Annotated in this window: 45 protein-coding genes and 1 tRNA gene (2 of these 46 cut by a window edge); 16 read left to right on the top strand and 30 right to left on the bottom strand. The window is 43.0% G+C overall.

The annotated features are described in order from the left end of the window. From AS141_RS03805 to AS141_RS03775, 7 genes are all read right to left on the bottom strand, one after another. On the bottom strand, positions 1 to 189 hold the 5' end (the start) of the coding sequence (locus AS141_RS03805) for a M23 family metallopeptidase (protein WP_057936315.1). 855 nt of this gene lie to the left of the window's left edge; 189 of the gene's 1,044 nt are visible here — the first part of the coding sequence; the start codon lies at positions 187 to 189; its stop codon lies beyond the left edge, outside the window. A 9-nt stretch (positions 190 to 198) separates the two neighbouring features. Next, positions 199 to 1,143, bottom strand: coding sequence for a thioredoxin-disulfide reductase (gene trxB, locus AS141_RS03800; protein ID WP_057936314.1), 945 nt, complete (start codon positions 1,141 to 1,143; stop codon positions 199 to 201). Positions 1,144 to 1,324: 181 nt separating this feature from the next. After that, the gene (locus AS141_RS03795; RefSeq protein WP_057936313.1) at positions 1,325 to 2,188 is read right to left on the bottom strand and encodes a sigma-70 family RNA polymerase sigma factor; all 864 of its coding nucleotides are present in this window, start codon (positions 2,186 to 2,188) and stop codon (positions 1,325 to 1,327) included. A gap of 67 nt (positions 2,189 to 2,255) precedes the next feature. Beyond that, positions 2,256 to 4,397, bottom strand: coding sequence for a polyribonucleotide nucleotidyltransferase (pnp, locus tag AS141_RS03790; RefSeq protein WP_057936312.1), 2,142 nt, complete (start codon positions 4,395 to 4,397; stop codon positions 2,256 to 2,258). Between the two features lie 97 nt (positions 4,398 to 4,494). Then, positions 4,495 to 4,770, bottom strand: coding sequence for a 30S ribosomal protein S15 (rpsO, locus tag AS141_RS03785; RefSeq protein ID WP_057936311.1), 276 nt, complete (start codon positions 4,768 to 4,770; stop codon positions 4,495 to 4,497). A gap of 60 nt (positions 4,771 to 4,830) precedes the next feature. Next, positions 4,831 to 6,615, bottom strand: coding sequence for an LptF/LptG family permease (locus AS141_RS03780; protein ID WP_057936310.1), 1,785 nt, complete (start codon positions 6,613 to 6,615; stop codon positions 4,831 to 4,833). A gap of 71 nt (positions 6,616 to 6,686) precedes the next feature. Beyond that, positions 6,687 to 7,082 (bottom strand): START-like domain-containing protein, encoded by a 396-nt coding sequence (locus AS141_RS03775; RefSeq protein WP_057936309.1) that lies wholly within the window; start codon positions 7,080 to 7,082, stop codon positions 6,687 to 6,689. 257 nt (positions 7,083 to 7,339) lie between these two features. Between AS141_RS03775 and AS141_RS03770 the strand changes: the two genes are divergently transcribed. Then, positions 7,340 to 7,413, top strand: a tRNA-Met gene (locus AS141_RS03770). A gap of 415 nt (positions 7,414 to 7,828) precedes the next feature. On the opposite strand, the gene AS141_RS03765 is transcribed toward AS141_RS03770, so the two are convergent. From AS141_RS03765 to AS141_RS03730, 8 genes are all read right to left on the bottom strand, one after another. Further along, positions 7,829 to 12,118 carry a two-component regulator propeller domain-containing protein gene (locus AS141_RS03765; RefSeq protein ID WP_057936308.1) on the bottom strand — a complete coding sequence of 1,430 codons (4,290 nt, stop codon included), beginning with the start codon at positions 12,116 to 12,118 and terminating at the stop codon, positions 7,829 to 7,831. Positions 12,119 to 12,207: 89 nt separating this feature from the next. After that, complete coding sequence (locus tag AS141_RS03760; protein WP_057936307.1) at positions 12,208 to 13,089, bottom strand: AraC family transcriptional regulator; 882 nt, start codon at positions 13,087 to 13,089, stop codon at positions 12,208 to 12,210. A gap of 248 nt (positions 13,090 to 13,337) precedes the next feature. Beyond that, positions 13,338 to 14,477: an alginate lyase family protein gene (locus tag AS141_RS03755; protein WP_057936306.1), complete on the bottom strand. Its 1,140-nt coding sequence runs from the start codon at positions 14,475 to 14,477 to the stop codon at positions 13,338 to 13,340. 85 nt (positions 14,478 to 14,562) lie between these two features. Further along, positions 14,563 to 16,743 carry a glycoside hydrolase family 31 protein gene (locus AS141_RS03750; RefSeq protein ID WP_082632169.1) on the bottom strand — a complete coding sequence of 727 codons (2,181 nt, stop codon included), beginning with the start codon at positions 16,741 to 16,743 and terminating at the stop codon, positions 14,563 to 14,565. A 443-nt stretch (positions 16,744 to 17,186) separates the two neighbouring features. Next, positions 17,187 to 17,828 carry a fasciclin domain-containing protein gene (locus AS141_RS03745; RefSeq protein ID WP_157243377.1) on the bottom strand — a complete coding sequence of 214 codons (642 nt, stop codon included), beginning with the start codon at positions 17,826 to 17,828 and terminating at the stop codon, positions 17,187 to 17,189. 20 nt (positions 17,829 to 17,848) lie between these two features. Continuing rightward, positions 17,849 to 19,297, bottom strand: coding sequence for a RagB/SusD family nutrient uptake outer membrane protein (locus AS141_RS03740; protein ID WP_057936304.1), 1,449 nt, complete (start codon positions 19,295 to 19,297; stop codon positions 17,849 to 17,851). Between the two features lie 11 nt (positions 19,298 to 19,308). Then, complete coding sequence (locus AS141_RS03735) at positions 19,309 to 22,485, bottom strand: SusC/RagA family TonB-linked outer membrane protein (protein ID WP_057936303.1); 3,177 nt, start codon at positions 22,483 to 22,485, stop codon at positions 19,309 to 19,311. Between the two features lie 646 nt (positions 22,486 to 23,131). Next, positions 23,132 to 24,655: a DUF4955 domain-containing protein gene (locus AS141_RS03730; protein ID WP_057936302.1), complete on the bottom strand. Its 1,524-nt coding sequence runs from the start codon at positions 24,653 to 24,655 to the stop codon at positions 23,132 to 23,134. Between the two features lie 278 nt (positions 24,656 to 24,933). Between AS141_RS03730 and AS141_RS03725 the strand changes: the two genes are divergently transcribed. Then, positions 24,934 to 26,250, top strand: a complete 1,317-nt coding sequence (locus AS141_RS03725; RefSeq protein ID WP_057936301.1) for an Nramp family divalent metal transporter — start codon at positions 24,934 to 24,936, stop codon at positions 26,248 to 26,250. A 229-nt stretch (positions 26,251 to 26,479) separates the two neighbouring features. On the opposite strand, the gene AS141_RS03720 is transcribed toward AS141_RS03725, so the two are convergent. The 7 genes from AS141_RS03720 to AS141_RS03690 all read right to left on the bottom strand — a co-directional run bounded on the left by AS141_RS03720 (position 26,480) and on the right by AS141_RS03690 (position 35,765). After that, positions 26,480 to 28,108 (bottom strand): apiosidase-like domain-containing protein, encoded by a 1,629-nt coding sequence (locus tag AS141_RS03720; protein WP_057936300.1) that lies wholly within the window; start codon positions 28,106 to 28,108, stop codon positions 26,480 to 26,482. Positions 28,109 to 28,233: 125 nt separating this feature from the next. Continuing rightward, a complete protein-coding gene (gene rplT / locus AS141_RS03715) occupies positions 28,234 to 28,578 on the bottom strand; it encodes a 50S ribosomal protein L20 (protein ID WP_057936299.1) in 345 nt (114 codons plus the stop codon). Between the two features lie 111 nt (positions 28,579 to 28,689). After that, the gene (rpmI, locus tag AS141_RS03710) at positions 28,690 to 28,884 is read right to left on the bottom strand and encodes a 50S ribosomal protein L35 (RefSeq protein WP_057936298.1); all 195 of its coding nucleotides are present in this window, start codon (positions 28,882 to 28,884) and stop codon (positions 28,690 to 28,692) included. A 25-nt stretch (positions 28,885 to 28,909) separates the two neighbouring features. Next, positions 28,910 to 29,464 carry a translation initiation factor IF-3 gene (infC, locus tag AS141_RS03705; RefSeq protein WP_057936297.1) on the bottom strand — a complete coding sequence of 185 codons (555 nt, stop codon included), beginning with the start codon at positions 29,462 to 29,464 and terminating at the stop codon, positions 28,910 to 28,912. An 84-nt stretch (positions 29,465 to 29,548) separates the two neighbouring features. Then, the gene (thrS, locus tag AS141_RS03700; RefSeq protein WP_057936296.1) at positions 29,549 to 31,498 is read right to left on the bottom strand and encodes a threonine--tRNA ligase; all 1,950 of its coding nucleotides are present in this window, start codon (positions 31,496 to 31,498) and stop codon (positions 29,549 to 29,551) included. A 217-nt stretch (positions 31,499 to 31,715) separates the two neighbouring features. After that, positions 31,716 to 32,933, bottom strand: a complete 1,218-nt coding sequence (locus tag AS141_RS03695) for a 6-bladed beta-propeller (RefSeq protein ID WP_057936295.1) — start codon at positions 32,931 to 32,933, stop codon at positions 31,716 to 31,718. Between the two features lie 354 nt (positions 32,934 to 33,287). Further along, complete coding sequence (locus tag AS141_RS03690; protein ID WP_057936294.1) at positions 33,288 to 35,765, bottom strand: DUF5686 and carboxypeptidase-like regulatory domain-containing protein; 2,478 nt, start codon at positions 35,763 to 35,765, stop codon at positions 33,288 to 33,290. Positions 35,766 to 35,930: 165 nt separating this feature from the next. Between AS141_RS03690 and lhgO the strand changes: the two genes are divergently transcribed. Beyond that, positions 35,931 to 37,133: an L-2-hydroxyglutarate oxidase gene (lhgO, locus tag AS141_RS03685; protein WP_057936293.1), complete on the top strand. Its 1,203-nt coding sequence runs from the start codon at positions 35,931 to 35,933 to the stop codon at positions 37,131 to 37,133. A 158-nt stretch (positions 37,134 to 37,291) separates the two neighbouring features. On the opposite strand, the gene AS141_RS03680 is transcribed toward lhgO, so the two are convergent. The 6 genes from AS141_RS03680 to AS141_RS03655 form a co-directional block, all read right to left on the bottom strand. Then, positions 37,292 to 38,809 carry an FMN-binding glutamate synthase family protein gene (locus tag AS141_RS03680; protein ID WP_057936292.1) on the bottom strand — a complete coding sequence of 506 codons (1,518 nt, stop codon included), beginning with the start codon at positions 38,807 to 38,809 and terminating at the stop codon, positions 37,292 to 37,294. A gap of 50 nt (positions 38,810 to 38,859) precedes the next feature. Then, entirely contained in the window at positions 38,860 to 39,825 is a 966-nt protein-coding gene (locus AS141_RS03675) for a YheT family hydrolase (protein ID WP_057936291.1), read from the bottom strand. Positions 39,826 to 39,956: 131 nt separating this feature from the next. Then, entirely contained in the window at positions 39,957 to 40,304 is a 348-nt protein-coding gene (locus AS141_RS03670) for a hypothetical protein (protein WP_057936290.1), read from the bottom strand. Positions 40,305 to 40,310: 6 nt separating this feature from the next. Next, on the bottom strand, positions 40,311 to 41,516 hold the full coding sequence (locus tag AS141_RS03665) for a BaiN/RdsA family NAD(P)/FAD-dependent oxidoreductase (RefSeq protein WP_057936289.1): 1,206 nt from the start codon (positions 41,514 to 41,516) through the stop codon (positions 40,311 to 40,313). Positions 41,517 to 41,555: 39 nt separating this feature from the next. Further along, a complete protein-coding gene (locus AS141_RS03660) occupies positions 41,556 to 43,088 on the bottom strand; it encodes a helicase HerA-like domain-containing protein (RefSeq protein ID WP_057936288.1) in 1,533 nt (510 codons plus the stop codon). An 88-nt stretch (positions 43,089 to 43,176) separates the two neighbouring features. Then, positions 43,177 to 43,584 (bottom strand): DUF4332 domain-containing protein, encoded by a 408-nt coding sequence (locus AS141_RS03655; protein WP_057936287.1) that lies wholly within the window; start codon positions 43,582 to 43,584, stop codon positions 43,177 to 43,179. A gap of 222 nt (positions 43,585 to 43,806) precedes the next feature. On the opposite strand from AS141_RS03655, the gene AS141_RS03650 reads away from it, so the two are divergent. Continuing rightward, positions 43,807 to 44,517: a tetratricopeptide repeat protein gene (locus AS141_RS03650; RefSeq protein ID WP_057936286.1), complete on the top strand. Its 711-nt coding sequence runs from the start codon at positions 43,807 to 43,809 to the stop codon at positions 44,515 to 44,517. Positions 44,518 to 44,564: 47 nt separating this feature from the next. Here the strand turns inward: AS141_RS03650 and AS141_RS03645 are convergent, their stop codons facing one another. Both AS141_RS03645 and AS141_RS03640 read right to left on the bottom strand, forming a co-directional pair. Next, a complete protein-coding gene (locus tag AS141_RS03645; RefSeq protein WP_057936285.1) occupies positions 44,565 to 45,170 on the bottom strand; it encodes a tetratricopeptide repeat protein in 606 nt (201 codons plus the stop codon). Positions 45,171 to 45,180: 10 nt separating this feature from the next. After that, complete coding sequence (locus tag AS141_RS03640) at positions 45,181 to 45,996, bottom strand: 2,3,4,5-tetrahydropyridine-2,6-dicarboxylate N-succinyltransferase (protein ID WP_057936284.1); 816 nt, start codon at positions 45,994 to 45,996, stop codon at positions 45,181 to 45,183. Between the two features lie 21 nt (positions 45,997 to 46,017). Between AS141_RS03640 and AS141_RS03635 the strand changes: the two genes are divergently transcribed. The 12 genes from AS141_RS03635 to AS141_RS03580 form a co-directional block, all read left to right on the top strand. Further along, a complete protein-coding gene (locus AS141_RS03635; protein WP_057936283.1) occupies positions 46,018 to 47,139 on the top strand; it encodes a glycosyltransferase family protein in 1,122 nt (373 codons plus the stop codon). A gap of 314 nt (positions 47,140 to 47,453) precedes the next feature. Continuing rightward, positions 47,454 to 48,116 (top strand): metal-dependent transcriptional regulator, encoded by a 663-nt coding sequence (locus AS141_RS03630; protein ID WP_057936282.1) that lies wholly within the window; start codon positions 47,454 to 47,456, stop codon positions 48,114 to 48,116. Between the two features lie 110 nt (positions 48,117 to 48,226). Next, positions 48,227 to 49,141, top strand: coding sequence for a metal ABC transporter solute-binding protein, Zn/Mn family (locus AS141_RS03625; RefSeq protein ID WP_057936281.1), 915 nt, complete (start codon positions 48,227 to 48,229; stop codon positions 49,139 to 49,141). After that, positions 49,138 to 49,926, top strand: coding sequence for a metal ABC transporter ATP-binding protein (locus AS141_RS03620; protein ID WP_057936280.1), 789 nt, complete (start codon positions 49,138 to 49,140; stop codon positions 49,924 to 49,926). The genes AS141_RS03625 and AS141_RS03620 overlap by 4 nt, the downstream gene beginning before the upstream one ends. Further along, on the top strand, positions 49,926 to 51,218 hold the full coding sequence (locus AS141_RS03615; RefSeq protein WP_057936279.1) for a metal ABC transporter permease: 1,293 nt from the start codon (positions 49,926 to 49,928) through the stop codon (positions 51,216 to 51,218). The genes AS141_RS03620 and AS141_RS03615 overlap by 1 nt, the downstream gene beginning before the upstream one ends. Beyond that, a complete protein-coding gene (locus tag AS141_RS03610; protein ID WP_057936278.1) occupies positions 51,208 to 52,104 on the top strand; it encodes a metal ABC transporter permease in 897 nt (298 codons plus the stop codon). Before AS141_RS03615 ends, AS141_RS03610 begins: the two co-directional genes overlap by 11 nt. An 11-nt stretch (positions 52,105 to 52,115) precedes the next feature. After that, on the top strand, positions 52,116 to 52,568 hold the full coding sequence (locus AS141_RS03605; protein ID WP_057936277.1) for a thioredoxin family protein: 453 nt from the start codon (positions 52,116 to 52,118) through the stop codon (positions 52,566 to 52,568). After that, a complete protein-coding gene (gene mnmE / locus AS141_RS03600) occupies positions 52,565 to 53,947 on the top strand; it encodes a tRNA uridine-5-carboxymethylaminomethyl(34) synthesis GTPase MnmE (protein WP_057936276.1) in 1,383 nt (460 codons plus the stop codon). The genes AS141_RS03605 and mnmE overlap by 4 nt, the downstream gene beginning before the upstream one ends. 259 nt (positions 53,948 to 54,206) lie before the next feature. Continuing rightward, the gene (locus tag AS141_RS03595) at positions 54,207 to 54,560 is read left to right on the top strand and encodes a helix-turn-helix transcriptional regulator (protein ID WP_057936275.1); all 354 of its coding nucleotides are present in this window, start codon (positions 54,207 to 54,209) and stop codon (positions 54,558 to 54,560) included. A gap of 9 nt (positions 54,561 to 54,569) precedes the next feature. Continuing rightward, positions 54,570 to 55,700 (top strand): site-specific integrase, encoded by a 1,131-nt coding sequence (locus AS141_RS03590; protein WP_057936274.1) that lies wholly within the window; start codon positions 54,570 to 54,572, stop codon positions 55,698 to 55,700. A 561-nt stretch (positions 55,701 to 56,261) separates the two neighbouring features. Further along, complete coding sequence (locus AS141_RS03585; protein ID WP_057936273.1) at positions 56,262 to 56,621, top strand: helix-turn-helix domain-containing protein; 360 nt, start codon at positions 56,262 to 56,264, stop codon at positions 56,619 to 56,621. Then, positions 56,618 to 57,671, top strand: the 5' portion of a protein-coding gene (locus AS141_RS03580) for a primase-helicase family protein (protein ID WP_057936272.1). Its footprint extends 164 nt past the window's final position; 1,054 of the gene's 1,218 nt are visible here — the first part of the coding sequence; it begins with the start codon at positions 56,618 to 56,620; its stop codon lies off the right edge, out of view. The genes AS141_RS03585 and AS141_RS03580 overlap by 4 nt, the downstream gene beginning before the upstream one ends.

Below are 57,671 nucleotides of genomic sequence, written 5' to 3'. Positions count from 1 at the left end.
AGATAAAGTCCTAAGGTACGATTCCTGATCAAACCCCCTCAGTTCAATATTTCTCCTCTCCTGGCCTACAGCTGAGGATTGGGTGGTGTTATTTCTCTTGATAATCTTTGGAAAAATTTGAGCATTGACGTTTAAAGCGCCAATGCTCAAATTGATACAAAAGACTACAAATAGGATCGAATACCTCATCTATTGGGTTTAATCATTCTCGAACTCAGCTAAATATCGCTCAGCATCCAAGGCAGCCATACAGCCTGTTCCTGCAGCAGTTACAGCCTGTCGGTAGATGTTGTCCTGTGCATCACCACAAGCAAACACACCTTCAACATTAGTTTTAGTACTTCCTGGAATAGTTTTGATATAACCGGCCTCATCCATATGGATAAAGTCCTTGAATATGCCGGTGTTTGGTTGATGACCAATAGCAACAAAGAAGCCAGAAATAGCGATTTCTGATTTTTCTCCGGTTTTATTATTAAAGATCCTTACGCCGTTTACTTCTTCCTCACCCAGGATTTCATCTGTCTCAGTATTCCACAGGATTTCAATCTTTGGGTTGTTCATAACACGCTTTTGCATGATCTGAGAAGCTCTCATTTCATCCTTACGTATTAACATGTAAACTTTACTACAGATATTAGCCAGATAAGAAGCTTCTTCGCACGCCGTATCTCCTGCTCCGACGATCGCGACTTCCTGTCCTCTGAAAAAGAAACCATCACAAACCGCACAGGCAGAAACACCTTTCCCATTTAAGCGTGTCTCACTTTCGATTCCCAGCCATTTGGCTGAAGCGCCGGTGGATATCAAAACGGTATCTGCATGAATAGTCACCTGTTCATCGATAATGACCGTGTGAGGTTTAGTAGTAAAATCCACACTTGTCGCCAAGCCATATCGTACTTGGGTACCAAATCGTTCCGCTTGTTTTCTAAAGTCTTCCATCATCTCTGGTCCAGTGATGCTATTTGGATATCCAGGATAATTTTCAACATCATTGGTTATGGTCAATTGACCGCCTGGCTGTCCGCCAGTATATAAAACAGGAGAGAGTCCTGCTCTAGAAGCATATATCGCCGCAGTATAACCTGCTGGTCCTGAACCAATTATCAAGACTTTAACTCTTTCAATTTCTGATTGCATTAATAGTAACGTATTAAATCGGGCAAATTTTATGAATTCTACTCTAGTAACAAAGTTGCATCTTGTTAAAATTCCCTAAGGTTTTGCTTAAGGCAACAATCCTCTAAGTAAGAGCTACTAAGACGGAAAGTATTGAAATAAAAAAGGGGGTTAATACCCCCCTTTCCACTTGTGCGCTTGCTTATCCGAGGTAAGGTTTAAGTGTCTTACTACGGGATGTATGTCTGAGTCGGCGGATTGCCTTCTCCTTGATTTGCCTTACACGCTCTCTGGTAAGATTGAATTTTTCTCCGATCTCTTCCAAAGTCATCGCATGCTCACCATTGAGCCCAAAGTAAAGTGTGATTACATCAGCTTCCCGCTGGGTCAACGTGGAAAGTGCCCGTTGAACTTCCTTGCGGAGGGAATCATTCATCAGGCCATCATCCGGCTTTTCGTCGCCATCATTTTCCAGTACGTCCAGAAGGCTGTTTTCTTCACCCTGCACGAATGGTGCATCCATTGACACGTGACGGCCAGAAATCTTCATTGTATCTACCACCTCATTGGCAGTTACTTCGAGCACCTCGGCCAGTTCCTCTGGGGAAGGCTCACGCTCAAATTTCTGCTCTAACTCGCTGAAAGTCTTGCTGATCTTATTCAGTGAACCTACTCTGTTCAAAGGAAGACGTACAATTCTAGACTGCTCAGCAAGTGCCTGAAGGATAGATTGTCTAATCCACCAAACCGCATAAGAGATGAATTTAAATCCACGGGTTTCATCAAATCGCTGTGCAGCTTTAATCAATCCAAGGTTGCCCTCATTGATCAAATCACCCAAGGAAAGCCCTTGGTTTTGGTACTGCTTGGCAACTGATACTACAAATCGAAGATTGGCTTTGGTCAATTTTTCCAGCGCCAGTTGGTCACCTTCTCTAATTCGTTTGGCCAGAACTACCTCTTCATCTGCTGTCAACAGGTCAACTTTTCCAATCTCTTGAAGGTATTTATCCAGGGATTGACTTTCTCTGTTGGTAATCTGTTTGCTAATCTTTAGCTGCCTCATTCAGGAATATGATTTGTGAAATTTAATAGTTTAATAGAATCAAATTAATCAATTGTATCGATTAACCTCATGCACTGGGTGATTGTTTTTCAGGTTTTGGCAATAAAGCCTTTCTAGAAAGCTTGAATTTTCCGGTTTTCTTATCGACATCGATCAATTTAACCTGTATTTCCTCTCCTGGCTCAAGTACACCTTCCATAGATTCTACCCGCTCATGCTTGATCTCTGAGATATGAAGTAAACCATCCTTACCCGGCATAAATTCCACAAAGGCACCAAAAGGTTGAATGTTTTTCACTTTACCTGTGTAAGTCTCCCCTATTTCCGGCTGGGCCACGATTGATTTGATACGTGAAAGGGCAGCATTAAGTTTATCCTGATTAGCAGAGAAAATGTTGATCTTACCCTGATTATCTATTTCTTCTATCACAATAGTAGCACCTGTATCCTTCTGGATTTCCTGGATTACTTTACCGCCTGGCCCGATCACCGCACCGATCAATTCCTTAGGGATGAACATGATGAATGATCTTGGCGTATGTGGCTTCAGTTCTGCTTTTGGTGCAGCAAGTGTCTTGGTGATTTCATCCAAAATATGAAGTCTTCCGTCTTTTGCCTGAAGTAAAGCTTCTTTCAATACAGAATAATCCAGACCTTCCACTTTCAAGTCCATCTGACAGGCAGTGATTCCTTTGGCAGTACCGGTTACTTTGAAATCCATATCACCTAGGTGATCCTCGTCTCCCAAAATATCAGAAAGAATAGAATATTTACCCGTTTTTGCATCAGAGATCATCCCCATAGCAATACCTGTCACTGCGGATTTGATAGGAATACCTGCATCCATCAGTGCCAATGAACCGGCACAAACAGTAGCCATGGAAGATGAACCGTTGGACTCTAAAATATCTGAAACGATACGTATGGTGTATGGGTTCTCATCGGCAGGAGGAAGTACTTTCTTCAAAGCTCTCATGGCAAGATTTCCATGACCTACTTCCCTTCTTCCCGGGCCTCTGTTTATCTTAACTTCACCTGTAGAAAATCCCGGGAAATTATAGTGAAGGTAGAATTTGTTGTATCCTGAAATTGTTGCCCCATCTACCATCATCTCGTCCATCTTAGTACCTAAAGTACACGTAGTAAGTGATTGGGTTTCCCCTCTGGTAAATACTGCAGAGCCGTGAGCAGATGGCAGGTAATCAACTACTGACCAGATTGGCCTTACTTCGTCAAGCTTTCTTCCATCCAATCTTTTCTTCTCATCCAATGTCAGATTTCTGGCAGCTTCCTTATGGATTTTGCTGAAATATGGGCCAATTAGACTTGCTTCAAACTCATGCTCCTCGCCTAGACTTGCCACGAATTCTTCTTTGATTTCTTTGACCAGAGCAGAACGCTCTGATTTATTGGCAATCTGCTTACTTACTGATGCGTAAAGTTTGTCATAAAGCTCAGCCTTCATCTTATCAAAAAGAGCTGGGTCAGACTTCTCGTGATTGTATTCTCTTTTTACTTCCTTGCCCACCAGCTTGGTAAGCTCAATCTGTGCCTGACAATGTCTCTTGATTTCCTCATGGGCATATTGCATAGCTTCCAGCATCTCTTCTTCCTGGATCTCGTTAGCTTCGCCTTCTACCATTAAGATAAATTCCAAGGAACCTGCTACGATAAATTCCAAGGTGGCTTTTTCCAACTCAGTCGGAGTTGGGTTTATTTTCAATTTGCCATCAATTTTCGCTACACGCACTTCAGAGATGGGACCGTTGAAAGGGATATCGGAAACAGCCAGAGCTGCAGAAGCAGCTAGCCCGGCCAAAGCGTCCGGAAGCACATCCTCGTCACCACTGATCAACGTGATAGCGATCTGTGTATCTGCATGGTAATCATCTGGAAAAATAGGACGAATAGCTCTATCTACTATACGGCTAATCAAAATTTCATAATCGGAAAGTCTGCCTTCCCTTTTCAAAAATCCCCCGGGGATCTTACCTGAAGAAGCAAACTTTTCTTGATAATCAACTGACATAGGTAAAAAATCCACCCCTTCTCCAGCTTCTTTCTTGGACATTGCGGTCGCCAAAAGCATGGCTTTTCCCATCTTCACTACTACTGCGCCATCGGCTTGTTTAGCCAATGCCCCGGTTTCTATTGTAATTTCTCTGCCATCTTCTAAAGTGATGGTCTTGGTGATTAAATTCGGTAACATAAATGATTATTTGTTTGCGTCGTTAGTGATAAAAGTCTTTGTATAACCTAAAAATAAAAAAGTAAGGTTCTCACTCAAGAGAACCTTACTAGTTTGGTTATTTTCTGATTCCTAGCTCGGCGATGATCGATCTGTATCGCTCGATTTCTTTCTTGTGAAGGTAATCCAATAGGCTTCTTCTCTTACCTACCAGCTTCAACAAACCAAGTCTTGAGGAGTGATCCTTCTTATTTGACTTCAAATGCTCAGTCAAATGCTTGATTCTGTGTGTAAAGAGGGCAATCTGAGACTCAGGAGACCCTGTGTCAGTAGCAGATTTTAACCGTCCATGATTCTTAAATAACTCTTCTTTAATCTCTGAGGATAAATACATGTTTAGCTAAATTTTATAAAACAACCACAAAGGTAGTATTTATTTTGAGAAAATGAAAGCTTATTGCGCTTTTGAACGAAGAACTTTCATGCGTTTCTGAATACCTTCCCAAGCACTCACATAAAAGTCAGGTTCAAATAATCTCGCGTCCTTTCTGGCCTGTTTTATGAAAAACAAGCCGAATGGAAATAGGCATATAACCGAGAAGAATGTACCGAACAATGGATCAACCACACCTTCCTTTGCCCACTTCTCCCCTGTCATGGTAATCATGTAATAAACAATAAAGAAGATAATTGAAATTAAAACAGGCATACCCAGGCCTCCCTTTTTAATTATGGCACCCAGTGGCGCACCTATCATAAACATTACAAAGCAGGCAAGGGCCTGTGTATATTTCTGATACCATGAGATCTGATATCTTCTATACTCCCTTTGGTGGTTTTCGATTTGGCTGCTCTTTACCCCGAATGAATTTTTCAGGCTCCTGGAATTGTTTAATGCCATGTTTATAGCAGTTTTATTATATCCCCGGTCGGCGACCAAAGAGTCGATTTGCGCACGTTCTGTAGCTGTCAAAGGACTAGTCCGGGTTTTTCTCACTGCTATGGCGGGGGTTACGCGTGGGTTGCTATCTAATTCAACCGGCTTATTTTCTGAATTTTGTATATTTTCCGGTGAAAGAAAAAGCGAATCTCTTGTGGAAATCTTGCTTGAAGTGACTACAGGCCTTTTAGTAGAAATTACAGAATCATCCTTGCTAGAGAGTAGTGATTCCGGCTTATCGACCAGGACAGAATCAGTAACTTTTTGTGCCAATTCCTTCAACCGGGCCAGGGAGTCTGCAATTGCCTTTTCCCTTCTTATTTTCAAAACCCTCACAGAATCATCCAACGCTTTGCGTTCCAATATATCAGCGGCAGGCTTGAACTTTCTATCCCTGGAAAAAAACGGATAGACACTTTCGGCTTCCAGGTAGTTCTTATATAGCTGCTCATTGACCAATGAGCCTATCGAATCGAGCCCCAGCTTAATCTGGGCTATATTTTTTATAGATCTATTGGTTGACCAGGCGTCTTCAGCGGTCCTGTTGAGCTGGAAGGTATTATTTAAATCAAAAACGATTTCATTTTTATCAAAAGACACCCTGTCGAATTCTGCAGGCTTTCCATTGATTCCCCGGGAAAGCTTGGGTTCATGGTAGTTTTTTCCATGATACAAGGTAAGCTTCATATAATTTTCACTAAAAAAAGGCTCCAGCCTACCCGAATCGGCAAGGGTGACATCCAAGTTACCGGAGGTGCCACTGGAATGGCTGTAAATCAAGATATCCCTCAGACCATACTCTCCGATTTTTTCATTGACCTTGATGCTATATCCCGGAATCCCGTCATAAAACACCCCTGCTTTGATATCCAGGGCAGGGGATTTCATCCGGATGTCATAGAGCAGGCTAAATGTTTTAAGGTTTACTTTCGGTACCAGGTAATTATTGGAGAGGTAGGCTGCAAAAGACAGGACAATCACGAATACGCCAATTGGACGCAGGGCACGAAGCAATGAGATGCCGCTGCTTTTGATCGCCGTAAGCTCAAAATGCTCTCCCAGGTTCCCAAAAGTCATCAGGCTGGACAACAGTACAGCCAGAGGTAGAGCCATTGGAGAAATACTTATGATAAAATACCCTATGAGCTCCATGTAGATCCAGAAACCCAGACCTTTCCCAAAAATCTCATCGAAGTATTTCAGCATGTTGACAGTCAACAGGATGAAATCCACGACAATAAAAGTCAATAAAAATGGGCCTAAAAAAGACCCAAGTATAAGTTTATCTAGTTTTTTCATTATTCAAACTGCTCCCAAGGCAAATACGAAGCCCTGAAGCCGAAGTTCAAATTTGGTAAAATCAATTGAGATTACCCACCAATAATATCTTTCAATCTTCCGATCAGCCCCTCCCATATGGCAACCAGCTCATCGTCATCATATCCATCTGAGTAATCTATCACCTTTAAAAACAGTGTTTGGGTAAGTTCGTTTTCTTCCAGTTTAAATTCTATAAAGGCATGATCTGACTCCTCTGGATTTTTCGGGTCGTAGAATTCAAATTTGACATGGGAGTTGCTACGCTGTGAAGCCAGGCGTGCATAATGGTCCTCACTATCAAAATTGAAAATGTAATTCTTGTCTTCATTTATTTTCACTTCGTCAGCAAACCACTCTTCTAATCCACTCGCTGTACTCAAATAATGGAAAACTATTTTTTTGGAGGCATTGATTTGATAATCAGCCACAAACTTATTTTTAACCATGATTATTGTTTTTACACTATGTAAAAAATCACTTTTTTAAAGAACGTCAACTTGCATTTCACAGTACAAGACCTCATATTTGCATTCCCATTTCAAAGGGAGGTTTTCTGGGTTGGAAATAAACGATTCTCAGCCTAATTGATTTGATTTCTGAACGTGCTTTAATATAGGCATTAATTTCAAAAATCAATACCCAAAAAATGTTTCTGATGATGTGAGGCTGTTTAGAAACAGTTGCACCAACAGTAAATATATTTGGCGAGGTAGCTCAGTTGGTTAGAGCGCAGGATTCATAACCCTGAGGTCGGGAGTTCAAATCTCCCTCTCGCTACAAAGGCTTTCGGAAACGGAAGCCTTTTTCTTTTAGTAAAAGATAGAATTGGCATACAGGATTCGGATGAGCTACCCCAAGGCGCGCAGCATCGCGGACGGGGGTCGCAGTAATTTTTCCATGCGGCCTGTTCTACTTTTGAACAACTCTTTTTTGATAATAATCAGACGATTTTGAGAGCTCCCCATAGAGAGATAAAACCACAGTTGGCTACACTAAATGATATAGATAACAAAAAGAGTTAAAGCAACCAACAGAAGGATGATTATCCATTCCTTGAGTCGCCCCAGCCCTGTCACCGGTTTTTCTTTTTTCATTTTCAGTCCGTTTTTGGACCCGAATATGGAAGAAATATCCTGCAGACTCAGAAAAATATCGTTCAGAATGTGGGATAATATCGTTCAAAAACACCACCTCACCCAGTTGGGTTTAGTTTATTGATGACCAACTTTTCCGGTGACTGGCTTGGTATAGTCTGGTTTACATGTTCAGCAATATATTCTGAAGGGGATTTACCAAACTGGACTTTAAAGGTTTTTCCAAAATACTTAGGATCACTGAACCCAACCTTATAGGCTACCTCACTGATAGTCCATTGTCCTAAAACCAACAACTGGGCAGCTTTTCGTAGTCTGATATGGTTGATCAATTCGATCACGTTTAAATCCGTCAATTGTTTAATTTTTCTGTACAACACCGGCCTGCTTACACCTAATTCAGTTACCAGAAGGCCTACATTCAATTTTTCCTCCCCCAGGTTAGTCTCAACAATTGAAATGACCTTTTTGAGGAATTCTTTTTCGGGGGATTCCAATGAAGGCTGTTCTTCCTGGGGAAGGAGCAGATACTCTCTTATAAACTTCTTTCTTAGATTTTCTCTTCCCACAAGGATATTCTCTATTTTCAATTTGAGAACATCCAAACGAAACGGTTTTGTTATGTAGTCATCACTTCCTTGTCTCAACCCCAAAACAAGGTAATCTACTGAAGATCTTGCAGTCAGCAAGATTACAGGAATATGGCTTGTGCGAATATCCTGTTTGATTTTAGAGAGTAATTCCAACCCGTCAAAATGAGGCATCATGACATCGCTGATGACTATATCCGGGATATATTTCTGGATCTTTTCCCAGCCTTCGCTGCCGTCGGCAGCGGTCACTACCCTATAGCTGTCTGACAAACTATCTTCAAGTAAGGCCCGCACCTCTCTGTTATCTTCTACAATGGCTAAAATAGGTTTGTTTTCCTGCGCTGTACCAGAAGTCTGTTCCGGTCCTGTTGACGAAGTACGCACACCCTTTTGACTAGGGCTTAAAAGCTCCAAGCGCAGTGTCTGCAAATCAGCGGGCGTATCCCGTAAAACTTCGGCCCCCTCTTCTTGCATATTAATCTGGCCTAATTTGAAATGCCTGTTCCCCAATGGGATGGTTACCGTAAATCGGGTATAACGTTTCTTAATGTCCGCTTCATTATTACTTTCCACTTCAATTGTACCGCTATGGGCGCTTACCAATTCCCTAGCCAATGCAAGTCCAATCCCTGAGCTGTTTTCCTTTCCCCGTGACCTGCTGAATTTGTCACTGACCTGATAAAAGCAGTCAAATACTGCCTCCAGATCCTGTTCTGGAATCCCATGTCCGTTATCCTGCACTACAAAATACACCGCGCCATCAGGAAATATAGCATCAGGTTTAATTTTCCCGACCTTTAGACTTACCTCCCCGCCCTGCTCTGTATACTTCATTGCGTTGGATAACAAGTTGACAATGACCTTTTCGATCATGTCGCGGTCAAAATATGTCTGGATACTTTCCTCTTCCGGCTCAAAGGTCAGATTGATTTTCTTCTCATCGGCATAATACCTGAACGTCAGAAGTACTTCTCCGAGAAATTCAACCAAATCATCCCTGGACACACTGATTTCCATATTCCCGGTTTCCTGCTTTCGGAAATCAAGCAGCTCATTGACCAGCCTTAGCAATCGAAGTCCGTTTAGCCGAACCGATTCTAAAACTGTCTTACTCTCGCTGCTTAAATCCGTCTCAGCCAAAATACGGTCAAGAGGAGTCAGTATCAAGGTAAGCGGTGTGCGGAATTCATGGGAGATATTGGTGAAAAAATTAAGCTTGATTTCGTTCATTTCCCGTTGTTGCTCCTTCTCCAGCTGTTCTATGTATAAACTCTGTTCCAGTGTGGACCGTATCCTGGTAAACCTCATCAAAAGCATTACCCCTGCAGCTATCAGTAGCCCATAAATCAGGAAGGCCCACCATGTCTTCCAGGGAGGAGGCAAAACGTTGATGGAAAGCAGGCGGGGCACCTCATTCCATAGCCCGTCGTTATTGGAACCTTTAACCATCAAGGTGTAGCTGCCCGGATTCAGATTGGTATATGTGGCAACCGGATTGTCCACATAGTTCCAGTCATCTTCAAATCCTGTCAGCTTGTAGGCGTAGCGGTTTTTGTCTGGCAAAAGATAATTTAATGCAGAAAATTCGACTGAAAACACGTTTTGATTGTGCCGCAATACCAACTCTTCTGTCTCAGCGATGTGATTTGGCAAAATCGTCCCTTCCCGCGGCCGGACTGATTTATTGAAAAGCTTAAAATCGGTAAGGATAACCGGTGGCACATAGGTGTTTGACCGTAAACTATCCGGGTGAAAAACCGTCAACCCCTGAAAACTTCCGAATGCTATCTCTCCGGTACTCAGTGTGCAGTAAGAACCCATCACGAATTCGTTCCCACTGATTCCATCCTCAATATCGAAATTTCTGGTAATTCCGGAATCCGGATTGAACCTACTTATACCGTTGTTGGTACTCAGCCATAAGTCCCCATTCTCATCTTCGGCTATACCAAAAATATTGTTGCCAGGAAGGCCATCCTCCACTCCATATCCTGAAAAGGAGTTGTCTTCCGGGTGAAAAAGGTTTAATCCGTTTTTATAGGTTCCAATCCAGATTCTACCCTTGCTGTCCTCAAATACACTGATGATCACATTTCCGCTGATACTTTTTGGGTTTTCCAGGGAAAACTTAAAAGTCTGAAATTCCCCAGCTCCTTTCCATAGCACATTGAGCCCTTCTTCTGTGCCTACCCATAAGTTTCCCCTGGAATCAAAATCAAGTGACCGGATCCATTCGGAGCTTATAAAATACTTTCCGCTATTAGAAGGAGAATAACGCTCAAAGAGATTCTCGCTGTCTGCTTTCATAAAATTCAATCCGCCACCGTAAGTCCCGAACCAAAAGTTTCCTTCCTCATCCTCCGCGATAGCATATACACTGTTGTGTGACAGTGATGAGACTCTTCCAGGCTCGTGCGAAATACGGATAAAAGACTCCGTATTTTTTCTCAACAGATTGATTCCTCCCAGATAAGTACCTATCCATAAGTTGCCTGACTTATCCAAATGAAGAGATTTCACATTGTCATGGCTCAGAGAGGAAGGATCATTTTCCTCATAGGCATAATGTTTAAATGTCTTGCTTTTCCTATTCAGGTAATTGAGCCCTCCTCCTTCGGCACCTATCCAAAGCTCATTACCATCCTCACTTGCCTGGAGGATGCTACTGATCACATTATGGCTGAGACTGGGTACGTAAGGAGAGTGAACATAATTTTCGAACTTGGGGATATCGCGATCCAAAATACTGACTCCACCGAAAAATGTTCCTACCCATACAGCCCCTTTCCTGTCCTGAAAAACAGGTCGTACTGAATTATGGCTCAAGGAATAGGGATCCTTTTGATCTGAGACGAATCTTTGCCAAATCCCCTCCTTTGAACAATAATTGAGCCCGCCAAAAGTCCCGATCCAATATCCCCCCCGTATATCTTTGCGAATTGATCTGATCTCATTATTCAACAACCCATCCGGATTTTTGGGGTTATGGGTAATGTAGGAAAATCTTCCGGTGCTCTTGTCGTAGACGTTGATCCCACCTTTTTTAGTACCTATCCACAAAACTCCCTTACTGACCTCCTCCACAACGGTGGTATTCCTGTCATTCAATGCCAGCCCCGTCTCTCCTTCAACAAACGCCTGCCTAAATATCAATTTATCGTCCCCGGAATCCTGCATTGCATATAGCCCCGCATCAGTACAGATCCAAAGCAATCCTTCGCTATCTCTGTAAACAAACTGCACCTGGTTGCTGGGGATAGCTATGGCAGGGAACAGTCTGGAATGAAATATCAGTTTCGCATCAGTCATTCCCTCTTCAATGCTGAAAAGCCCTTTACTGGTGGCGACCATCAGACTTCCATTCTGATCCTCAAAAATGGAATAGATAATCGGTTGGGAATGTAAAAACACTCCCTTGACATCCCTGAGCGGAATCCTGATAAATTGATCTTTTACACGGTCAAAAAGGTTCAGTCCTGAATAGGTTCCTACCCATAGACGGCGCTTTCTGTCTTCCAACATCGAAATGATGTAGTTTTCCGAAAGGGATGTGGAATCGCCTTGTTTATTCCGATAGATTGTAAATTTTCTGGCATCGTATTTATTAAGTCCATCGCGTGTACCTATCCAGATCATCCCTGTATAGTCCTGGCAGATTGCATGTACACTTCCCTGGGACAATCCATCGTTCACATTAATATGTGTGAACTTTGATTGAATGATCTGGGCCCGGATGTCAAAGGTCAAACTGCAAATCAGTAGAAAGGCAAGCACAAAGAGGCGAATGGGATTCATTATTTTGGGTAATTGTATGGTGATGAATTTACGAATTTTATGGAAATCGAATTTCCCATCCCAAAGTCAGAAAAACCCCGGTCAAACTTCTATAAGCACCTGCCGTTCAGATATTCAGTTTGATATACCAAAGGGCTTTTACCTGTGTAATTTTTAAAAAATCTGTAAAAACTGGCGGGATTGTTAAATCCACTGTCATAGGCGATCTGTTTGATGCACGCTTTGTTTTCGATCAGAAGCCTGCACGCATGTCCAATCTTGAGCTCATTCAAAAATTCTGTATAGGTCTTTCCGGTTCTGGATTTGAAATACCTGCAGAAATAGTTTGGGCAGAGGTAGGCCACCTCAGCTATTTCTTCCAATTCAATTTTTCTAGTAAAGTTCGAATAGGAATATTCCAGTACAGCAGTGATCCTGTCATCCCCAGTGTCCAAATCCCCTTGCCCTTTTTGATAGCCAAGTGAAGAAAGCATTCGTATCTCCCCACACAGTGAAATTGCACTTAATATTTCCAATAGCACTATAATCCGGTCTGATCCTTCCACTTTTGTGATCTTGTTCAAAAGTTTCCCAACCCGTTTGCGGATCGGTCCAGAAATCTCTATCCCCCGCTTTGCTTTTTCCAATACGGATTTTATCCTCCTGGTTTCCGGTAAATTCAAAAAATCCTCCCCCCAAAAATCCTCCTTGAAGTGAAGAACTTCTGTGTTTGTGTTAGTTTCTTCTATTGTGGGACTAGGTTGGTCAAACCGCCAAAAATGTGGTAGATCAGACCCAATCAGTACCATATTCCCACCTTTAAACCGCCTGACACTGTCTCCTACAAACTGGAGTCCCTCTCCTTTTGTGAAATGGATCAACTCGATTTCGGGATGAAAATGCAACCGGTCGTTGTGAAGTGGAGTGTTGTTCCTCTTTACACTAAATGATTCAAAGCAGCTAAGGGAAACAGGGAGTAGTTGTGGTTTCATGGGGATATTGTTTGATTCGTTTTTAAATCAGGCGCGGCAGTTACCCGCTATACATTTACTAAAAATCCCCTCTACACGATCAATGAATCGAATTTTAGAGGAAATTCACTCGTATCAACTCACTGACCTACCTGCCGGAGGAGACCGGATTGTCAGTCGGTACTATTTCTAGCCTACCCACTTCTTGGGGAGGGTTCTGGTTTACTTTTCAGCATGACTAGTGAAGTCTGCCAAAGGTGCCTTCTTAGTCATTTATCAATCCAGATGATCGGGTTTCTTATCGGCAGATTCCGGATGACTTCTTCCTCCTTAGGCTGATGCTCCAGCTTCTCCCAAATCCTGTAAAGTTCTTTCTGTTCCAATCCTATTGCCCCAAACAGGAGGAAAGGATGTGCCACCGGCCAATTCTCCCAATACATTACATCCTCAGCGAAAGACCACTTAGTCTTTTGTTTAACATATGGAACCAGAAAGTCAATGCCTTTTTTGATTGATTTCTGATCCTGGGTCTGAAATGACCACAGATCCTGTTCCCCATCTGAAAGTAGGTGGACCAACGTTGCCATAGCATCCAGATTGAACAGCGAATATCCATAGGGTTTTGTCCTTCCCAGTTCTCTGGGAAAGCTGCCATCCTCCCCCATCTGTTCTTGTAATAGAATAGTTGAGTACCGCTGTCTGCAGGTATCCAATACCGCCTCATTTTTGGTCAGTTTTGCGAAGGAAGCCAGCTGCATAAAGAAACACGTGGCATGATTGTTATCCTTATTCATTTCCTCGGCACCATAGGGATGGGTGAGCAGCCAATCAATGTATTGTCCAAACCAACCTTTTACCTTGGATGCCAGCATAGGATCCATTGCTCTTGAATCCTCCATAACAATTAGCCCCTGGGCCACTTCCATCAGATGTATTGTGTCAATGATGCCGATCCCCCTTCCGCTCACCCTACCGTGAATGGCCTGCGCATAGGTAAGGGATGGATTCATAAGAGTCTCCGAATCCACAAACCAGGCTTTCAAATGAGGTATCGCGTGACGTACGTAACGGTCTTCTCCCGAAATCCTATAGGCAGAAGCCAGTGCTCCAATAATTCTACTGAACCTGATCATGGCCAGTCTATGATCGACAAAATTCCCGGGATTGCTCAGGCCATCACGCTGGATATAGGGCCCTTGGGGATCGTTGGGATCCGGCCACCAATAATCTCCTTCTGAATAGAAATCATGAATTCCCCCCGCACTCCTTTCAGACCTACTGGCGGTCACTGTTACAGGTTCCTGGGTTAGGGCCCAAGCAGCCGTTTCGATCACCTGTTCAGACAAAACCGCTGTTACTTTGTCCACTAAATCCGCCTGTTCAAGATCTCCGGCTACATTATTTTTCATTGCACATGCCTGAACAAGGCAAAAGAAGATAATGAATAGACTTAGATGCCCCAGAACTGATTTCCGTATTGTTTTCAATGTCAGTTTAGTTGTCATCATTTTCTTTCATCGTCATGAATCTCCATACCACATTGCCCACAGAGTTAGGTTTGCCTTTTTCTACCTTGGAAATACTTCCTTTCAGCTTTCCGTTTTTTTGATATTCCACCTTTATTTCTCTCCAGGAATAGTGACCCTGCTCGTAGTCAAAGCTTTCGCCATCGTCGTCATAGAGTTGATAAACTGCCGGTTTATCACCGTAATGCCGTATTTCCAGATTGACCGTTTCTCCTACCTTGGGGGCGTGTAGCCGCGGTTCCATCATCGGGATTATCCCCCCGTCTTTGACAAACACCGGTATTTGCCCTAATTCTGGGGAAACATCGATCACCTCCCCGTTACCAGCATATACACCGGTGTAGAAATCGTACCAGTTGCCCACAGGAAGGATTACCTTACGTGAAGTCTGCCCGGTAAAAATCGGAGCTACCAAAAGGTATTCTCCGGCCATGTATTGGTCTTTTACTTCTTTTTTGACTGCCTCTGCATACGGGTTCAACTCAAGATCTGCTTCCTCATCGCTCAGTGTTGAGCGCTGCTGGTCGGCATGAAATCCATCTTCGAGATCCATTGCCCTAAAAGGTGGGGTACCCTCAAAATGATACTTGGCAAATTCACTGTACCAGTAGGGCATCATGCTCATCCTTAATAAGGCAAGCTGACGTACCTCTTCGGCCACTTCCTCAAATGACCAGGGTTTTGTCCCACTTGACCATGCATTGATCATGGCCATCGGCGAGAAGACGACCGTCTGCATCCTTCTCAACCATTCCTCTCCAGTCTGGGATGCCCTGGCCTCCGGAGTCCATAAGATTCCGGAAAATCCGCTGTTAATCAGCGCAGTGATAAAATCCTCGTGGTTGTAATAATCATTATAAATCACATAGGGGAAAGATACCGCACCGGCATTGGAAGCCCGGACCAAACCATAGGTACGTTCATTTCTCTTTCGGAAAAGGCTATCACTCTGGCGCTGGACCAACAGGCCATAGGTCTGCCTCATCTGCTCTGCACTGATCCCCGAAGGAAACCGTGCCACATCAGGCCAGAGGTAGCGGTCATATCCATCCACCTCATCAATTTTATAGCCACTTACCCCGATGTCAAGATGTTCTTTTTCAAAATGGCTCCAAAACACCCGCCCGACAGTATCCAATGTAAAGTCGGGAACCACTCCACCCCAAACAGTATGTGAAGCGGTATATGCTAGGATCGGCTTGTATATCGGTGACTCAGGTGATGGGTATGGATTAATCCATAGATTGACACGCACACCTTTCTTCCTTAATTCACTCACAAACTCCTTAGGCTTGGGAAACCTGCCCAGGTCCCATTCAAAGGTATTGGGATAGGACTTACTCTGCCACCCCGGTTCTAGCCCAATAAAATCAAGGGGATATCCTTTTGCTTCAAAGTCACTTGCTTCCTGCAGTACCTGCTCAGCAGTGAGCAGCTTATGCACCCGTTGGGTAAAGCCCAGCCCCCATCTGGGCGGAATAGGCCCTCCTCCATTGAACAGGTTGAATCTTCGAACGGCATCCAAAGGCGTTGGACCGGCAAATACATATACTTCTATCCCGGGAGCAGGTATGAGCATCTCCACCGCATCTGAATAGGGTCTGGAGGTCCAGTTTTTATCTGTATTCCTGTCAAGTGCTTTAGGTGCATTTTCGCTGTCTTTCCTGACAGCAGATCCTGCATAAACATTGATGTACCTGGCTGAATTGACAAATACACCGTATCCATTTGATGAAACATAAAAAGGTACGGGTGCGTGTGTACGTCCATCGTCCTTACCTCCATAGTGATCCACATGGAGATGAAGAATCTGTCCCCGTTGATGTACTGTTTTAAACTGTAAACCAAACCCATAGATCTGTTCACGGACCGTCAGGGGAAAGCGCAGGAAAGTTTTGCCCTCTTCAATCGACGCTGCGATCTGTTCAGGATCCAACGGAAAATCCGCCTCTTCCATATTTTCCAGACCTTCCAATCTGGGAGTGGCTCCTGATGCCTCCAAAAGATCAAATTTCTCCGGATCTCCAATGATGCCTTTCCATACCCCGGGCGCTATTTCATTCCATTCAATAGCCTGGGTATAGGCAACCGCAGGAAAAAGAAGAATACATAAGAATACCTGTAGTACCCTTGCAGTAAGATAATTCATATCAGTTAGGTTTGGGAATAGTGTCAATCAATCCGCCAGTACTACCTGTTTTGGCCAGACTGAATCAAATCTGGTTCATTTCAGCAGATCTGACCGGGTGAAAATCGTTCTAAAACCGGGGAGCTTTTGTTCCTCAAATCAAATCGGACTTCTCAGCGCTAAAATTTCCCACTCAATAGGGATTAATCGGGGGAGTAAAAAATCCTATAGATGCAATTGGCAAAATCGTCGGAAGCCAACAGGCTCCCCATCTGGAAGCTTCATCATATCCACTGGGTCCCCATAGGGTCGGATAGAAAGTCCTTACCATGTCCGGTACATATCCCAAGACTGCTGGTTTCGAAATGGAACTGATCACCAAAGACAGGGATATGCCCGTATTCAGGAAAAAAATGCGGCAGAAACTGCCGCATTTTTATTACGATACAATTACCCATTTCTACTTAATCAGTTAATGGTATGATGAAGCTGTCGAATGCATGTATTACTCCATTGGTTGGTTGGATGTTGCTGCTTCGTGCTTCAATAAACCGGGGTGTCAACGGGATATCGTTTACCCTCAATTTTGAATTACGTGCGTTCTGGATTTTGATATAGGCAAGATTGTTATCTGCCTGCAAAAGTGTCTGGACCGGGATATTTTCCGCTCCCAAATTGTCATAGGAATAAAATCCCTGAATGATATGATAGCGAAAGAATTCTCTTACCTCTTCTACAGGATAATCTTCCCATTTGGAAGCAGGCTCCCCATTTACCTTGTTGAAACCGAAATAACTAGCCTCGTTGACAGTGCCATTGGCATTAAACCGAAGGATGGCATCATTGGTAAGGAAGAGAAATGTCCTATCTGACTTGGAGTACTCCTCTGCAAGTCCGGCATACGCTATTCCTTCCTGCATCAACTTGAAGACAGTATCTTCCCTATCCTGGTAAAGAAACTCCAAGGCCGTCATATTTATTTTGGGATCCAAAACATTGTATTCATAGGGAACTGTTTTCTGAAGCTCCAGTCCGGCAATGTCACAACTTTCCAATCCAAGGATGGCAAAAGGAATAAAGAAGCAAATGCGGTGTGATACTATCATTTTAATTCGTGTAAGCATATCTATCTTGAGTAAGGTGAATTCTGTTCTAAATTTGGGTTTTCGTTCAGGGCGTCGTTGCTGATGGGGAATAATTCCAATCCGGCATCTCCAAATCCCACTACATTCAATCCCCTAAGTTCCTGTCTCTGCCTCAGCAATGGGTCCATTACGGTGATTACCTTACCTGTCCTCCTAAGGTCGAACCACCGCTTACCTTCTGCGTACAACTCAACTTGTCTTTCTCTGAGGATGGCATTTTCCAGCTCTTCCTGATTTGAAAACATATCCATGCTTACTGGATCCAAGCCAGATCTTTCTTTGATCTGATTTAAAATCCCTATCGCCAGATCCTGATCCCCCAATTTATTGTAGGCTTCAGCGCGGAGCAGTAAGATATCTGAAAGCCTGTAAAGTGAATTCCTTACTTCCGCCTGGTTGCTGGGAGGCAGAGAAGAAGCAGGTTCCCCGTTAGACGCCAAGGGGAAATGTTTCCAGATGAACTGTACCGCACCGGTGGAGACCGCCTGAAGTGTGTCATAGGTCAGGTATCTTCTGAAGTCGTCTTCTTGCTGTTCCCATTCTTCCAGTAAATTGGGATCCATGATGAATGGACTGGTATTCGTACCTGAGCCGATCCGCGATGCCAAGGCATTTGAACCATCTTCAGTAAAGGACCAAAACAGGCTCCAGATGGCTTCTTTGGAGTTCACTGGATCCGTAAAGGTCAATTTCCATTCAGCAGGTGTCTGTGCAAGCGAAAACCTGTTCATCTCCAGTAATTTATCAGAACTGTCCAGGGCTTTCTGGTATTCTTTCTGCCACATGTATGCCTCCGTGAGCATAGCATAGATTCCGCCGATGTTGATTTCATAGATACCTGCCTCCAGTGGATTAATCAATCCAACAGCAGTATTCAGATCTGTCACAACACTAGCAAGTACCTCTTCTGCAGAAGTTCTTGCGGGACGGTAATCCCGGTCAGAAACTGATTCCAACAGTAAAGGAACGGCGCCCCAGACCTTGACACCCATAAAGTGACAATATGCCCTCATGGCATATGCCTGGGCCAGGTTATGGTTTCTGAATGTGTCACTGACGTCACTTCCTGCTACTTCAGGGAGATTATCTATAGCCAGATTTGCCCTGCTGATCGTCCTGTATAGCGCATCCCAGTTTGCCTCCCCCATATTGGCGGTCAACCCGTTTAAGGCGAAATTGATGGATCCCACTCCAGTGCCGCCATTGGTAAAATTATCAGAGCGGGCATCCCCCCAGTCAATGTACCGGGCACTGACCACAGCCTGCAGCCCATCATACATTCCCGCTATCCCTGCCCTGACATCATCTCTTGTCTTCCAGAATGTATCAGCCGAAATCTCTGAAATAGGCTGTTCGTCCAGAAAGCCTTCACAAGACGGCAAAATCAGGATAGCTAAGTTTATCAGTAGTATTTTTATTATATTCTTCATTGCTGTTTCAATTAGAAATTAAGATTCAGTCCCACTCCGTATTGCCTGCTTCTAGGGTATCTTCCTGTATCCTGTCCCATGGTCAAAGGGCTTCCCATTGGGATCTCAGGGTCATACCAGAAGTAGTTGGTCCAGGTCAAAAGGTTATTGCCATAGAGGTAAACATTGAGGCCCTGAAGTTTGATTTTTCGGGCCAACACGGGATCCATGGTATAGGATAGCCTGACATTCCTCAGCCTGATAAATGATCCATCCTCCAGAAAATAACTGTTAAGTTCCTGCATATTTCCCATCGTGGGCGTACCGGGAACTTTGGGTACCTGAGTAATGTCCCCAGGTTTAGACCAAGCCTCTTGGATCAGGTATTTGTCCGGGGTTCTGTTGGTTGTATTGAAATCACCTCCGTCCCTCCTGCCTTTGTTGTAAATGGTATTGCCCCAAGTCACATAAAAATTAAATGATAAGCTGAAGTTCTTATAGTCAAGCTGGTTGAATATCCCTGCCATGAATTTTGGCTGGGCATTGCCAAGGACTACCCGGTCCCGATCGTCTATGATATCATCACCGTTGTTATTGAGCCAAATCACATCACCGCCTTTCGAAACCCCACCGGGCATCCGCTGTTGTTTTATCTCACCCGAATAGGGTTGACCATTCAACAGGTAGTTTCCTGAGAACTCCCCTTCTGAAAAAACAGGTTCCAAACGTTCCCAGTCCGGTGTATAGGCATTGGACTCGTCATATTGATAGACCCCCAGGTTTTTCCACCCGTAGAAATTCCCCAGTCTACCACCTTCCTCCAGGTACCATCTCCCGCTGGGAGTCAATGGAATTCCATTGTAAAGCTTCAACACTTTGTCATTGTTGAATGTCATGTTAGCGGACAGGTTCCAGGTGAACTTGCTGTTTCTCACCGGATAGGTATTCAGTGTAAATTCAATTCCCTCATTTTGAATGGAGCCAAAGTTCACCCGTGTAGAAGTGAATCCCAGCTCTCCCGGCAGAGGTGCGGCATACAGAAGATCATCAGTGACTTTCCGGTAATAATCTGTCACAAAACTTACCCTGTTATCGATGAAAGTCAGATCAAGCCCAATGTTCAGTTGCTTGGTAGACTCCCAGCCAAGTTCGGAGTTGCCCAGCATATCTACCGGCACAATCCCTAATACACCATTATAAAAATTGCTTCCAAAAGAATAGCGCTGCAGCGCATCGTAATTACCTACTCTTTCATTTCCGGTCACACCATAACTTGCCCTGAACTTTCCATCTTGAAGTACCCGGTTTGTCCAGCCCATGAATACCTCATCGGTGAATCTCCACCCAACAGATGCGGATGGAAACAGACCCCATCGGTTATCGGTCCCAAAGCGGGAGGACCCGTCCCTGCGGATATTGGAGCTGAACATGTATTTTCCTTTATAATTATATGCCAGCCTTCCGAAGATTCCGACCAACGTATGCCGTGATTCTATATTATATATATTCTGAAGCTGTTTGTCCTGAATGGAATTGCTGGTAAGCACCGATTCAATCACGTAGGTGTTACCCACAATTTGAGCATCCTTATCCACCCATTTTTCAGCACTGATACCCAGCACCGCGTTGATACTGTGCTCATCATTTAGGAATTTCTTGTCATAATTCAGATAGTTTTGCTGCATCCAGTAGGTATTGAATGAATTTTTATATCCCCCATTATTTTGATCAAGATTGTTACTTAAGAGTTTTGGGTTAAAAAAAACGTTCTCACCGTAACTGGCTCTGAAATTAAAATCAGATGTGATTTTCAGGTCATCGGTGATAGAAAAAGACACGTAGTTGAAAACATTGGCATCATAAGACTTAAACTCATTGACTCTCAAAAGTGTATGCGCCAAGGGATTTTGTCTACCGCCCAGTGTAGGCGCCAGTGTCCCGTCTGCCATATATAACTGGAAAGTCGGTGGCCGTTGCATCGCCTGTAGTAAAGTACTTCCTTCGTTTATTCTGTTTTCCGAGCTGTGCGAGAAGTTCATCCTACTGCCTATAACGAACCGATCGGAAGCTTTGAAATCGATATTTGTACGGGCGCGGATCACTTTAGCCCAACTATTAAGTATAATTCCCTCATCGTCCAGAAACCCTATGTTGCTGTAATAATTGAGTTTACCGCTTGCACCACTGAGTGAAAAATCAAGCTGGTTTCGGATAGCAGTTCTTGTCAAAATTGACTGCAGGTCATTGTCGGCGTTGAAGGCGATATTTAAAGAATCAGCACTAAGGCCCGGAATCTGATCAGCTGCTGTCCTTTTTTGATCATACAATCTCCTGTCGTCGGCGGTGGCCTGTGGTAGTTTTCTGGCTAAATTACTGTACATCCTATTGTACCTTACATCTATTTTCGGTTTCCCTTCAACTCCTCTCTTAGTGGTTATAATAACAACTCCATTGGCAGACCTGGATCCATAAATGGCAGCTGAGGCAGCGTCTTTGAGAATTTCCATGGATTGGATATCATTGGGATTGATCCCCTCAATATTGTCCACAGGGGCACCGTCTACTATATAGAGTGGATTCACACCTCCCTGTATAGTAGATGTACCCCTGATCCTGATGGAAGCCCCTCCCCCAGGTCTGGGTTCAGTATTGACCTGTACACCTGCAGCTTGACCCTGCATGGCATCAAAAACATCCACTGGCTGTCTTTCTGTGATTGAAGACTCACTTATTGATGCGATTGCGCCAGTCACATCCCGCTTGTCCTGTGTACCGTAGCCAATTACAATAACCTCCTCCAGGCTTTTGCTGTCCAGATTCATGACCACATCGAGGGAAGATCTATTGTTAACACTTATCTCTTGGGAATCAAACCCTATGAAGGAAAACACCAGAACCGTGGAACTCCCCGGAACCGAGATAGAGAAGTTACCTTCGATATCAGACACCCCGCCTGTGGTGGTCCCTTTAATTAGGATATTTACACCCGGCAGCGGAAGTCCATCTTCCGAAGAAGTGACGGTCCCGGATACCATCATCTGCTGCCCAAAGACTCCACTGAAGGAAATCAATAAGAGGAACCAAACCAAGACCGGGATTTTCATTAAAAGGGTATGGTAGGGAGGCTGTCTTTTTAGAGGAAAGCCACTTTGCTTAAGTTGTTTAGCATGATCCCATCCCTTGACTGGAATTTGTAATAATTCTTTCATTCATTTTGGGGTTATTGTTAATGGATATAAAAGCAAGCTGAAGTATCATAAACTAAACAAATGTTGTATGTTATCTTTTTTCTTGCCTATTGCAATTATAACCTATCAAAAACCATCTATAGGGGGATTTTTTGCTTAGAAAATGGGTGTAAATCGTTCGATTACAAGTTCGGGACCTGTCTGAGGGAATAGATTGGCGGATCTGAAACACGAGCTTCAGTTAGCTAATTATAGCCCTATGTACTATGAGCTATAGGCAATCCACATTCCGACCAAGCTCAAAGAAAAATTTTCCTGCACTTCCAAAAAAATAGTTGCCAAAAAGTTAAAATCAGAACAATATATAGTTAAGTATGTTTACTGATATTTTCTATATAGTACTGAAGTTGCCTTTAGTGATTCACTATAATTCCTAATGTAATTCAATACGCTCTTAACTATCGAATGAAAATCACCAAATAATCCTATTATAGAATGTGTTGCTGTCGGTCTTTGACTTACATTGCAAATGAATAGCACGTTAACGTGGTGCAATTAAATAAAGGGTGACAGTGAAACTTCGGGGCGGTTTTCAACATAAGGAAACAGCAAAAACAGCCTTTTTTAGCTGCGGGGAGCTCCTGGATAAAGTTAGGCTTTACCAAAACTAGTTGCCGGACCGCAGTCGAAGTTGTAGCTGTGCCTCGAACAGCGATTTCGGAAATACTTCTTGCCCCCTGGCCTGGTCTATCCCCACATTCTCAAAGGTGATCTCCCTGTTTGCCCGAAAGCCCACAAAAATCGGATCTGATATGGTATAATTCCGTCTCTTCTTAACTGACCAAAAATCATAGTGGAAATCCCTTTCAGACCGGTAGCTGAAATTCCAGAACACCAAATACTTCCCATGGTGGGGCAGCCCGGGTAGCGGTCCGCCCAGGTTATAAAACACGCCACCGTCAATTGCATCAAACAATGTCGCATAAGGCTGACCTGAATGACTGTCTATGATCTGATCTTCCCCCAGTCTACATTGTGTCACTACGGTTCCGACTCCCCCATACCCAGTTCCCGGTCCATGGTGATGTGCCCCGTTAAAATCACAGTCTTTAATCAAGACCCCATATCCCGATCTGGCATGAATGGAAGTATGCCCTTTCTTTCCATAAATATTCAAGCCTGTAAGGCTCAGTTGGTACCCATTTCGGATATTGATCACTTCATTTAAATTGGTGAATGCGCAGTTGCGTATCCAGCTGTTTTTCACGTTCCCCATATGAATGGCCACCCATCCCCCATCATGGATCCCGTCTTTGTGGTGGACAAATTCTTCCGGATAACTGTCCCAGTTTCCACTGAACAGGATATCTTCTATTCCGCATTCTTCTATGCTATTGTAACTGTTCAGTTCGAAATCATACCCTTCAACCATCACAACATCGATATGAAGCGGGTTTTTGAATTTGATAGTGGTCCCATTGATCTCTTCAATCGTATGGATTTCCCTAATCTGCATTCCCCCACCTGACCCAAACAGTCTGTCCCAGGCCGGAGAAAGCTCCCTGGGAGCAAAATAATTCCTGGTATACGCTTCACTCCTATGGCTTAGTACGACATCCTGACCCACGCTAAGTCTTGATGCATCCGCAACTTCAACCACAAAAGATTCCCGCGGTGCGGCACGGTTTACTACGGCCAACTTTTCCGTCTTGTTCTCTCTCGGTTCGAATCTGAACTGCCTGGAACCAATCCTCATTTTTACTTGATGAATCTCCGTCCCTCCGGCGCCACTCCCGCTCCCCTTAAGCAGTATATTGCTTTTGTCAATACGAAAAAAACTATCCCTGTCCTCATCCGGGGCGATGAGAAATTTGCCTGGTGGGAAAAATACAACTCCGCCACCTTCGGTTGCCAATGCAGCGGAAATCGCCATCTGTATAGCTGCATCATCGAATTCAGCATCGTCTGGCACTGCCCCATAGTCAGTCACATCGAACACCGTTCTTTCCGATAGCGACGGAATTTCCTTTTCCGAAAAATGATAGCCGGCATAGGAGAAATCAGGTAAAACGGGTGATTCAGTTCCGGAAAGCTTAGCTAGCTCATATGCCGCCCATAATGGGGGGATTCGCTGAGAAAATACATTTCCGGTCAGCGCGACTAATATCAGGACAATCAGATTACTTTTCATTTTGTTGAATTTCACATAGTAGGGAAACTTCCGGACAAACCTAAGTCTGTCCAGGGCTCATCCACAAAAATGGAAAAATGAGGGTGTTGCCCTTACAAGATACCTACGCATCAGTAAACATAGATTGCCCGAATTATCCAATGATTATGTGATATTAACTTTTCCTGAATGCTTTCGGTATAAGTCAAAGCCCTTGGGAAACGGAAACCATTTTTAATTCCAGATTTTCTGAGAATACCCGCTTGTCTAACAACTGGATATTTCCCTATTTTTAATGAATGACCTCTACAGAAATAAAGAATCCACCCTCCTCCCTACGTGAAAAACTAAAGTTTTTGGGCCCTGGATTTATACTTTCAGCCTCCATTGTGGGATCCGGTGAATTAATCGCAACTACGGTACTTGGAGCTGAAGGCGGATTTATCACTTTTTGGGTCATCCTGGTCAGCTGCCTCATAAAAGTCGCTATCCAGCTGGAATTTGGTAAGAATGCTATTATTACCGGAAAACCACTGATGTCCTCATTTTCACTCTTGCCCGGACCGAAAAAATGGGCTGTATGGAGCACCTTCCTGTTGACACTTTTTAAAATAGTACAGCTGGGCGGGATGATCGGGGGAGCTGCCATTGCCCTGAATATGATTATGCCACTGCTCTCTCCCATTCTATTGGCATTTATGTTGGGAGCGGTTACCAGTCTTTTGATTTACAGGAATTACTATAGCATAGTAGAGCGAACATCCATGTTCATGGTATTTGCATTTACAATTTTTACCCTGGCATCGGTGGTAGCAGTTAATTATAGTCCCTTTGCCTTTACCTTTTCAGATATAGTAAGTGGGTTGACTTTTGAACTACCCCCAAAACTTATTTTTGTCGCTATCGGGGCATTTGGAATTACAGGAGTTGCCAGTGACGAGATAATCGCCTATACGTATTGGTGCCTGGAGAAAGGCTATGCCAGATACACCGGTGAAAATGACGGTAGTATTGAATGGAAAGTCAGAGCAAATGGATGGATAAAAATCATGTACCTGGATGCCATCGTCGCAATGGTAATCTACACGGTAGTCACAGCCGCCTTTTACCTATTGGGTGCTTCTATTCTATATGGCAATGAAGAGATTCCAAGGGGCAACCAACTCATAGAAACCTTGGGCAATATTTACATTCAAACCCTTGGGGGCAATGCTAGGATTGCTTACATCACCGGGGCATTTTTTGTTCTTTTTTCAAGCGTGTTTGCTACGCTGGCTTATTGGACAAGGCTGTTACCGGATATCTTCGGAGAATTAAGCTGGATAGACTATGATGATCTGAAAACCAGAAAAAGGTGGGTTGCGGTATTGGCCTGGACTTTACCAGTCTTGTGGGCAATCGCATTTGCTTTTGTTAAGCTGCCTTCCTTTATGGTACTGTCTGGCGGAGTAGTGGGTGCTGTACTTCTTATTCTGGTCGTCTATGCAGCCATTCAGTTTCGGTTCAGGAACAACACCTTAAAACTAGCCTCAGGTACTTTTTCAGGTATCCTGTTTTGGCTAAGTGTACTTTCCATAGGTTTAGTGTCGCTGTATGGAATTGTGAAGTTATTTTAGCCGGACTATTCCTATTGCTAAGTTTTGTTCTTCCGTATCACTGTCTGAATATTCTGGCTGCTGGTCAAAGTAAAAGAGATCTCTTCCCAGATCTAGTGGTTTGAGAACTACGGGGTTTCCGAAAGTATTGATTACTCCCTTTTGCAAATTGGGGTTTTCAATCTCATTTTCGTGGATTGAGCTAAAAATATAGGACTCAGCAATATACTATTAGTTTTAGAAATATTCCCTATTTAAATTCCTCCAGCACCAGCACCATATCCTGATCCAGGGGATTTTCAAATCCAAGAATATGCTCTTTGGTACTTGTCCCACTGTTAATAAATTTATTCCCGATGGGATCAAACCAGCGAACCTGATATTCCTTTCCGTCACTGTTAAAAACTTTTATCGGCTGCCTTACAGGAGAATAAATCACGATGGTGGAACGGTCTTCATTTGCAACCGCAGAGATAAAATGGTTGAAAACCTCATCCCCCGGCTGATTTACCAGCAGTTCATTAGCGGGTTTGAATTTCCACCACTCAAACTGGCTGATAAATTCATGTAAGTATCCAATTTGCTTGCTTCCCTCAAAATCCACACTTTCTTTCCAGGTGTGTGTGCCCGCAGATGGTCCATGGTTTTCAATCTCCTCTCCTTCTCTGAGCCATGGCCAAATCCCATTTGCGCCATAGGTAATCCCCGAAGGAGGAGCTGCAAATACGCTCCAATATGAAGCATTTCGTACGTCCTGTGCAGTGATTTTAAAGCCTATTTCCTCGTAATTGGGTTCCGTATTGATCAGAGGCATAGGGCGGAGTTTATCCCATTGTTCAGCTACAGGGCCTTTGTTGATCCAGTTGACTGTCTTAGCTTCATTGGAATGTGAGGATTGATAGGTAATCAGATCATACCATTGCTGATCTTCATACAGATCACCCAACCAAGATAATCCATGTGGATGCAGGGTGACCAGGCCCTGATGTTTTCCTTCACCGAAAACCTGCTCACCGATTGATTTCCAACGTCCTTCCAGATCCCCATAGTATTTCCCATCGCCGCCAAGGGTCCATAGCACGTGATTGCCCTGGTATCTTGCCACAATGTATTTAGCAAGGATTACAGCCTCCCGTATCGGTAAATAGTAGCCGGGACTGTATTCTGTTCCTTCCCCAAAAGGAAGTGCCCATAGAATCACCGGAGAGACCACCAGTCCCTTCTCATTGGCCTCCTCGATCTTCTGATCTATACGCTCAAAAAACGTTGGATCAAGCGTAATTTTTCCGGCACCTGTGAAAGCCACTTTGCCTTCGGCGTTTTTTGTCCCACCTCTCCATTGTGTGGTGACCAGCTGAACTGTATTGTAATGATGTTCTTTTCTATGATTGAGGTAATAATCCCACTCCTCGTCGGTGGACTTCAGCGCGCCATTCCAGGCGGTACAGGCTGTCCAGAAAAAAGGAGTGCCATCTGCATGGCTTAAATGATAAGTCCCCTTAGGTTGGACCAAAGGCCCTTTGCGGTAAATATCCAGGTCACTTCCATTCTCCACACATTTAAACGTACCTTTTACCCCATCTAACCCTGAGTTGCTTTTATCGGAAGAGGATGAGATAAAACTCCATTCCCCAAGTTCATCCGGCATAAAACGTACTTTCCAGTTTCTCCCTCCATCCCAAAATCCCCTCAATGTCTTTTCCCTTCCTGATGGGGAAATAAACGTGATATCAAATGTGCTGACATCATAGAGCGGGTTTTCGTAGGTCTTTTCACTTTGAAAAATATATTCAAACCGATCGAATTGTTTGGTTTGACCAAAGGAAAACCCGCTGATACAAAGCAAGAAGAAAAGCAACACCGTACGAAGGGTTTTCATAGCATAATAGGAGTTTACTGATGAATTGATTGATCAGTGAATAAGTTAGCAAAAAAAACAGACGGAATTAAAAACAAAAAAGCCTTCCCGAGGGAAGGCTTCTACTAAAATAAGACAGTGCAATCTTATTTTACTCTTTCAACTACAGCTTTGAATGCTTCTGGGTGATTCATGGCCAGATCTGCCAAAACCTTACGGTTAAGCTCGATCTCACCTTTCTTCAACAATCCCATTAATTGAGAATAGGATACGCCGTGCTGTCTGGCACCTGCGTTGATACGCTGGATCCACAAAGCTCTGAATTCTCTTTTCTTCGCTTTACGGTCTCTGTACGCATACTGAAGACCTTTCTCATACTTGTTTTTGGCTACTGTCCATACGTTGCTACCTCTTCCGAAGTAACCTCTTGTGGCTTTTAGCACTTTTTTTCTTCTTGCTCTGGACGCTACCGCGTTTACCGATCTAGGCATAGTGTTTTGTTTTTTGACAGTTGGTGCCCCGAGTGATCAGGATCTTGATTACCAATCTATCTGGTGAATAAATAAACCTTAATTATTTGATTTTTAAGCTACTGTGGAGAATCAGATTCTCAACATGTCTCTTACTCTACCTTCGTCAGACTCATGAACCAGACCAGTTTTAGTCAGGTTATGCTTCCTTTTGGTAGCTTTTTTGGTCAGGATGTGGCTTTTGAAAGCGTGTTTCCTTTTGATTTTGCCGGTTCCCGTTAAAGCGAACCTCTTCTTTGCACTGGATTTGGTTTTTACCTTTGGCATTTTGCTGTATTTATTTAGTTGAAATTTATTTCTTTCCTGCCTTCGGAGCGATGAAGATGTTCATTCTTTTTCCCTCCATTTTTGGAAGTTGCTCTACTGCGCCATATTCTGCGAGCGCCTGAGCAAATTTCAATAGTAGCATCTCTCCTCTTTCCTTAAACACAATACTACGGCCCACGAAATGTACGTATGCCTTTACTTTTGCGCCCTCTTTCAGAAAGTTGATTGCATGCTTCAGTTTGAAATTGTAATCATGCTCATCCGTATTCGGTCCGAATCTGATTTCCTTCAAAACAATCTTCGCAGCATTGGATTTAATCTCCTTCTGCTTCTTTTTCTGCTCGTACTTAAACTTTGCGTAGTCAAGGATTTTACAAACTGGAGGATCAACGTTCGGAGAAATCTCTACCAGATCCAGGTCATTTTCCTGGGCGAGTTTGATGGCTTTGTCTGTAGGAAGAAGTGCATTACCCCCTTCTACAAAATCACCCACCACCCGTACTTCACGAGCTCTGATTTTCTGGTTTACTTTATAAGGTTCTTCCTGTCTACCTCTATAGGGTTGTCTTTGGTTTCTCAAGTTTGCGTTGATTGTTTTTATGAAATTGGATGCAAATATCGGAATTATTTCTAATTAAGAAAAACTGAATTAAATAATACAGTATTATTCCTTACTCAATGAAGATGAAATAATGCCCTGAAAATAGTTTATAAACTCCTCCGCTGAGAAGTTACCTAGATCTCCTTCACCATGCCTGCGGACAGAAAGCTTTCGCTCTTCCTGCTCCTTTTCACCTACTATCAGCATAAATGGCACTTTTTTGACTTCAGAGTCACGGATTTTTCTTCCGATTTTTTCATCTCTGTTATCAATAGCACCTGATATACCCACCTCTTCGAGGATTGACTTTATTTCTTCTGCATATGCTACATATTTCTCAGAAATAGGCAAAATATTAATCTGCTCAGGAGAAAGCCATAGCGGGAAGTTGCCTGCACAGTGCTCAATCAGCACAGCGACGAACCGCTCCAAAGAACCGAACGGTGCCCTGTGGATCATCACAGGTCTATGCTTCTGATTGTCCGAGCCTATATATTCCAACTCGAACCGATTGGGTAATTGATAATCTACCTGGATAGTTCCCAACTGCCATTTTCTTCCTAAGGCATCCTTTACCATAAAGTCAAGTTTTGGCCCATAGAATGCCGCTTCCCCAAGCTCAGTGACTGTATCCAACCCTTTCTCTGCAGCGGCTTCAATAATCGCGGCTTCAGCCTTGTTCCAAGCCTCATCGCCCCCTATGTACTTGGAAGGATTTTCTGGATCCCGAAGAGAAATCTGTGCTGTATAATCATCAAAGCCCAATGCTTTGAACACATATAACACCAAATCAATTACCTTGATGAACTCTTCTTTCACCTGATCCGGACGGCAGAAGATATGCGCATCATCCTGGGTAAAACCCCGAACACGGGTCAACCCGTGAAGCTCACCACTTTGCTCGTAACGATATACCGTACCGAACTCCGCATAGCGAATAGGAAGTTCTTTGTATGAATGCGGCTTGTGCTTATAGATTTCACAGTGATGCGGGCAGTTCATCGGCTTCAGGAGAAACTCCTCCCCCTCATGTGGCGTGGCAATTGGCTGAAACGAATCCTTACCGTATTTCTCGTAATGCCCTGAAGTTTCATATAACGCTTTATGGCCGATATGTGGAGTAATTACCTGCTGATAACCAGCTTTGTCCTGTGCTTTTTTCAGGAAATTCACCAGACGCTCTCTGAGCAAGGTGCCCTTTGGCAGCCAAAGCGGAAGACCTGCTCCCACTTTCTCGGAGAATGTAAACAGCTCTAGTTCACGTCCTAATTTCCTGTGGTCACGTTTCTTTGCCTCCTCCAGTAAAGTCAAGTAGTCAGAAAGTTCTTTGGCTTTAGGAAAAGTAACCCCATAAATACGGGTAAGCATTTTGCGCTTTTCATCCCCTCTCCAATAGGCTCCTGCGATATTTGTCAGCTTTACTGCCTTTACAAACCCGGTATTGGGTATGTGTGGCCCCCGGCAAAGATCTATAAAGTTTCCCTGCTGATAGAAGGTGATTGAACCATCTTCAAGCCCTTCAAGCAGGTCAAGCTTGTATTCATCACCTTTCTTTTGGTAATAATCGATTGCGTCTTTTTTGGAGATATCCGTACGGATGTATTCATTCTTTTCCCGAGCCAATTCGATCATTTTCTTCTCGATGGCCTCGAGTTCCGAACCGTCCAGCGTCTTATCCCCGAAATCCACATCATAGTAGAACCCTGTTTCTATCGGAGGGCCTATTCCGAATTTGATGCCTGGATGGAGTGCTTCCAATGCTTCTGCAAGCAAGTGGGCGGAAGAGTGCCAGAAAGTATTTTTACCTTCATTGTCATTCCAGGTCAACAATTGGATAGAGGAATCCGAATTGATGGGTCGGGTTGCATCCCACACCTGCCCGTTAACTTTTGCGGCTAGAACGTTCCTGGCTAAACCCTCGCTGATACTTGCAGCAATCTGTAGTCCGGTTGTTCCTTTTTCGTACTCCTTCACAGTGCCGTCCGGAAGGGTAATTTTAATTAGTTGTGACATTTGTTTTTGTTAATTCTGCCCATACAAACAGGCATAAAGATTAAGTTGCAAATATGCACAAGACAGCTGCAATCAAAAAATATATGGGAAGGGAATATGGAAATGAGTGGGAATTTCATCTGATTCTAATAGTTTTCTAGCGGCCATATGGAATCCCGCATTGAATAATCATCCCAATGCGAGGTTTCTCATCCTGCCTGTGCGAGAAAAGCAGGCCCTATTTCTTCACTGTATAAATTATCAGCACAGGATTCTCGGAATCTTTGGCCGCAAAAGCTGCTTGTGCGAAGTTTTTCCCTTTGGTTTTTACGTATTCTTCAACCCCCGTTTCTCCAAGTTCTTCTTTCTTTTTCTGAAGGTTTTTATAAAGGGTTTTTCCAGCAAAAGCAGCCCCTATTTTCCTGTCTGAAAATTGGATAAAAATGTTTGCATAGGTACTCCATTCATCCAGATCATTGAGTAAAAGTTTTGAAATCACATTTGGTCGGCCTGTTTCTCTATTGTAAACCAGGTTATAGGAATCCCCTTCATGGCGAAAACTTGAAATGAGCAACCTTTCTAATATAAACCAGTTCTCAGAAAAATAAAGTTTAGCCTCAGAATTTTGGAATTTTATATATTCCATTCCGTTCACTTCTACATCAAACTTGGCCATTTCCTTCAAATCCTGACCATATTTCCCAAAATCCCATACGTACCTGGGAAACAACTTTGATTCCTTCACTTCATAGATTGTATCCTGAAAGGGCATTCCAAAATAGATTTGATCGCCCAGTTCTTTAAGGGTGGAAGCGCCTGAATAGTAGCCATAGTAGGCAAGCTCATCAAAAGGAATTGACCTTACCGTATCTTTAAAGGTTTCATTGACAGATTCGAAAAAGAAATCTCCACTTTCTGAAGCTTTGGTATAAAAATAATACCGTTTATCATGATCGGAATAAGCTGCTGCACCGATTTGTTGGTCTATTTTCTGCTCCCTCAGAAATTTACCATTTAGATCAAACCACATCAACTTAGTTGGAAACACACCTGAAAGCATTACCTCCCCATCCTTGATAGCAGCTCCATAAAACTGCAGATATTCACCAGGCCCTTCCCCAAAGGCCTCAATTTTATTGAGATAGTTCCCGGTTCTGTCAAAAATCTGAATGCATCTACAGCCTTGCATGTCGGGAACATAGATTTTCTCATCATGAAAAATAACTTGACGAACACCTCTTCCCAACAATCCTTCTTCCCCATTTTCCTTCAGCCAAATGTATTCTATCTCAGGCTCAAAGAATTCGGAAAGTTTACCTTCTCTGGCTTCAGAGAGGTCAACATGTATGGTTTCCAAGCTATCCCTTCCTTCAGTTGAATCCTCCTTATCATCCGAAGAGCAAGAAATAAAAATGCTACAAAAAAGGACTGGTAAAAGAGAATAAGTCTGCTTCATTATTTCTTAAATGTATATTCCCGGAGCGCTTCGTCGCAAAAGCTGCCTGTGCAAAGTTTATTTGTAAAGCAGAACTATTATTCTTTCAGCAAAATCCTCAAAAGCTTCTTGGAATCTTGTCGGTTGTCCGATAATGCCATTATACTAATTTGCTCGTCGGTAATTTTGTAATTAATACGGTAATTGCCCAATAAGGCCACTCTGACATCTCTAAAATCCGTCGATTGGTAATCAAAAGGATTTCTTGGAATTTTATTGGTTCATTTAAAAACTAACCTTATAAGTTTATTGAATACCTAGTTAGGAAAGCCTTCCATTATTCATCTACCCAAGATAGTGAAAAGAACCCACGAACTAAAGAATAATCTGTCCGGATATTTTCACCGCAAATGGCTTAACTTCAGGATTATCCAGATAGGTCATCCTGTGGAAGAAGTCTATTCTGAAGAATTTAAAAATATTCTCAATCCCATAACCCAATTCCACATAAGGTTTGCTGGGATCAAGTCTTCCAAAGGTCTGCAGGGGATTTCCTGAGGGATCCACAGTTGGGGCATTGGCAATATTTTTGTCGCTGACAGAGCCGTAAAGTATATTCGCATTGGCTACGGCACGCCATTTCAGCTTTTTGAGCAAAGGGATTTTATTCAGCAAAAAGCCCTCAAAATAATGCCTATAGCGTAAACTTGCGTACTGATCGGAGGCAAACTCATTGAAATTCATGGTATTGAAAGCAGCAGAAGTATAGAACAAGGTCTCATTGCCCAAGTGGTTTTTCAGCACAGGGTATGGTACCTCCCCAAATACTTTTCCCGCATCCAACTCGTAACGGGAAACACCAAACATGCCCACGTTCAACCGTTGATACACATAGAAATTCAATTTTGAATAATTGATGTCCCCACTGAGCCAGTTTATCCCTTTTGCATAGCTCAATTCAAAAATCGGCCATCTCAGAGGTCCTAAAGAGGATCTCTCATTGTCATTGATCAGAATGGTCTCATCACGCCCGTACCTCAGGCCTATCTTGGCTTCGGTGGTTTCAAATTGGGACTTATATTCTCCGGTGCCTTTTTCTAGGTAATAGAAATCATAGAGTGGCTCGAAATTCATAAAAGCCAGATCCGAGTACATGAGAAATCCCTTGAAAAACTCCCGCTGAAAATTGAACTGATGCTTTCTGCTGAAATAAGGTCTTCGCAGCGTACCAAACCTGCTTGCCGCCAGAAATATGCTGTTTCCCTGCAGGCTGGAAATCTCCAAGCCGACCTGATCGATTTCCTTCTGTGTGGAAAGGGAGATGGAAGTCCAGTGTACCCTATCCAAAATCCGAGTGACTTTAGCCGAATATTTCAGCTCTTCATCCTTAAAGCCATAGCCTAAATAACCCTTAATTGCCCATTTATCACTGAATTTCAGGTTGGTGCGGAAGCCCATACCCAGCCTCACTCCTTCTATGTCGTTATAGTTGAAAAAGGCAGGCCATGGGCCGATATCCACTTTCCCGACAGGAAGGTAGCCCGTGCCGAAGAATTTTAATCCTTCGGAATAAAAACGCACAATGGGAATTCTTTTCAGCGTATCCACCATCCTGAGTACTGCTATTTCTTCCTGAGTCAGGATATCCTGCCGGTTGTCTTTCCAAAATTCCTCACTCGCTTCATCATAATCGGGCAGTAAGGTCACCGATTGATTGAAAAACGAGGTGGGCTGCGGCTCTCCAACTTTAACACTATCTGCCGAAGTATAGAATTTGGCCAGTAAACCGGCCGTTTTTGGGGTTATCTGTCCTATTTTGATCTGAACACGTGTTTTGGCAGGAATCAAAGGGCCTGCGGAAGTCGGTACCAACTCCTGCTGTATTTTGATCCGTTCAATAAAATTCAGGTTGGCCTCTTTGGGAATGGTCAGATCCACCTGCTTCAGTGCATATGTCTCCTTATTTATCCAAATACTTCCTGAGAATGCCAGATCCTGCTCCCGCAGTGGATAGACTTTCAGCAAATAACAGGAGTCCACGCCTACCAAAACAGAATCCACCAGGTCATAATCGTAAAACTGCTTCCATCCATCAGCAATGGGCGAGACAAACTCCTTGCCTACGATGTTCAGCCAGTTTTTGTAAAAATTGTATTCCTGAAACGCTGAACCGGTGATCTGCGAAGTAGTGGAGCCATCCGTAATACCTACACCGGTTACCTTCGACTTTTCTACTACTTCTTTTTTCAGCTCAGGATTATTCCTGAAGTAAAATTTGGAAAGAGTCTCAGAAAAAAAAACGGGCAAGATCTTCTCTCCCTCGTCATTGGTGAGTTGCTTGATAGAATCCAAAACCGCGGTTACTTTCTTTACAGTTTTCCGCTGGGTAAACTCCTCCGAGACATGATCAATATCTATTTCTATTTTTGTATAGTTCTTTGTCTGGTAGGCACTTAATTCTCTTTTGTCAAAGTCTTTTTTTCGACTAACTACTTTTCGTATTACTTCAAAAGCGGGATTCTCCCCAGCTTCAAAAACAAAAGCCTCCATCTCAAAATCAGATGGCTTGAGCTGGAAATTGACAGTTTGCTCAGGTACCTGCTGCAAAGCTTTCACACCGGTGATATAGCCCAAGTAGTTAACAGAAATACTATCTGTAAGCGACTTGGCCTCCAAGATATAATTACCCTCAAAATCGGTGGAAATTCCGACTGTAGTACCTTTCAAAAGCACTGAGGCAAAGGGTATAGGGTCTCCCGTGGCCGAATCAGTCACTTTTCCTTTCACCACAAACTGGGCAAAAGACTGGGTACTCATCAAAACTAAGAAAAGGAAAAAGTATTTGCGGATCATGTAATAGTGGTGGCACTAAAAGGAAATTCCTGCAAAATAAATTCATTAGCCATGCAAATTGCTATTCCTCCCTTAAAAAATATAAAGGATTAACGATCATGAGCTGCTCATGGAAGAGAAAATTGAAAAATCCGCTAGTATATTTGAGACCGAAAACGGAAAAACATGAGATACGATATTGCAATTATTGGTGGTGGGATTGTGGGACTGGCAACGGCTCTTAAAATTCAAAAAGCACGTCCTGACCTCAAAATAGCCATTTTGGAAAAGGAAGATCAGCTGGCTAAGCATCAAACAGGCAATAATAGCGGAGTAATTCATTCTGGTTTATATTATAAGCCCGGCTCTCTCAAAGCCACCAATTGCATCGGCGGGTACCATGAATTGATACAGTTTTGTGCCGAAGAAAAAATCCCCTTCGAGATCACTGGAAAGGTTGTTGTTGCCACCCGTGAGGAGCAAAAGCCTTTATTGGACAAGCTGTATGAAAGGGGGATACAAAACGGCTTGGAGGGAACAAAATACATCAGCATAGATGAACTAAAAGAATACGAACCGCACTGTGTGGGAGTAGCTGCCCTGCATGTTCCCCAGACCGGAATAGTAGACTATTATAAAGTTGCCCTAGCCTATGGCAGGAAAATAATCCAACATGGCGGTGAGATATTTTTGAATCATAAGGTACTGGGAATTAAGCTAGAGAATGGATCAAATTACATTGAAACTTCCAATAAAACAATCCAAAGCAAATTGGTGATCAACTGCGCAGGCCTTTACTCGGACAAGGTAGCTCAGATGGTTGAACGCGAACCCATTGATGTGAAAATTATTCCTTTTCGGGGGGAATATTTCAAGTTGAAGAAAGACAGGGAATTCCTGGTGAAGAACCTGATTTATCCTGTTCCCGATCCTAATTTCCCATTCTTGGGCGTTCATTTCACGCGCATGATGAAAGGCGGAGTGGAAGCTGGCCCTAACGCTGTTTTGGCTTTCAGCAGGGAGGGTTACAAAAAATCCCAGATTAACATTAAGGAGCTTGCCGAGTCATTGGCTTGGCCAGGTTTCCAGAAAGTGGCAGCCAAATATTGGCAGACAGGATTTGGAGAAATGTACCGTTCGTTTTCCAAAGCCGCATTTACCAAAGCACTTCAGGAATTGATTCCTGAAATCCGGGAATCCGACCTTGTAGAAGGAGGTGCAGGAGTAAGAGCCCAGGCATGTGACCGCACCGGTGGGCTCTTGGATGATTTTTCAATCAGAGAATCTGCACATGCCATCAACGTGCTCAATGCGCCTTCACCGGCAGCTACCAGTTCATTGTCCATTGGAGGAACTGTAGCAGAATTGGCATTAAAGAGATTTGATTGAACCAGTTTGGCGCCAAATCTTTCTGCCTGGTGCCAGGGTAGTGCAGCTTTGACTGTATTGAAAAACTAGTGAAATACAAAAAGTCTGTAGTCTGTAGTGGGACAGGCCAAAGTCTGATGACTAAGGCCTGATAAAGGTAGTAAAACCCCAAAGTAAACTTACACCTGCGTATTCACAGAGTCGGGCAGGTATCTATTGGCGAGTTTGATCATTTCATCTCCCTTCACCAGGTCACTTGCACTAAGTTCTGAAGTATGCTTATGACCAGATGCGCCAAGGAGCTCCTGAACTGCATGGACAGTGTTTTTATGGAAATTATACACCCGTTCAGCTTTATCCGTAATTACCAATCCTTTTACCAGGCTGCTTTTTTGCGTGGCTACCCCTGTAGGACACTCGTTGGTATTGCATCGAAGTGCCTGAATACACCCTACGCTGAACATAAAACCTCTAGCTGAATTGCATACATCCGCTCCAAGGGCTATGTTCTTCAATATAGCAAAAGCACTTATGGCTTTTCCGGAGGCTATCACTTTGATTTTGTCCCGTATCTGGAACTTCTCCAAAGTCATTCTTACGAAAATAAGTGCAGGTTCCAGGGGTAGTCCCACACTGTCTGAGAATTCTAACGGAGCAGCTCCAGTTCCCCCTTCTGCCCCATCCACGGTAATGAAATCAGGAAAGATAGCCTTGGATACCATTTCCTTACAAATGGCGGTAAACTCCTCTGTTCTTCCTATGCAAAGCTTGAATCCTATCGGCTTGCCACCCGATAACTCTCTGAGTTTAGTGATAAACCCAAGTAATTCGGCTGCATTGGTGAATGCGCTATGTGCAGGAGGAGAGAGAATGGTGGTTCCCTTGATCACGCCGCGTATCTCAGCAATTTCTTCGGTGTTTTTCACTCCGGGAAGCACACCTCCATGACCAGGTTTTGCTCCTTGTGAAATCTTGATTTCTATCATTTTGACCTCCGGCCAATTTGCTTTCTCCGCAAATTTCTCCTCGCTGAAATTCCCGTGCTCGTCCCTGCAGCCAAAATAGCCGGTCCCGATCTGCCATACCAGGTCCCCGCCTTGTCTGTGATGAGAGGATATTCCCCCTTCTCCTGTATTGTGGGAAAAACCACCCTTTTTGGCTCCAAGATTCAGCGCTCTGACCGCATTTGAACTAAGTGAACCAAAGCTCATCGCAGAAATAGTAAATATAGAAGAAGAATACGGCTGCTTGCAGGAGTAATTTCCGATAATCACGCGGGGGTCTTCATCATGGGTATGAACAGCATAGATGGAGTGCCTAAGCCCAATATAATCCTCTCCACTAATATCTTTCTGGGTGCCAAACGGATGTGTGTCGTTCACATTTTTTGCCCTTCTGTAAACCAAAGAGCGGATATTCCTGCTGAATGGGCTTCCGTCTGTATTGGTTTCGATGAAATACTGCTGGATTTCCGGGCTTATTTTTTCCAGTAAATAACGAAAATGCCCAACTACAGGGAAATTTCGTAGGATCGCATGGGTTTTTTGATTGATATCATAAATCCCGATTCCCAGCAAGACCACAAGAATCCCCAGGATGAAATAGCCAAATTTAAATTGTACAAATTGGAAGTACCACATCAAAAAGAAGGTCAAAAGAGTTGCCAGCACTAGGCTGCCGAAAAAGATTTTCCTCATAGTGAATTGGTTTAGGTTGTTTGAATCACAATATACTAAAACCGTCCAGGCTAGGTAGATTGTTTTAGAAAATCCAGAATCCTGTGCTCTACCCATGAAAATTCCTGACTTCCCAGGGTAAAACCGGTGTGACCACCCCGAGATGGCATTTCCAATTGAATTTCATGCTTTTTTTCTGCCAGGGAAACCGGAAAACATTCCGGACCAAGCAAAGGATCATTGATCGCATTAACGATCAACGTAGGAACGGCTATATTCACCATCCAGTTATCGGCACTCACAGCCTGATAGAAATCCGCAGCATCTTTAAATCCATGGAGCTTGGCCGTAAAATGTGTATCAAACAGGTCGAAATCTTCCACTTTTTCCAGAAAATCCAGGTCTATTAAATCCGGGAACTGAGCAGCTTTTGCCTCGATCTTCTTCTTTAGCTTGCCCAGAAACCGCTTCCTGTAAAAACTGTTCCCCTTTAATTTCAGTGTAGCGGCACTTGAAGGAAGGTTACAGGGAGTAGAATAGACAGCGGCCCGTCTGATCTGTGGTGGAAGATCGTTCCCTTTTTCCCCCAGGTATTTAAGCGTCTGGGCCCCTCCCATACTGATGCCAGTCAGGTAAATTTCCTCATACTTAGCATTTTTCAGGACATGCTCAACCGTAGCATCCAGATCGTAGCTTGCACCGTGGTGATAAAGAACCGGCGATAAATTAATCTCTCCGCCGCAGGAACGATTGTTCCACGCAAGTGCATCAATTCCTTTGGCATTCGCCAGTTTAACCATTGCACGGGCATAATGGCGCTGGGAATCGCCCTCTAATCCATGTGAAACAATGACCAATTGCCTACTCCCGGTTTTCGACCAGTCAAGGTTGAGAAAATCCCCATCAGCAGTATGAATTTTTTCTCTGCTATACGTGACATCCTTGATGGTCCTGAACAAACTCGGAACAATAGTTTCAAGATGTTTATTAAAAAGATAAACAGGCGGACCGGTGTAAGTAGATTTGATCAGTGGCATGAAGACCCAAATGTAAACGCTTTTACATAGAATTCATTTTTCCCTAAAGTAAAAACATTGCCATTTTTTAGGGAGGTGAATTCAATCGGGAAATGGATAAGCGGAACTGCCCGAGCTGGCTTTTAGCTTAGTTAATTAGCTAATTCAAATACCCGCTGGATAGCCAGGTCAAGCTCCCTGTTCAATTTAGTGAAGTGTAACTTAAACTCACTATTGAAGCCCTTGGCCTCTACAATTTCTTTTCCGTTATGCAGTTCCAAAGAGATAGGTTCCAGTCCAAACATCATAAGTGTAGGTTTAATCTTATGCCTGATGTGCTGTATTTTAATCTCATCCTTCTCCAAATATCCTTCGGTATAAACAGTTTTCAGCTCAAGTAATCCCTGAAAGATAGCTTGGATCAATTCTTTTTCAAATGCCTCATCACCCTCCGTCATATCCGCGATCATTTGATTTAGGTCTGGGTACACTTTTTCCATAGTATCTTATTCTGACGATGATTTTCCGGCCAAATACCCAGTGGACCAAGCCGCCTGAAAATTAAATCCACCTGTAATTCCATCAATATCCAGCACTTCCCCGGCAAAGTACAAATTAGGGTGGTTCATACTTTCCATTGTGTCAGGATTAACTTCACTTAGCTCAATACCGCCTGCAGTCACAAACTCTTCTTTGAAAGTGGTTTTTCCATCCACGGTTAAAAGATAGCAAAAAAGATTTTGCACTAGTTTGTTAATCTGCTTTTTGGCCAAAGATCCGTACAATTGCCCGCTTTTAATTTCTGATTTGTCACAAAAATGCATCCAAAGCCGACCGGGAATATCAAATAAGCTATTGGTGATTACTTTCTTATTGGGATGTTTTAGCATAAAACCGGTTAGATGGGAAAGATATTCCTGTTCACCTATAGCTGCATTCCAGTTCACAAGAGCAGTAGCTTTGTAATGCTGTTCCTTCATCCACTTGGCGCCATAAGCGGACAGTTTCAAAACTGCCGGGCCGCTGACTCCCCAATGCGTGATAAGTATCGGCCCTTGATAACTCAATTTAGTTCCGGCGATTTTGACTGTCCCTTCCGGTACAGATACTCCCATCAGTTCGCGGATTGATTCCTTAGGTGTATTAAAAGTAAAAAGTGAAGGTATTGGCTCTAAAATCCTATGGTTAAGATTTTTAAGAAATGAATAGGAGTCAATTTTAGGATGACCTCCAGTAGCTATTATCAGTTTGTCAAATTCATAATCACCCTGCTCAGTTGTCAATTTAAATCCAGTGGAAAGCGGGAAAATTGAATGGACTCCGCAAGATTTTTTTATGGTAATGCTGAGCCTGTTAGCTTCTTTTACCAGCGCATCAATAATACTTTGTGAAGAGTCTGATACAGGAAACATCCTGCCATCTTGCTCTACTTTAAGGTCTACGCCCCTTGATGTGAACCAGCTGAGGATATCCTCAGATTTGAAATGTCTAAAAACCTTTTTTAAAAATTTCTCCCCTCTAGGATAGTTCTTGACCAACTTTGAGATTTCCATCGGCCGGTGGGTGAGGTTACACCTACCGCCTCCAGATACCTTCACCTTAGAGAGAAGTTTGGATGATTTTTCAAAAATAATTACTTCACGAGCTGGTCCACTAGCATGTATTGCGGCAAAAAAACCTGCAGCACCACCTCCTATAACACCGATTTTCAAAATACTATCAGTAATTGTAAATTAAATAGTTGACCTGTTCTATTTTCTTCTGGTAAATGATCCCAGAATACCTCTGGTCAATTCCCGGAATATAGTTCTTCCCAGTTGCCTGACCATCGTATTTTTACTGAGTTCCTCAATGAGGGATTCTTCTTTAACGGTCCTGTTGCCTGTTCTTGGTTTCGGACCTGGCAATACCATTTCCTCCTGCTCTTTCTCTACTTTCGCTATCTTTTGCTCCAAAAGCTCAAAAGCACTTTCTCGGTCCAGAACTTGATTGTATTTGGAAGTTAAATCTGAGCGATTTACCAGCTCATCTATTTCATTTTCGCTCAAAATATCCATTCTACTGATCGGGGCCCTCACAAGCGTGTGGGACAATGGAGTAGGAATTCCCTTTTCATTCAGCGCTGTCACCAAAGCCTCTCCAATTCCCATGGAAGTCAGTACTTCAGCAGTATTATAAAATTTAGAAATAGGATAATTCTCTGCCGTTTTTGTGATTGATTTTCTGTCCTTAGCAGTGAAGGCTCGAAGAGCATGCTGCACTTTTAACCCTAATTGGCCCAAAATACTATCCGGAACATCAGTAGGGGTCTGTGTGCAGAAATAAACACCGACACCTTTAGAGCGTATGAGTTTTACGATTGCTTCTATTTTTTCAAGCAGCTCATTGGATGCATTGGAAAATACCAGATGTGCCTCATCAATAAATAAACAAAGCTTAGGCTGATCTGCATCTCCCTGCTCGGGAAAAGTCTCATAAATCTCAGAAAGTAAGCTTAGCATAAAGGTAGAAAATAACTTAGGTCTGTTTTGAATATCAGTCAATCTGATGACCGATATCACACCTTTCCCCTCGTTAAGCCTGACGAAATCCTCTACTTCAAATGATTTTTCTCCAAAAAAACGCTCTGCACCTTGCTGTTCAAGCTCGATGATTTTACGCATAATAGTATTAACTGAGGCCAAAGAAACCTGCCCATACTCTTTTTTGATAGCATCTTTGCCCTCATTGGTGATAAACTGTAAGACACGCTTCAGGTCTTTTAAATCCAGCAATGGCAAATGGTGTACATCACAATATCTGAAGATCAGGGAAATCACTCCCTGCTGCGTATCATTAAGTTCGAGGATCTGCGAGATCAAAACAGGCCCAAATTCCGAAACCGTTGCCTTCAGTCTCACTCCCTTTTCGTCAGAAATGGACATCAGCTCAATCGGCAATCCCATCGGGACATAATCCACTCCTATTACCTGGGATCGGTTCTTAATGAATTCATTTGCCGTTCCTGGCTGTGCCAGTCCGGACAAATCACCTTTCAGATCCATCAGCACCGAAGGCACGCCCTTCAATGCGAGTTGCTCTGCAATCACCTGTAAAGTCTTGGTTTTACCTGTACCCGTAGCGCCCGCTATCAGCCCATGTCTATTCATGGTCTTCAGCGGTATCTTAACCAGCGCGTCCGTAATAGGCTGCCCATCCAGGATTCCGGTTCCCAGGATTATTGAATCTTTCTTGAAACTTTGACCGTCGGCCAAGTGGGTGACAAACTCGGATGTATTACTCATGATATAAAATAATTGTAAATCGAAACTACAAAAAAACCTTTATGTCTTTTGCATAAAGGTTTTCTCTCACTGGTAGCAACTAGGCTTATTAATGCGTCACAATCGGTTCCAATGATTTGGCCTGCTCAACGAAGTCCATAACTTTGGAAGCAGCAGGCACCACTCGTGTCAAACCCTTTTCTTCCTGTGTTTTAACAAGAGCAGCATGCAGATTTTCAGGATTCCTGGTTCTTAACTCCTTTACTGTATCTACACCGGCAGCTTTTAGAAGCTCCGCGAATTGACTCGCAACCCCATTGATCCTAAATAAATCTGCCATATTTACCCACACCAGAATTTTGCTTTCATCTAAGCCTGAGGCATCCGCGATAGCTTTTCTCCCGGCTTTTGATGCTCCTTTTTCCAATAGGCTTTCAACCGTGGATATGCCAGCAGCCGCAAGTTTCTCTTTCATAACAGGACCGATGCTCTCGATCATTGTAATTGGTTTTCCCATCTTTCTAAGTTTTAGGATTAAAGTAAAATGACTGAAATTCAGTTTTCAACTCAAAGAATAAATAGTATGAGCTTAGATTAGAATTTCACCCAAAATAAAAACAATTTTTAATTTTCAGGATCCATTTCACAGATTACATGAAAAATTTACCCTTTTGGAAACATTAACTTTACGATAAAGAAACTTCTACCTTTATTGCTTCTATAGAAAACCCTTTTCCCCGTGAGTTTTAGATTTCCCCTTCCCCTACTCCTTTTAAGTGTCTTTATCACACTAGCGACCGCTCAGGTATCATTTGCCCAAATAGGCCCTAATCTTGGCCAGACAGACCATTGGATGAAAGGAGCGAAAGCGGCGATCGAAAGAAATGATTATGAAACTGCAAATTCTATTTTCAGAAATCTCATCGATTCAGGACAGCCTCTTCCTGAGGAAATGCCTTATTTATTTGCGGAGACACTTTTTGAGCTCAGACAATACGATAACTCTGCAAATTTTCTCAATAAGTACCTGGAACTGACTGGTTTCACAGGATCACATTACAAAGGCGCGCAGGAACTGCAGCAGCGCCTGGAAGTCCCGTTGAAAGAAATCCGGGAATGCCTGCTCTGTGACCGTCGAGGGTACCGATATAAAACTTGTTTTACCTGTGAAGGAAAGCGCCAAACCGAACAAGACTGCCATTATTGCAAAGCAAAAGGTGTGGTGGGCTGTAGTCGCTGCAGCGGTTCAGGAATGGTTACAAAAATGAATATTTTTAAAATTGTAGAGTACTACGAGTGCGATAGATGCGCCGGAAAAGGAAGGCTTACCTGTCCGGTTTGCGAGGGGGATCTGAAAGAGGTAAGCTCCTGCAAAACCTGCAACGGTAGTGGAAAATTAAGTTCCGAAGACATCTGCGACCATGAAGGAGAACCTCATGATCATACCTGAAAAAATCCAGTTGAAGAAAAAAACCGGCTTAAGCCGGTTTTTATAAGTTATTTACAATAGTTTGAAATTGCTTCTTCCGCTCCAGGATAATCCAATGCGGCTGCGAGCTGAAAGTCCTCGCAGGCACTTTTCACCTTATTCTTCATGGCTATTTTCAATAAGCCCCGATTGAAATAAGCCTGACCGAATTCCTTATCCACAGAAATTGCATTTCCATAGGCTTTTAAAGCTTCCTCAGGTTTTCCCAATTGATGCAGGGCGCGGGCTTTCATAAAGGAAGCCATAGCCGGTGCTCCAGGAATTTCTGCCGCCTGATCAGCATAGAGCAAAGCGTTGGTATAGTTCTTTTGACTGTAATGGACATTCGCCAGACTGAGCAATACCTGAAAATTATTCGGTTCAACTTCCAATGCTTTTTCAAAATCGCTTTTTGCTTCCTCGTAATTCCCCTGCTCCTCGTTTGCCCTGCCTCTGTTATAAAGCATGCGCACGTCATTTGGCTTAAATTTCAAATCCTCCGAATACTCAATCGCTGCCTTTTCATATTCTCCTTTATTGAAATACACATCGCCAGAACTGGTCTTATTTTCTGAACAAGACCATAGTGTCACTGAAATAAATAGAGCTAGTATCGCTCGTCTACTCGTTTTCATTATAGTTGGTTTATACTGCTACACTATTATCCCTAAGCGCATCATTAAGAGATGTCTTGAGATCTGTGGAGGCTTTTCTTTGTCCGATGATCAAAGCACAGGGAACCTGAAAAGTGCCAGCTGCAAATTTTTTGGCAATTGATCCGGGGATCACCACAGAACGCTCAGGCACATAACCCTTGTATTCTACAGGTTCGGTCCCTGTCACATCTATGATTTTGGAACTTGCCGTCAAGGTAACGCCAGCCCCAATAACGGCTTCCTTACCGATTCTTACGCCTTCTACTATGATGGCTCTAGACCCGATAAAAGCACCATCTTCTATGATCACAGGTGCCGCCTGAATAGGCTCTAATACTCCACCGATCCCTACTCCACCGCTCAAATGAACATTCTTGCCGATCTGCGCACAGGAACCTACAGTAGCCCAAGTGTCAACCATCGTGCCACCGTCCACATATGCGCCAATATTAACATAACTTGGCATCATCACCACCCCCGACGCCAGATAAGCCCCATAACGGGCTACAGCGTGGGGAACTACACGAACACCTTTCTCCGCATAATTGGTCTTAAGTGCCATTTTATCATGGAATTCAAAAGGCCCTACCTCGATGGTTTCCATCTTCTGGATAGGGAAATATAGAATAACAGCCTTCTTCACCCAGTCATTTACCTTCCAATTTCCGCTTTCAGCCGGTTCTGCTACGCGGATTTCACCTGCATCCAGCTTAGCAATTACAGCTCTGATGGCTTGTTGGGTAGTATCTTCCTTTAATAATTCCCGGTTATCCCAGGCCTTTTCAATGATGGTTTTCAGTTCCATTATTTTGTTTAGTTTCGTTTAATGAGTGAAAAATCAGCTTACCGGATTCCTGTCCTGATCGCGTCAAGCCTTAAGCCCGCCAAAGATACAAGAGCCTGGGGAAAGCTTGCCCTTTCACTGCGAGAAACAGGGCTATATCGCCTAAATTTTATGGGATTTTCACAATTGCCCTTAGAAAATTGCGAAGATGAAAACTTTTACTCTTCCAATTCCACTACCCGTTCAACTTGGGGAAGAATTTACTCCCAGCTGAAATTTGCCAAAATACTTCTAAAACTTAGGCCAAAAATACTCATTGTCTGCACCTATGAATACCTTCCGATAGCCTCCCTTTTCAAAGAGATTCTGGGCTACAGGCTCGTCTATGATGTGCAGGAAAATTATGTAAAAAACCTGGATCTCAATCCGGAGTTAAGTACTGCTAAGAAGGTAAGAGTCGGTAAAATGATCAAGCGGATGGAAAGGGTAAAAGGCATTGATTTATTTCTGCTTGCCGAGAACTGCTACACAGAGGAGATGCCTGAGAAAGCTCCGTTTCTGATTTTAGAGAATAGATATGCCGGACCAACCAAGCGTGTATCACCCTTGAAGTTTACCCGTCAAAAGGGATACAGTTTTCTGATTTCCGGCACGCTTACCCCTGCCTTTGGCACACTCGACGCTGTCCACTGGTTCAAGGAAATTTTAAAGGAATTCCCAAAATCCATACTCAAAATTATAGGACATTGTCCGCTGGAAAGCTTCCGTGTACAGCTTCTTGAAGCCTGTAAAAACACACCACAAATCCTACTAAATTCAGCACCTTTTCCTATCCCCCATGAAGAGATTATTGCCAGTTATTCCGGGGTGGATTTTGCTGTTTTACCCTACCAAAACAAAGAGGCAATAAAGAATAAAATGCCTACCAAACTATTCGAATCGGCCGCCCTGGGAGTGCCAGTTTTGATTGGTGTTAATCCTAAATGGCTGGACTTTTTAGCTCCATTTTCGGGAGGCTTTCCCATAGATTTTTTAGACTTAGCCCATGCTTCCCAGCAATTTTTTGATGCGCTCGAACAGGAGTATTTCACTCAATTCCCAGGTGATCCTGTTCTGTGGAAATCCCAGCATGAAGATTTCATCCAGGCTATTTCCTCTCTTTAAGCCCTGAACCGCATGTGGATTACTATCCACACTTATCCACCTACCCCCTGTTTTTAACACCGGTTTCCGCAAACAGGAAACTGGCATATTCCTACCTCATTTCAACAATAAGCAAAATTTTAACAGTCACAAACATCTATAAAACAACAACTTAACTCAGTATTTAATTTAAACTAATTTTATTTTTAGCCAAGGCTAAATCAATAAACACATTTGAAAATCGGTTATCCACAGTCGTTTTAGCCACTATTGAATATATTTTTAGCTATATCTAAAATAATTTTTATATTTGCCTCAGTATAACATCGAATACCATGACCCTGACTACCGCAGAAGAGAATTATCTGAAAGCCATCTATCACCTATCCGAGGGAGGTACAAAAAGTGTGTCCACCAATGATGTGGCCGCAGAGATGAAAACCAAACCTGCATCAGTCTCGGACATGCTTAGAAAGCTAGGTGATAAACAGGTGATCGAATACCGAAAATACTACGGCGTGAACATCACTGAAGAAGGTAAAAAAAGGGCGCTGCAGACCATCAGGAAACATCGTCTTTGGGAAGTGTTTTTGGTGGACAAATTACAGTTCGCCTGGGATGAAGTCCACGAGGTAGCCGAAGAGCTGGAACACATACAATCACCGCTTCTCATCCAGCGTTTGGATGCTTATTTGAACTACCCAAAATTCGACCCGCATGGAGACCCGATTCCGGATGAATACGGGGATGTAAGAGCACGACCCAGACTTGCGCTTATCGAAATGGAAGTAGATCAGTCAGGTCAGATTGTTGCTGTAAAAGACAGCTCTGCAGCCTTCTTAAAATACCTTGATAAAGTAGGCGCTTATATCGGGGCAAGAATCAAAATTCTGGACAAAGTAGAGTTCGATGGATCAATGGAAATCCTCGTCGATCAAAAGAAAACACTCTTTATGTCCAAAGATGTTGCAGCAAATATTTTGGCCATCCAGTCATGAAACCGAGTATGGTCCCAAATCTCACACACTGGATGGATATTAATGAATGCAGGATTCTCGCGGATAAATTCCGGAACAGGTAATGGTCTCTAAAGAGAAATTATAAACAGATGAATAAGTTCTTAACGATATTGCCCTTACTGCTACTTTCTTTTGCATGCAAATTTAAGGATCCAAAAGAGAGAACGCGGCCACAGATTGTAGCCACAACCAGTATTCTAGCTGATGGAATCAGAAATCTAGTTGGCGAAAATGCGGAAGTAGTCTCACTTATGCCCGCCGGTGTAGATCCGCATTTGTACAAAGCCTCCGTGCGGGACCTGGATTTACTCCAAAATGCAGACCTGGTCATTTATCACGGACTTTTTCTAGAAGGAAAAATGACGGAGATTTTCGAGAAACTGGCCTTCAGCCAAAACCTGATCAATGTCTCAGAAGACATTCCCAAGGAGTTACTATTAAGGTCAGGACCGGAAGCCCACTCCGTAGATCCGCACATCTGGTTTGACGTGTCACTTTGGTCTTTGGCCTTATCACATGCCTCAGAAGAATTAATAAAATGGCAGCCTGAATGGAAGTCAACAATAACTAAAAACACCGAATCTTATCTCTCCCGACTGGACCTGTTGCACCAGGATAATCTCGCCAAAGTCTCCGAGCTGCGCAAAGCCAATCAGGCTTTGATCACCGCCCATGATGCATTCTCTTACTTTGGCAAAGCATATGACCTGGAGGTTCTGGGCCTGCAGGGCTTGTCTACATTGAGCGAACCGGGTCTGAGGGACCTGACCGGACTGGTGAGCTTCATCGTAGAACGGAATATCCATGCGGTCTTTGCAGAGCAGACTATTTCGCCCAAAGCAATTGAAGCCGTAGTCGCCGGCTGCGCCAATCAGAACCATGAAATCAAATTGGCAGGGCCGCTTTATACCGATAGCCTGGGAGCCAAAGACTCTTCTGCCGGCACTTATATAGGAATGGTAAGCACCAATGTTCAAGTAATATTTGAAAGCCTAATCCAATGATCACACACGTAGAATCCCCTATTTTAGAAATACATGATCTGACGGTAAGTTATGATCAAAGTCCTGTTTTATGGAACGTGGACCTGAGCCTGCCCGCGGGAAAGCTTATTGGAATTCTCGGCCCCAATGGGGCAGGAAAATCCACGCTGATCAAAGCAATCATGGGACTTGTTCCAATCACGGGCGGGTACATCAAGATTTTTGACCGAGGGTTAAACGACGTCAGAAGCCGCATTAGCTATGTACCACAGCGGGAATCCGTAGATTGGAATTTCCCCGCCTCTGTACTGGACGTGGTCATGATGGGTACCTATGGAAAGCTCGGGCTTTTTCGTAGACCCGGAAAGAAAGAAAAGAAGATTGCCTTGGACTGTCTGGAAAAAGTAGGAATGCAATCGTTCACAGACCGACAGATCTCTGAGCTTTCCGGGGGGCAGCAACAGCGGGTTTTCATTGCAAGAGCCCTTGCCCAAGAGGCTGATCTGTACCTGATGGACGAACCTTTTGCAGGAGTGGATATGGCTACAGAAACTGCTATCTTCCAGCTTCTGCAGGAAATGACTGCCTCCGGAAAGACGGTAATCGTGGTACACCACGATATACATTCGGCGATGAATTACTTCGACTGGATCATTATGCTGAATCTTCATCTGGTAGCATCCGGTCCGAAAGCTGATGTGGTGACCGAAGAACTCTTGCGCAAAACGTATGGAGGAAAACTCAACCTGCTGACCAAAGTCACTGACATCATCAGGCAAAAAGACTTTAACCCATTGAAAAACTGATGAGCGATTTTGTCTATTTCTTTACCTTTCAGGATGCCTCGATCGCCTTTGTGGTTATCGGCATCATATTGCTGGGCATAGGCTCAGCATACGTGGGAACGTATAGTTTTCTGGACAAAAAAGCATTGCTCGGAGACGCCATTTCCCATGCAGTGCTACCGGGCATCTGCCTAGGCTTTATGCTGGCAGGTGAAAAAAATCCTATTTACATCGTCAGTGGTGCATTTTTATCGGGAGCTCTGGCCACCTTCCTTACTTCTTGGCTGAAAAGCAATACCAGATTAAGCGATGATGCCATTATCGCCTCAATCCTATCCATATTCTTTGGCTTCGGAATAGTCTTTCTTACAGTCATCCAAAAGTCAGGAAACCCGGAAATGGCAGGTCTGAATCAGTTTATTTTCGGAAACGCAATCGCTATCCTGGAGGAAGACCTCTATATCTATGGAGGACTGGCAATACTGATTATTATTACACTTTCCGTCTTCAGAAAGGAATTTTCCATGCTGGTTTTCAATGCCGACTTCGGAAAGTCAATCGGATACCCCATGGGGGCGATTCGGCTGGTCTTTAATGTACTGATGATTTTGGCCGTGGTGATCGGGATCCAGGCAATCGGGGTGGTACTAATGGCTGCCTTGCTGATCGCCCCCGGAGCGGCAGCCAGGTTCTGGACAGACAACCTCGGAAAGCTTCTACTTATTGCGGGAGCATTTTCGGCTATTTCGGGAATTATAGGCACCTATGTATCCTTTGTGATTCCACAGATGCCCACAGGACCATGGGTGGTGGTTTTCCTTTCAATATTTGCGTTTGTATCATTTCTTTTTGCTCCAAAAAAAGGGGTACTCTCCCGTTTCGTGGCCAGAAAGCATTACCTGAAAAAGACGCACCAAGACCATCTATTAAAAAGCATCTTCCACGGTTTGGAAGGAGGCAAAAAAACATTCGCAATAGAAGAAATCTATGAGGCTTTTCCCTACAAAAAGAAGGACACCAGGCATACGATCACCAATTTAATCAGTGACAATCTAATTACTGTTGATCAGGGACTTATAACCTTTACACCAAAAGGAAAGTCCGAAGCTAAACGAATCGTACGGCTTCATAGGCTCTGGGAGCTATACCTCAATGAGTACATGAATATCGCCCCCGATCACGTACATGATTCAGCCGAAAAGCTGGAGCATATCCTTACTCCTGAACTCGAAGCATTGCTCGAAAACAGGTTAAATTATCCTAAACTCGATCCTCACCAGGAGACTATCCCCCGCGACACCGATGAGCTTTGACCAAAACGCATTTCTGATCATTTTCACCGCATCCATTATTTCAATTTCATGTGGACTGCTTGGTGTTTTTATGATGCTGCGAAAAATGTCCATGACGGGAGACGCCATCTCCCATGCAGTACTTCCCGGAATAGTAATAGGTTTCTTCGTGTCGGGCAGCCAGCGCGGACTGGAGGTTATCATTGGGGCTGGCTTACTGGGCATACTGACTACATTGATTATCAATTGGCTCAAAACAAAAGCCAAAGTGCAGCTGGATGCATCTATTGGAATCACCTTTACACTCCTGTTTGCCATAGGGATTATCCTGATCAATATGCTCGCATACAAGGTGGACCTAGACCAGGAATGCGTGCTGTATGGTGAGATAGCCTACCTGCCTATTGATCTTTGGATTACCGATGCGGGTTTTAGCATGGGGCCAAGAATCACTTATTTAGCAATCTTGAATTTAGTTTTGGTGAGCGGATTCATATTTCTGTTGTACAAGGAGTTAAGCATAACCAGTTTTGATGAGAATTTCGGTATAGTCATCGGGCTTCCTGCCGGAGCGATCAATCTTGCTCTGATGAGCATGGTATCCTATACTACGGTAAGCAGTTTCGAAGCAGTGGGCGCTATCCTTGTTGTAGCATTACTGGTAGTCCCTCCCGCCACTGCTTTCCTCTGGACCAAAAAATTGACCTCATTGATAAAACTTACCTGCGGTTTAGGTATTTTTATCGCACTAGCGGGCTATTACCTGGCCTACGTGGTGGATAGTTCTATTGCCGGGATGATGGTGGCGGTCGGCGGGGTTGTTTTTCTGGGAAGTGCATTGATCAAGAGCATCAGGCCGAATTTGTTATTCGGAACTTCCGCACCTGGCAAGCCGTTGGAGATTTGAAAACAAGAAGTATGAAAAAAATAGTAATCATAGGCTTAATTCTGGTAACTGCCCGCTTTGCGCAAGCACAGGACAAGATAGAATGGCTAAAATTTGAAGAAGCTGTAGCTGCTGCTGAAGCCAACCCCAAAATGCTCTTGATCGATGTGTACACTGACTGGTGCGGGTGGTGTAAGAAGATGGATAAGGAAACCTTCACAGACCCAGCTGTTGTCAAGTATATCAATGGTCAATTTTACGCCGTCAAAATGAACGCTGAGGACGACAAACGTAAGTTTGACTTCAAAGGAAAAGAATATACTGAGGCAAAAATGGCCGCGGCAATGCGCGTAAACTCTTATCCCAACTTTGTGATCATCGACCCTACCCTAAGGAATATCACCCAGTTACCGGGGTATAGACAGCCAATGGAGTTTCTCGATGGATTGGGGCAAATCGTAGATAATGGAATCGGTGCAAAATGAGTTTTAACCTTTCTGAGCACAGTGACACCATAATTGCTTTGGCTACGCCTCAAGGTGTTGGAGCTATTGCTGTGATCCGCCTTTCGGGAAAAAATGCCATTCAGCTGACAAACGAAGTGTTTTACGGCAAAAACCTAGAGAAGCAGGAATCCCACACCATACATTTTGGGACTATCCGGGACGGCGACAAAATCATCGACGAGGTTTTGGTTTCGCTCTTTATCGCTCCCAGATCCTTTACCAAAGAAAATGTAGTAGAGATCTCCACGCACGGTTCTTCCTATATCATCAATCAGGTTCTTAAACTATTTATCCGCAAGGGCGCCCGCCCTGCAAAGCCGGGAGAGTTTACCCAGCGCGCTTTTCTTAACGGGCAATTTGATCTGGCGCAGGCAGAGGCTGTGGCAGACCTGATCCATGCAGATTCCGAAACCTCACACCAGGCGGCACTTAGCCAAATGAGAGGGGGATTCAGCTCTGAGATACAAGAACTTAGAAGTAAACTGATTCATTTTGCTTCAATGATAGAACTGGAGCTGGATTTCGGTGAGGAAGATGTGGAATTTGCAAGCCGGGAAGAATTGAGAACACTTGTTGAGCGCCTTTTGAGAGTGGTAGAAGAATTGATTCTTAGTTTTGACCTGGGAAATGTGATCAAAAACGGAGTACCTACCGTGATTGCAGGTAAACCCAATGCAGGCAAGTCCACCCTGCTCAATGCGTTGCTCAATGAAGAAAAAGCAATTGTATCTGAAATTGCCGGAACCACGAGGGATTTTATCGAAGATGAAATTAATTTCGGGGGCGTGATTTTCCGCTTTATAGATACAGCAGGTTTGCGGGAAACAACCGATACCATAGAAGCTATCGGCGTGAGTAGAACCCAGGAAAAAATGAAGTCTGCTTCTTTGATATTATACCTCTTTGATTTGGGTGACACCGATCTGGTAGAGATCAACCGGGATGTCAACAAGCTGGAAAATCAGGGTGTTCCATTTCTAAAAGTAGCGAATAAAGTAGACAAGGGTAATAAACTGTTAATTAACGATTTAAAAGAGAAACATCCAGACACTATATTCATCTCAGCAGGAAATAAGGAGAATCTTGAAGGATTGAAAATCCGCATCCTGGAACTCGTGAATCTGGATAAATTCCGAACTGGTAACACGGTGGTGACCAATGTGCGTCATTACGATTCTTTAGTCAAAACCAGAGAATCTTTATTGGATATCTTAAGTGGCTTGGACAATGAAGTAACCAATGATTTTGTGGCTATGGATATTCGCCGCTCCCTTCACTTTCTCGGTGAGATCACCGGTGAAATCACGACCGACGATCTTTTGGAGAACATCTTTAGGAATTTTTGTATCGGGAAATAAATACCTACAAACAGCTCTAAACTACTCTAAGTCAAACTTATTAAAACCCTCTAAATCTTTTATTTAGAGGGTTTTTCATTTTTATCTCTTTTTATTCAGTTTTCAATTTTGATAGAATATTTGTACCGGATTTGTACCGTTTTTTGGCGGTACAAATTTTTTGCTAAATTGGGGGAGATTATGAAACAATGGGAAACAACCAGAAACAACTGGAAACATTGGGAAACAACTAGAAACAAACAGAGCAAACTTTAATTCCATGAGTTCAAATATTAGAATCACCAGAATTTGCCAGTTGTGCGGAAATTCCTTCACTGCAAAAACCACTGTAACCAAGTACTGCGGGGATAACTGCGCAAAAAAGGCCTACAAGTTGAGGATGAAAGAAGAGAAAATCCAAAAGAGTTTGACTGAAACAGCAACCACAATCAATCAGGATTGGATGGTTGCCAATCAAAAGACCTTTTTAAACGTAAAAGAAACCTGTGTTTTTATGGGAATCAGTCGGACTACTCTTTGGAGATTGGTAAAGAGGGATTCTTTGGACGTTAAAAACATTGGTAGAAAGAGGATTTTCAGAAAGTCTGATATCGAGTCATTTTTAAATCAATAGTAGCCTATCATGAAAGCCACCAAAGTCACTTTAAGAAAACGGCCACTTGAAAATGGGAAGATCAGTTTATACCTGGACTTCTATCCTCCTATCGTAGATCCCCATACCGGCAAGAAAAAAAGGAGAGACTATTTGGGCTTTCATATTTTCGAAAACCCTAAAACTCCAACCCAGAAAGAATTCAATCGAGTATGCATCTTAAAGGCCGAGAGTATCAGATCCCAAAAGGAGATTGAATTTCTAAACAACAACTTTGGCTTTTATGACAAATTCAATTTGAAAAGAGATTTCCTCCAATACTTTTTAGAAAAAGGAAAAACTCATTCCAGAACCTCGGGGAATCAGGGAAACTGGAAAAGTGCCTATGAGCATTTGAAATTATATGCAGGTGGAATTTGCACATTCGCCGAAGTCACTCCAGAATTTTGTGAGGGATTTAAAGAATACCTATCCAAAACCAAATCCATTGGCCGAAGTCATAAGCTTTCAGCAAACACCCAATTAAGTTACTTTGCAAAACTTCGAGCTACTTTAAAAGATGCTTTGAAAGAACAGATCATCACAAAAGATCCCTGCATCTCTATTTCAAATGTAAGAGCAGAAGGAAGCAACCGAGTTTACCTGACTCAAGCTGAGGTGATGAAACTTTACCAGACTCCTTGTCCAGAATTGCCTATGCTTCGATTGGCTTCCTTATTTTCTTGCATGACAGGATTAAGATGGTCAGATATTGAGAAACTTACTTGGAGTGAAATTGAAGATCCCGATCAAACTGAAATTTCTCTCCTCAAATATCGTCAACGCAAAACAGGAAGGTTTGAATATTTACCGATATCTAAGCAAGCACGGGAATTGGTGGGAGAAAGAAAGGGACAGGATGAACGAGTATTTTCAGGATTAAAATACTCGGCAACCAATAATACCATTTTGAAAAACTGGATTCTGAAAGCCGGGATTTTGAAAAAGGTCACCTTTCATTGCTTCCGACATACCTACGCCACCCTCCAGTTGGCTGGCGGAACTGACATTTATGTGATCTCTGGAAACTTGGGACATAGCCAGGTAAAAACGACGGAGATTTACACCAAAATCACCAACGAAAAGAAGGTCGAAGCAGCGGATAAGATCAAGCTTTACTGACCAGTTTTCTTGACCAACATCTCAAATTGAATTCCAAAACTCATCAAATTCCATCCATATTTTTTGAAAATTAGGTTTGAATAGAAAAAAAGTTGATATTTTTTTTTGACCAGTTATGCACAGTTTCTATTGTGATATATATATACACATATCTATATATACGTATATATGTAAATTTCACAAATCACAGTCTCACAACTCTGAAATACATTTTTAAGTTAACTTCTTGTAAACATTTATTTTTTCATGAAAATTTAATTTTGTAATTAATGCTGCCTAATATCTACCAACTCGATTCAATCAACATAAACAAAATTTTTTCAAATCAATTTTAAATCACTGATTATCAGTATTTTAAAAGAATTATTTTTGTTACTAAAATATATACACATATGTATGTACACATATATCTATATATACAACTTGTCAAATCTGGTCATATCTGGTCAAATCTGATCATGCACTCATATAAAATGAAATAACATAATCTATAAGCGATTTTATAGATTTGCTTTATACTTTTCTTTTTCTATAAATTTCGAGAAACAAATCCATTTAATTATGAAATCAAACAATCCATTTGAGAGTTTGAGTTTAGAACTAAAAGAAGGCTTTTCTTTATTACTGGAAGAAATTAAAAAAGCCAACAATAGTGGTTCTGAAAAAGCTCAATCAGAGGAAATCTTGACTGTAAAAGAAGCTGCGGAATTTTTAAACCTAAGCATCTATTCGATTTATGCCAAAACCTCAAGAAAAGAGATCCCCTATCACAAATCTGGAAGGAAGCTTCACTTCTTCAAGGTTGATTTAATCAATTGGCTGAAGAAAACGAGGATCAAGACCAACGCTGAAATTGAGGAAGAAGCTGAAGAATATCTAATAAATCAGAAAAATCGGTCTTCAAGAAAATCAAGAGTATGAAAAGTATTGAAGATAGATATATCAGAGTAGGTACTTCGCTCTTCAAGCGGGTCAAGAAACCAATGATGAGTGGAAAAGATGAGGAAATGATGATTTCCTGGAATTTGGACACCATTAAGCAGGATTATCCAAACTGGCGGGATGTGGTGAAAAATATGGAACGCTACAATGGTTTTTGCACCATTCCGGAGCATTTGGAATACCAACGAAATTACCAGGGATTTTACAATCTCTATGAACCGATTTCCTTGAGTCCCCTCCCAGGTGATTGCCCAAACATCCTGAGCTTTGTCAAACATATTTTTGGGGATCAGTATGAAATTGGCTTGGATTATCTTCAACTCCTTTTTACCAAGCCCAGCCAACGTCTCCCCGTTCTTTGCCTAGTCAGTAGTGAAGGAAATACTGGAAAAACAACCTTTCTAAATCTTCTGAAGGCGATTTATGGCAATAACATGACATTCAATACCAATTCCGATTTCAGAAGTAATTTCAATTCTGATTGGGTTTCGAAGCTGATAATTGCAATTGATGAAGTGTTGCTAGACCGGAAGGAAGACAGTGAGAAAATCAAAAACCTGAGTACTGCAAAATCCTATAAAGCTGAAGCCAAAGGAAAAGACCGCTTTGAAGTGGAGTTTTTTGGAAAAATCATTCTATGCTCCAACAACGAAGACAATTTCATGGTCATTGGGGTTCAGGAAACCCGCTATTGGGTTAGGAAGGTCCCTACTTTAGAAAAGTTAGATCCTGATTTTCTATATAAACTAGAAGACGAACTCTCCCACTTTCTCCATTATTTGCTTCATAGAAAACTCGCTACTTCCAAAAGTTCGCGAATGTGGTTTACTCCAGAGCAAATCTATACTCCTGCACTTCGAAGGGTAAAATCCTATTCCATCAATAAAGTAGAACTTGAGCTTTTTGAAACAATCAAGGAAATCATGGAAAGCCGTGAGCTCACAGAATTTTGTTTGACCAATACCCATGCAAAGAAGTTACTGGAAAGATCCGGACTCACTGTTTCCCGTTCCTACGTCCGCAAAATTT

Source organism: Algoriphagus resistens (genome assembly GCF_001442615.1).
In the GTDB taxonomy this organism is placed as follows: Bacteria; Bacteroidota; Bacteroidia; order Cytophagales; family Cyclobacteriaceae; genus Algoriphagus; species Algoriphagus resistens.
The sequence above is the reverse complement of the archived record's forward strand: the minus strand, read 5'-3'. Positions and strand labels throughout refer to the sequence as shown.

Excerpts from the sequence above, each read along its gene's own strand:
- trxB (WP_057936314.1), bottom strand. The coding sequence starts at position 1,143 with ATGCAATCAGAAATTGAAAGAGTTAAAGTCTTGATAATTGGTTCAGGA.
- AS141_RS03795 (WP_057936313.1), bottom strand. The coding sequence starts at position 2,188 with ATGAGGCAGCTAAAGATTAGCAAACAGATTACCAACAGAGAAAGTCAA.
- pnp (WP_057936312.1), bottom strand. The coding sequence starts at position 4,397 with ATGTTACCGAATTTAATCACCAAGACCATCACTTTAGAAGATGGCAGA.
- rpsO (WP_057936311.1), bottom strand. The coding sequence starts at position 4,770 with ATGTATTTATCCTCAGAGATTAAAGAAGAGTTATTTAAGAATCATGGA.
- AS141_RS03780 (WP_057936310.1), bottom strand. The coding sequence starts at position 6,615 with ATGAAAAAACTAGATAAACTTATACTTGGGTCTTTTTTAGGCCCATTT.
- AS141_RS03775 (WP_057936309.1), bottom strand. The coding sequence starts at position 7,082 with ATGGTTAAAAATAAGTTTGTGGCTGATTATCAAATCAATGCCTCCAAA.
- AS141_RS03765 (WP_057936308.1), bottom strand. The coding sequence starts at position 12,118 with ATGAATCCCATTCGCCTCTTTGTGCTTGCCTTTCTACTGATTTGCAGT.
- AS141_RS03760 (WP_057936307.1), bottom strand. The coding sequence starts at position 13,089 with ATGAAACCACAACTACTCCCTGTTTCCCTTAGCTGCTTTGAATCATTT.
- AS141_RS03755 (WP_057936306.1), bottom strand. The coding sequence starts at position 14,477 with ATGAAAAATAATGTAGCCGGAGATCTTGAACAGGCGGATTTAGTGGAC.
- AS141_RS03750 (WP_082632169.1), bottom strand. The coding sequence starts at position 16,743 with ATGAATTATCTTACTGCAAGGGTACTACAGGTATTCTTATGTATTCTT.
- AS141_RS03745 (WP_157243377.1), bottom strand. The coding sequence starts at position 17,828 with ATGATAGTATCACACCGCATTTGCTTCTTTATTCCTTTTGCCATCCTT.
- AS141_RS03740 (WP_057936304.1), bottom strand. The coding sequence starts at position 19,297 with ATGAAGAATATAATAAAAATACTACTGATAAACTTAGCTATCCTGATT.
- AS141_RS03735 (WP_057936303.1), bottom strand. The coding sequence starts at position 22,485 with ATGAAAGAATTATTACAAATTCCAGTCAAGGGATGGGATCATGCTAAA.
- AS141_RS03730 (WP_057936302.1), bottom strand. The coding sequence starts at position 24,655 with ATGAAAAGTAATCTGATTGTCCTGATATTAGTCGCGCTGACCGGAAAT.
- AS141_RS03725 (WP_057936301.1), top strand. The coding sequence starts at position 24,934 with ATGACCTCTACAGAAATAAAGAATCCACCCTCCTCCCTACGTGAAAAA.
- AS141_RS03720 (WP_057936300.1), bottom strand. The coding sequence starts at position 28,108 with ATGAAAACCCTTCGTACGGTGTTGCTTTTCTTCTTGCTTTGTATCAGC.
- rplT (WP_057936299.1), bottom strand. The coding sequence starts at position 28,578 with ATGCCTAGATCGGTAAACGCGGTAGCGTCCAGAGCAAGAAGAAAAAAA.
- rpmI (WP_057936298.1), bottom strand. The coding sequence starts at position 28,884 with ATGCCAAAGGTAAAAACCAAATCCAGTGCAAAGAAGAGGTTCGCTTTA.
- thrS (WP_057936296.1), bottom strand. The coding sequence starts at position 31,498 with ATGTCACAACTAATTAAAATTACCCTTCCGGACGGCACTGTGAAGGAG.
- AS141_RS03695 (WP_057936295.1), bottom strand. The coding sequence starts at position 32,933 with ATGAAGCAGACTTATTCTCTTTTACCAGTCCTTTTTTGTAGCATTTTT.
- AS141_RS03690 (WP_057936294.1), bottom strand. The coding sequence starts at position 35,765 with ATGATCCGCAAATACTTTTTCCTTTTCTTAGTTTTGATGAGTACCCAG.
- lhgO (WP_057936293.1), top strand. The coding sequence starts at position 35,931 with ATGAGATACGATATTGCAATTATTGGTGGTGGGATTGTGGGACTGGCA.
- AS141_RS03680 (WP_057936292.1), bottom strand. The coding sequence starts at position 38,809 with ATGAGGAAAATCTTTTTCGGCAGCCTAGTGCTGGCAACTCTTTTGACC.
- AS141_RS03675 (WP_057936291.1), bottom strand. The coding sequence starts at position 39,825 with ATGCCACTGATCAAATCTACTTACACCGGTCCGCCTGTTTATCTTTTT.
- AS141_RS03670 (WP_057936290.1), bottom strand. The coding sequence starts at position 40,304 with ATGGAAAAAGTGTACCCAGACCTAAATCAAATGATCGCGGATATGACG.
- AS141_RS03660 (WP_057936288.1), bottom strand. The coding sequence starts at position 43,088 with ATGAGTAATACATCCGAGTTTGTCACCCACTTGGCCGACGGTCAAAGT.
- AS141_RS03655 (WP_057936287.1), bottom strand. The coding sequence starts at position 43,584 with ATGGGAAAACCAATTACAATGATCGAGAGCATCGGTCCTGTTATGAAA.
- AS141_RS03645 (WP_057936285.1), bottom strand. The coding sequence starts at position 45,170 with ATGAAAACGAGTAGACGAGCGATACTAGCTCTATTTATTTCAGTGACA.
- AS141_RS03640 (WP_057936284.1), bottom strand. The coding sequence starts at position 45,996 with ATGGAACTGAAAACCATCATTGAAAAGGCCTGGGATAACCGGGAATTA.
- AS141_RS03635 (WP_057936283.1), top strand. The coding sequence starts at position 46,018 with ATGAGTGAAAAATCAGCTTACCGGATTCCTGTCCTGATCGCGTCAAGC.
- AS141_RS03630 (WP_057936282.1), top strand. The coding sequence starts at position 47,454 with ATGACCCTGACTACCGCAGAAGAGAATTATCTGAAAGCCATCTATCAC.
- AS141_RS03625 (WP_057936281.1), top strand. The coding sequence starts at position 48,227 with ATGAATAAGTTCTTAACGATATTGCCCTTACTGCTACTTTCTTTTGCA.
- AS141_RS03620 (WP_057936280.1), top strand. The coding sequence starts at position 49,138 with ATGATCACACACGTAGAATCCCCTATTTTAGAAATACATGATCTGACG.
- AS141_RS03615 (WP_057936279.1), top strand. The coding sequence starts at position 49,926 with ATGAGCGATTTTGTCTATTTCTTTACCTTTCAGGATGCCTCGATCGCC.
- AS141_RS03610 (WP_057936278.1), top strand. The coding sequence starts at position 51,208 with ATGAGCTTTGACCAAAACGCATTTCTGATCATTTTCACCGCATCCATT.
- AS141_RS03605 (WP_057936277.1), top strand. The coding sequence starts at position 52,116 with ATGAAAAAAATAGTAATCATAGGCTTAATTCTGGTAACTGCCCGCTTT.
- mnmE (WP_057936276.1), top strand. The coding sequence starts at position 52,565 with ATGAGTTTTAACCTTTCTGAGCACAGTGACACCATAATTGCTTTGGCT.
- AS141_RS03595 (WP_057936275.1), top strand. The coding sequence starts at position 54,207 with ATGAGTTCAAATATTAGAATCACCAGAATTTGCCAGTTGTGCGGAAAT.
- AS141_RS03590 (WP_057936274.1), top strand. The coding sequence starts at position 54,570 with ATGAAAGCCACCAAAGTCACTTTAAGAAAACGGCCACTTGAAAATGGG.
- AS141_RS03585 (WP_057936273.1), top strand. The coding sequence starts at position 56,262 with ATGAAATCAAACAATCCATTTGAGAGTTTGAGTTTAGAACTAAAAGAA.